This is a genomic window from Streptomyces sp. 796.1 (assembly GCF_047525675.1).
In the GTDB taxonomy this organism is placed as follows: Bacteria; Actinomycetota; Actinomycetes; order Streptomycetales; family Streptomycetaceae; genus Streptomyces.
The window spans coordinates 1-57671 of the sequence record NZ_JBLIWA010000034.1; the positions used below are offsets into that span (position 1 = coordinate 1).

The window sequence follows — 57671 nt, forward strand, 5'->3', positions numbered from 1 at the left end:
CCCCGGGTCCGGTCGCCGCCGGGTCCGTACGGGCCGCGGGCGCGCAGCCGCTCGGCCTCGTCCCGGTAGGTACCGGGGGCCGGCCGGGCGCCGTCGCGGCGGGCGGCTGCTGGGGCGGGGCCGGGAGGTTCGCGGCGGGCGGCGTCCCGCGGGGTGGCCGCGTCGCGGCGGGCGGCGGCATCCCGGCGAGCGGCGGCATCGCGCGCGCCCTCGCGCGTACCCGGGCGGGCCTGGCCGCGGGGGGCCGGTCCGTCCTGGCGCGGTCCAACGCCCCGCTGCGGTCGCTCGGCGCGGTCCGTACGGTCGGATCTGCCGGCACGGTCTACGCGGTCTGCACGGTCAGCGCGACCGGTGCGGTCGGGGTCGATGGCCCGGCCCGGGCGGTCGGTCCGATCGGTGCGCCGGGCGCGGTCGGTCCAGGCCGCGCGCTCGTCGGCGCCGGTGCGGTCGGAGCGTGCGGGGCGGCCGGCCCGCTCGGCAGGGCCGGTGTCTTCGGCACGGAAGGGCGGACGCTCGCTGCGGCGCGGGCGCTCGGGCTGGCGAACACCGTCGCGGCGGGGCACGCCGCGCGGGCCCGCGCCGGCATCGGCGCCGCGGGCCCGGCCGAGGGCGCTGCGGTCGCCGAACGGCCCCTCGCCCCGGCGCCCTGGCACACCGCCCTGGTCGGCGCGGTCACGGTCGCGGGGGGTGCGGCTGCGCGGACCGCCGGCGTCGGGGTCGCCCTGCGCGGTGCGGCGCGGCGCGCCGGAGGGGCCGAGGTCACGCGCCGAACGGCGCGGCGGGCGGGCCGGATCGACGCGCTCGGGCTGCCGTCCGCGGGGCGCGTCGCGTCCGGGCCCTGCGGCCTCGTCCGCCTGGCGTCGGCGCTGGGCCTCGCGCGCGGCACGGCGCTCCTCCCACTCACGGGCGTCACTCGGCAGCCGGCCACCGCGCTGCTCCCCCGGCGCCCGGCCGCCCTCACGCGCGGGGCCCTGGTCGCGGCGCTCACCGGGGCCGCGCCGGTCACCGGGCTCGCGCGGGTCCCGTGGTTCCCTGCCGGTCATCGCCGGGCTCCCTCGTGAACGTGCGGCACAGCGTCACCTGCCGTGGGTCGGGATGGGGTTCGCCTGCTGCGGGGCGCCGGGGGCGTCCTGGCCTTCGGGCGCCGGCCCCGCGGCGGGCTGCTCCGGGGCCTGGCCCGCACCGGCAGGTGCGGTGGCGGGCGGTGCGGGTACGGCGGTGGGGGCGGCGCCTGGCTCGGTCTGGCGGGGCCCTGCGGCGGCGCCCGCTGCCGCACCGGCCGCACCGGACGCGCTCGCCGCGGGGGGCGGCGGCGACGGGGTGCCGGACGTGGTGGGACCAGCGGGGGTGGCGGTGGTCCGGGGCGTGGCCGGCGCGCGGAGGGCGGGCGGCGGCTGGGTCGCGGGCCCGCTCTGGGTGGTCGGCCGCCCGCTGGCCGGCGCGGGTACGCCGCGCACCGTGCCGTCGGGGTTCAAGAAGGCCGGGCCGCCACCGGGCACCAGGCCGAGTTCCCTGGCCCGCCGCTGGAGCGTGTCCGGCTGGGCGAGCTCGTCCACCTCCTGCTGGAGGGCCTGTTCCTCGTCGGTCAGGTCGTTGGTCTGCCGCTCCAGCCGGGACAGCTCGAACGAGCCCTGGTTGAGCGAGGAGTTCAGCAGCAGCAGGGTGATCAGGCCGGAGCCGAGGAGTAAGACGATCAGCAGGGCGAAGGGCGCCCGGCGCGCGGAACCCGCCGCTCCGGCGGGCCGCAGCCGGATCAGCCGCGGCGCCCGGCCCTCGCCGGTGCGGCGCGCCTGGCCGCTCACGGCGCGTCCTCCCGGATGCGCTGCGCGCCGCGCAACCGGGCCGGGGCGGCGCGCCGGTTCTCGGCCACCTCCTCCTCGGTGGGCAGTTCGGCGCCGCGGGTGAGCAGTTGCAGCCGCGGCTGGTACCGCTCGGGCACGACCGGCAGTCCCGGCGGTGCGGTGTTGGCGGCGCCGGCCGCGAACACCTGCTTGACCAGGCGGTCTTCCAGCGACTGGTAGGCGAGTACGGCGATCCGCCCGCCCACGGCCAGCCGCGAGACGGCGGCCGGGATGGCGCGCTCGACGCTCGATAGCTCGCCGTTGACCTCGATCCGCAGGGCCTGGAAGGTGCGCTTGGCCGGGTTGCCCCCGGTGCGCTTGGCGGCCTGCGGCAGCGCCGCCCGGATCAGGTCGACCAGCCGGGCGCTGTTGCGGAACGGTTCCTGCTCCCGCTCGCGCACCACCGCGTCCACGATCTTGCGGGCGAACTTCTCCTCGCCGTACGTCCGCAGCACCCGCACCAACTCGCCCGGCGGGTAGGTGTTGAGCACCTCGGCCGCGCTGATGCCGGTGGTCTGGTCCATGCGCATGTCCAGGGGTGCGTCCTGGGCGTAGGCGAAGCCGCGGTCGGCCTCGTCCAATTGCATGGAGGACACGCCGAGGTCGAAGAGGACGCCCTGCACCCGGGGGACGTCGAGCCGGTCCAGGACCTCGGGCAGCGTGTCGTAGACGGCGTGCACCAGGGTGGCCCGGTCGCCGTACGGGGCCAGGCGCTCGGCGGAGAGCTTGAGGGCGGCGGGGTCGCGGTCGAGCGCGATCAGCCGGGCGGCCGGGAAGGTCGCCAACAGCGCCTCGCTGTGTCCGCCGAGCCCCAACGTGCAGTCCACGACCACCGCCCCGGGCTCGGCCAGCGCCGGAGCGAGCAGGTCCAGACAGCGCTGGAGCATGACGGGTACGTGGAGAGCGTTGCTGCTCATGCGCCCTTCCAGAGAGGGTGGGCTGTCGCGTGCCGCCGGGTCCCCGCCCGCTCGCTGAAGGGGAAGCGGCCTACTGGCGCCGGGGAAGTGACGTCAGGCGGCCGGGAGCGGGAGGAGGCCGAGTGGCACGTACACGCCGCACACGCGGGAGATTTGTCGATTCGAAGGGGAGCGCCACGTCTCCCACTTCGCGTCACTTTAGTCCACTCGTCCCCTCGGTCAACCAACTGGCCAGCGCGTCTCCCACCCGTTCTTTACCGCCCGTTTCACCCGTACGGCGGACCAACCGCCCTCCTGTGGGTTACCTCACACCCGACCTAGTTGCTCGCCTTTGCCCCACCCTCCCGCGGCATGGGGGGCCGGTGGCGGTTACGGTCATGCCATGCCCACACCTGCACCTTCGCACCAGTCCTCCGCCCCCGCCGGCGACGGCGCCCCGCTGGGAACCGTGACCGACTCCCTGGTCGCCGCCAACGCGGAGTACGCGGCCACCTTCACCGACCCCGGCATGGACGCCCGTCCGGTGCGCCGGGTCGCGGTCGTCGCCTGCATGGACGCCCGGATCGACCTGCACGCCGCGCTCGGCCTCGAACTGGGTGACTGCCACACCATCCGCAACGCGGGCGGCGTGGTCACCGACGACATCATCCGCTCACTGACGATCAGCCAGCGCGCGCTCGGCACCCGCAGCGTGGTCCTGATCCACCACACCGACTGCGGTCTGCTCTCCCTCACCGAGGACTTCCGGCACGAGATCGAAGAAGAGGTCGGCCAGCGCCCGGCGTGGGCGGTGGAGGCGTTCCGCGACCTGGACGGTGACGTACGCCAGTCCATGCAGCGGGTGCGCACCTCGCCGTTCCTGCCGCACACGGACGACGTACGCGGCTTCGTCTTCGACGTGACCACCGGTCTACTGCGCGAGATCAGCCCGCGCGCCTGAGTCCCAGCACCACCCGCAGGTCCAGTGAGCACAGTGCCCAGCGACGTGCCTGTGCTCACCCTGCCACGGTCCACGCGCCGGCACGGCGGGCGCCGCGGACCAGGAAGGCGACGCCGAACCGGCGGCGCCACAGCCGCCAGGACGCAGCGCGCACGGCACCTCCGCACCGGGTTATCCACAGGCGAGTGACGGCGAGCGGCATTGGCGGCAAGAATGCCTAGGTGACATCGCCATCCGCCGTCGCGGGGCCCGATGTCGTGTTGTGCGGTGGACCGCTCCCCAGGGTTGGGCGCGGTCCGGGAACGGGCCGAGGAGGGCCGGGTGACGACCTATGACGAGCGAGCGAGCCTCAGCGATCTGACCACCACAGCGGATCGGGTCCGCAGGTCGGTGGAGGGTGTGATCGAGGGCAAGCCCGAGGTCGTACGGCTCTCGCTGACCGTGTTGCTGGCCGAGGGACACCTGTTGATCGAAGACGTCCCGGGCGTGGGCAAGACGATGCTGGCCAAGGCCCTGGCGCGGTCCATCGACTGCTCGGTGCGCCGCATCCAGTTCACCCCCGACCTGCTCCCCTCGGACATCACCGGGGTGAGCGTGTACGACCAGCAGCGCAAGGAGTTCGAGTTCAAGCCCGGTGCGATCTTCGCGCAGATCGTGATCGGTGACGAGATCAACCGCGCCTCGCCCAAGACCCAGTCCGCCCTCCTCGAATCGATGGAGGAGCGCCAGGTCACGATGGACGGCGAGACCCACGGGCTGCCCGACCCGTTCATGGTGGTGGCCACCCAGAACCCGGTCGAGATGGAGGGCACCTACCCGCTCCCCGAGGCGCAGCGCGACCGGTTCATGGCCCGCGTCTCCATCGGCTATCCGCACCCGGAGGCCGAGCTCCAGATGCTGGACGTGCACGGCGGTGTCTCCCCGCTGGACGCGATGCGCCCGGTGGCGCACGCGCACGAGATCGTGAAGCTGGTGGAGGCGGTGCGCGGGGTGCACGTGGCCGAGCCCGTGCGGCGGTACGTGGTGGAGTTGGTCTCCGCCACCCGCCACCACCCCGAGCTGCGGCTCGGCGCATCGCCGCGGGCCACGCTGCACCTGGTGCGGGCCGCGAAGGCCGCCGCCGCGCTCAGCGGCCGGGAGTACGTGCTGCCCGACGACGTCCAGGCGCTGGCCGTCTTCGTGCTGGCGCACCGCCTGCTGCCGACGGCGCAGGCACAGCTCAACCGCCGTACGGCGGAGCAGATCGTGGGCGAGATCCTGCACCGCACGCCGGTGCCATCGCCGTACGGCCAGCAGCCTCCGGGCGCCCGGAGGGCCTGATGTCCGCCGGGGGGAAGTCGGCGGGCCGCGATCCGAGCCCTGCGGGTCTGTACGTGGCGCTGGCCGGCCTGACGACGCGCGGCAGGTCCTTCCTCGCCGCCGGGCTGGCCGCCGCGGTGTGCAGCTTCGTGCTCGGCCAGGCGGACCTGCTGCGGGTGGGGCTGATGTTGGCCGCGCTGCCGCTGGTGTGCGTGGCCGTGGTCTACCGCACCCGCCACCAGGTGGCGGGCAGCCGGCGGCTGGACCCCGGCCGGGTGCCGGCGGCCTCGGAGGCCCGGGTGCAGTTGCGGATCGACAACGTGTCCCGGCTGCCCACCGGCGTGCTGATGCTCCAGGACCGGGTGCCGTACGTGCTGGGACCAAGGCCCCGCTTCGTGCTGGACCGGGTGGAGCCCGGCGGCCGGCGCGAGGTTTCCTACCGGGTCCGCTCCGACCTGCGCGGGCGCTATCCGCTGGGGCCGTTGCAGTTGCGGCTGGCCGACCCGTTCGGGATGTGCGAGCTGACCCGCGCCTTCAGCGGCTACGACACGCTGACGGTGGTGCCGCGGGCCGAACCGCTGCCGGCGGTGCGGCTGTCCGGCGAGGCCGCGGGGTACGGCGACGGCAGGTACCGCTCGCTGGCGCTGGCCGGCGAGGACGACGTGATCCCGCGCGGTTACCGGCACGGCGACGACCTGCGCCGGGTCCACTGGCGCTCCACCGCCCGGCACGGCGAGCTGATGGTGCGCCGCGAGGAGCAGCCGCGGCGTGCCCGCTGCACGGTACTGCTGGACACCCGGCGCACGGCCCATCGGGGCGCCGGCCCCGACTCGCCCTTCGAATGGGCCGTCTCGGGCGCGGCCTCGACCGCGGTGCACCTGCTGGAGCGGGGGTATTCGGTGCGGCTGCTGACCGACACCGGGAGTTCTGTGCCCGGCCATGACGGTGCGGGCGGCCACGCCAGCGCGCACGATTCGGCCGATGCCGCCGGGCTGCTGCTCGACACCCTCGCGGTCGTGGAGCACTCGGACGGCGCCGGCTTCTCGCGCGCCCACGACGTGCTGCGGCAGGGCAATGAGGGGCTGCTCGTCGCCTTCGTCGGCGAGCTGAATGAGGAGCAGGCGACGCTGCTCGCCCGGCTGCGCCAGCGCAGCGGGGTGGCCGTGGCGTTCGTGCTCGACGGTGCGGCCTGGGCGCGCGGCGCGGCCGGGACCGACCCGGGCCCGCTGGAGGAACGGCTGCGGCTGTTGCGGGACGCGGGCTGGGCGGCGTTGCCGGTCGCCCCGGGGATGGCGCTGCCCGAGCTGTGGCGCCAGGCGGACCAGTACCGGGCGCACCACAGCGGCGTCTCGGCACCGGGCGCGGCGAACGGAGGCTGGCAATGAGTGGGAGTGCGCGGCTGGCGGTGAGCGCCGCTCTGGCCACCCTCGCGGCGAGCTGTGCCCTGCTGCCGCTGGTCGACAGCTCGGGGTGGCTGTTGCAGGCGGTGGTGCTGCTCGCGGTGCAGACCGGGGTCGGGGTGCTGGCGCGCCGGGTGCCGCTGGCCCGCCCGCTGACCGTCGCGGCCCAGGCCGTTGCCGCCCTACTGCTGCTGACCTGGACGTTCGCCCGGGATCAGGCGCTGGGCGGGGTGGTCCCGAGCCCTGCGGTCTTCCGCGAGTTCGGCCGGTTGCTCTCGGCTGGCGTCGACGACGTCGAGAAGTACGCGATCCCGGCGCCGGACACCACGGGCATCGAGTTGCTGCTCGTCGGTGGGGTGTTGGTGATCGGCCTGGTGGTGGACGTGCTGGCGGTGACGTTCCGCAGTGCGGCGCCCGCCGGGCTGCCGCTGCTGGCCCTGTTCTCGATCGCGGCCGGCCTCTCCGACGGCGGCTCCGACTGGCTGTGGTTCCTGGTGGCCGGTGCGGGCTACCTGTTGCTGTTGCTGGCCGAGGGGCGCGACCGGCTGTCCCAGTGGGGTCGGGTGTTCAGCGGCGGGGCGGGCCCGCGCGGCCAGGGCCGGGCCTCGTCCGGCCTGGACGGGGCGGGCTCCTCGTCGTCCCCGCTGCGCACCGGCCGCCGGATCGGCGTGTTCGCGCTCGGCATCGCCCTGGCGGTGCCGGCCGTGCTGCCGTCCCTCGGCGGCGGCCTGCTCGACCAGAGCGCGAACGGCGGCGGCGACGGCAACGGCGGCACCATCTCGGCGGTCAACCCCCTGGTCTCGCTCCAGAACAGCCTGAACCAGCCGGACGACAAGGAGGTGCTGCGCTACCGCACCTCCACCACCGAGACCCAGGACCTGTACCTGCGCATCGTGGCCCTCGACCAGTTCGACGGCTCCTCGTGGAAGCCGTCCGAGCGCCGGGTGCAGGACGTGCCCGACCGTATGCCGTCCCCGCCGGGGTTGCGCTCCGACGTCCGGACCCAGCCCGTCGAGTCCGTCATCAAGGCCGCCGACTGGTACGCGCAGAATTGGCTCCCGCTCCCCTACCCGGCCTCCAGCGTGCGGCTGGACGGGCGGTGGCGCTTCGAGCCCGAGGGCCGCACGATCGTCGGCGACCGCGGCCAGAACACGCGCGGCATCCAGTACGAGGTGTCCAGCCTGGCCGTCCAGCCCACCGCGACCCAGCTCGCCCAGGCCCCGCCGCCCTCGCCCGAACTGCTCAGGGAGTACACGGAGGTGCCCGACTCGCTGCCCGCGATCGTGGCCGAGCGGGCGGACGAGGTGACCCGGGGGGCCCGCAACGCGTACGAGCAGGCCGTCAAGTTGCAGGACTGGTTCACGCTGGAAGGCGGCTTCCGGTACGACACGCAGGTGGAGGCGGGCAGCGGCAGCAAGGCCATCGCGCGCTTCCTCAAGGACCGCGAGGGGTTCTGCGTCCACTTCTCGTTCACGATGGCGGCCATGGCCAGGACCCTGGGCATCCCGGCCCGCGTGGCGGTCGGCTTCACCCCGGGCGCGGCCCAGACGGACGGTTCCATGTCGGTGGGGCTGCGGGACGCCCACGCCTGGCCCGAGCTGTACTTCGAGGGCGTGGGCTGGACCCGCTTCGAGCCGACGCCCAGCCGCGGCACCCAGCCCGACTACACGATCGACGAGTTGCCCGCGGACGACGGTTCGACCGACCCGCTGCCGCAGCCGAGCCGCTCGCAGGAGTCCTCGGCCGCGCCCTCGCCGTCCGAGAGCTGCACGCCCGACCTGAAGCGGCTGGGTGACTGCGGCGGTCCGGCGCCGAAGGAACCGGACGACCCCGACCGGGACAGCGGCACCCCCTGGGGCAAGATCACGCTGATCGGTTCGGGTGCGCTGGCGGTGCTGGTCCTCCCGCTGCTGCCGATGCTGTGGCGGCTGCGGACCCGCAGCCGTCGGCTCGGTGCACCACCGGGACGCCGGACGGACGCCGCCACGGCCCGTACGGAGGCCGCGTGGCAGGAGTTGCTCGACACCGGCTGGGACTACGGCATACCGCCGGACGATTCGCTGACGCCGCGCAAGGCGGCAGCGCGGATCGTCGACGGGGGCGGGCTGACCGGGCCACCCGCGGCTGCCGCGCAGCGGTTGGCGGCGGCCGTGGAGGAGACCTGGTACGCGCCGCATCCGCAGCCGGTGGCGGGGCTGTCCGAGGACGTCCGCCTGGTGACGGCCGGGCTCCGCGACACCGCCACCCGGCCCACCCGGCTGCGTGCGCTGTTGCTGCCCCGGTCGGCGTCGCGGGTGGCCACCCAGTTCGCGCTGCGGCGGGCCGCCTGGGCGGACCGCTGGCGCACCTCGCGCTGGCAACGCAGGCTGACCGGCCTCCGCTTCCCGTACCGCCAGCGCGGCTGACCACGTTCCCCGGGCGGCTTCCCACCGCCCGGGGCCAGCCATTCCGAGAACCGGGCCCGCCCGGGGGGCCCGGGTGCGGGCCCGGTTCTCGCACGGGAGGACGGGCCCCGGCACGGGCCGAGAGCAGGGCCGAGACCACCAGGGCCGAGCACGCAAAAGAGCTGTGGGGGTCATCTCCTTCGAGATGCTCCGCCCACAGCTCCTTGTCGTGCCCAGTGGCTCAACGGCCTCGTCCGGTGCCCCGCGAACGGGGTGACGGCGAGGGTTCTGGCGCCGCACGGGAGGCCCGTACCCCCGCGTCCGTGACGCCTCGGATGTCGCTGTTAGTGGCCCTGCTCATCGCGGCGACGCTGCCACCGCTGCTCGATGCGGTTCATGACCGAGCGACGCTGCTGCCGGCTCGGGCCGCGCGATGCAGCCGCGCCACCGCCACCGCCCCGCGCCTGCTCGCCCGGCTTGGGTGCCTTGCGCCAGCCGGTCACGGCCAGCACGGCGCAGCCCAGCATGACGAGGAAGCCCACCACGCTGATCCAGATCTGCTGGGCAACCATCCCAGTCATGAGGAGCGCGATGCCTGCCAGAAAACCCGCGACCGCCTGGTAGACCCGTCGCCGGGTGTACGTACGCAGGCCGCTACCCTCAAGCGCCGTCGCGAATTTGGGATCTTCGGCGTACAGCGCTCGCTCCATCTGCTCGAGCATGCGCTGCTCGTGCTCCGAGAGCGGCACGGAGTCCTCCTACTCGTCGGTCGCGGGGGGCGACCGGGGTGCGACCCTTCCAGGATAGGCAGGGAATCGCCCCCGTGAAACCCGCCCCTCTGCGCCAATTCACCCACCAGTACCGCAGTGGTGCCTGATGGCTCTGAGACGTCCATTCCCCACCCACCGACCCGCCATGCCGGACCGTATGCCCTCGATCATACGGGGGGAACAGGCTGATCGGGTGGCCTGTGGCCGACTGCACGCCTGCCCCACGACCTTTGTCGCGCGCTAGTCCACGCGAGTGACGGTTGGGGCAAGATTCAGGGCTGCTCGGCCAGTACGTGCAACTGGGTGGCGACCGAGTGGAAAGCAGGCTGTTCCGCCGCTGCTGCCTCAAGACGCAGCAGGGCTTCCATCGCGCCGGGCTCGGTGTCCACCAGGACGCCGGGGACGAGGTCGGCGAAGACGCGCACGCCGTGCACCGCGCCGACCCGCAGCCCGGCGGCCGTCACCAGTTCGGAGAGCTGATCGGCGGTGAAGCGGTGCGGCACCGGGTCGCCGGCGCCCCAGCGTCCCGCCGGGTCGGTGAGCGCCTGCCTGGCCTCGGTGAAGTGGCCGGCGAGGGCGCGGGCGAGCACGGCGCCACCGAGCCCCGCCGCGAGCAGGCTGAGCACGCCGCCGGGCCGCAGCGCGGCGACGGCGTTGCGCACGCCCTCGGCCGGGTCGTCCACGTACTCCAGGACGCCGTGGCAGAGGACCACGTCGTACCCGCCGCGGTCCACCACGTCGAACAGGCCGTGCGCATCGCCCTGCACACCGCGCACCCGGTCGGCCACGCCCGCCTCAGCGGCCCGGCGCTCCAGCGCGAAGAGCGCATTGGGGCTGGGGTCCACGACGGTGACCCGGTGGCCGAGCCGGGCGACGGGCACGGCGAAGTTCCCCGTGCCGCCGCCGGTGTCCAGGACGTCCAGGGCGTCACGCGCTCCTGTGCCGCCCTGGACCTCGGCCTTGACTCGACGGTCCAGGGCGTCCTTGAGCACCTCCCAGACCACTGCGGTACGGAGGGACGCACGGGGGCGCATCGGGTCTGACACAGCGGGTGGCTCCTCGGCGCGGTGCCCGCACGGCCTGCGGCGGTGCGGGCGAGAAACTGACGTCGTTGGGCCCCAGCCTATTGCCTCGGGAGCCGCGCCCGGGCGCGGGCGCGGTGCGGGTCAGTGCTCCGCCGCGTCCTCGCGTGGTGCCTGCCGGGGCAGCACGGGTTGCAGCACCAGCATGCGTTCCACGATGCGGAGGAACATGCCGGCGTCGCGCAGCAGGTCATCCGCGTCGCGGTCGCTCGCCGCGCCCGGTATGCCCGCCTCCGCCCGCGCTCGGCGGGCGGCGCCGGAGGCGAACAGCGCGCTCCATTCGGTCAGCTCGGGCGCCACCTCGGGAAGCACTTCCCAGGCGCTGCGGATGCGTTGCCTGCGTCGGGGGTTGGTCTCGGGTCGGCCGTGGACGGCGAGGACGGCGGCTGCGGTGCGCAGGGCCGCGAGGTGTGCGGTGGCGAAACGCTCGTTGGGGACGGCGAGGACGGCTGCCTCCTCCAGTCCCTGGTGGGCCTGGGTGAGGAGATCGAGGGCCGCGGGTGGGGCCGTGGCACGGCGGATGACGGGGTGGACATCGCTCGCGGGGCCGGGCAACGAAGGGGCAGCGGCGGCACGGTGCCGTCGTGCGGCGGCGGTACTGGCCATGACGAACCTCCTGTCGTCGTTGGGCGGCCCACCGTGTGGTATTGGGGCCGCCTTATGTGCCCATCGTGGGGCACACCACTGACAATCGGCCCTGACCTGCACTGATGCGGGGTGCGGCGGCGTCTGTCGGCGGGTCGTGGCGGGTGTTGTGGGTGCCGTACGGGTGTGGTCGGCGGCGCTCGGTGAGCGGGGCACGGTCGGGCCCTCGACCGCGCCCTGTGGACGGCGATCACATCGCGCCGATTCCCCGCCGCGCCGCCCGGCCGCCCGGCCCCGCCACCCGCGCCCAGCGCCAGCATCAGCACCGGCCCCACCCCCAGTCCCGCACCCGGCGATACACCCCAAATGCACCCCGCCAGGTCCAGCAATGCATACTTTTTGAACTGACCAGTCAGATCAAAGGAGTCTCGTGTTCCGTTCCCCTCGTTCCGCCGAGGAGGTCCACTCCCGGGCCGGGGCGGCCGTCACGGCCGAGGGGCTGGGTGTGCGCGGGCCGCGCGGCTGGGCGTTCCGTGACGTCAGCGTGGCCGCCGGGCCCGGCGACCTGCTCGCCGTCGTGGGCCCGTCCGGTTCGGGCCGCACCTGTCTGCTCCTCGCGCTCACCGGCCGGATGCGCATCGCCGCGGGCCGCGCCGAGGTGGCCGGCCACCGGCTGCCGCGGCAGATGTCGGCCGTACGCCGCGTCACCGGGCTCGGCCCCGTACCCGGCGTCAGCGACCTCGAACCCGCGCTCACCGTCGCCGAGCAACTGCACGAACGCGCCCTGCTCGCGCGCCGCTTCGACGGCCCGGTCCGCGGCCTGTTCCGGCCCCGCCGGGAGCGCGCCGCCACATCGCGCGCCCGCATCGAAGACGCGCTCCACCGGGTGGGTTGGGAACTGACGGAGCTGCCCAAGGGGCCGCGTACCGCCGTACGCGACCTGGAGCGGCTTGAGGCGCTGCGCCTCTCCGTCGCGCTCGCCCTGATCGGCGCGCCCCGACTGGTCGCCGTCGACGACGTCGACCTCAAGCTCGGGCCGGCCGATCGGGAGCACGCCTGGTCGCTGTTGCGGGGTGTCGCCGATGGCGGCACGACGGTGCTCGCGGTGTGCAGCGAGCCGCCGCCCGGCGCCGTCGTGGTCTCCACCGACCCGGCCGACCACGCCCTGACGGACGCCGCTGAACGGGTCGAGGCAGGGACGGAGACAGAGCCCGGGACACAGCCGGCGCCACAGGCAGAGCCAGGCACACCGCCAGGAGCAGCGCTTCGCGCCCCCGCGGCGCGCCGCGCAGGACACCGGGACCAGGCATCCGATGAAGGGACGTGCGATGCGATCGCCGAAACTGGCCGCGCTTGAGCTCAGGCGGTTCGGACGGGGCAAGCTGCCGCGGGTCGCGCTGGTCACGATCATGCTGCTGCCGCTGCTCTACGGGGCGCTGTACCTGTGGTCGTTCTGGGACCCGTACACGCGGCTGGACAAGCTTCCGGTCGCCCTGGTCAACGCCGATGCGGGGGCCACGGTCGACGGCGAGGAGGTGGCCGTGGGCGACGAGTTGGTCAAGAACCTGCGGAAGAGCAACACCTTCGACTGGCAGGAGACCAGCCCGGAACAGGCGCGCGACGGGGTGGAGAAGGGGCGGTACTACCTGTCACTGACGGTGCCGTCCGACTTCAGCGACCGGATCGCGTCGAGCGCCGGCGACGCGCCGGAGGCCGGCGCGCTCCAGGTACACACCAACGATGCGAACAACTACCTCGTCGGATCCATCTCGCGCACCGTGTTCTCCGAGGTCAGGGCCGCAGCGTCGACCAAGGCGTCGCGCGGTTTCTACGACAAGATCTTCGTGAGCTTCTCCGACCTGCACGGCAAGACGGCGGACGCGGCCAAGGGCGCCGACGACCTCGGCACCGGCATCGGCAAGGCGAAGGACGGCGCCGACAAGCTCCACAAGGGGCTCGACAAGGCCGAGCAGGGCAGCAAGTCGCTCAAGGGCGGCGTGACGAAGCTGCACTCCGGCGCCGGCCGGCTCAAGACCGGTGCGGGGGACGTCGCCGCTGGCACCCAGCAACTCGCCGACAAGGTCAATGCGGCCTACCGGGACAACGCGCACGCCCGCGACTTCCTCAAGGAGCACGGCGCCGAGATCGGCAAGGCCGCCAAGCTGGTCGCCGACGCCTCGCAGCGCATCGGCGACGACCTCGGCACGCTCCCGGCGACCACCGCGACCGCGGCCGGCACGGCGCGGTCGGCGGCCGATGAACTGGCCGCGGCGTACCGCACCCAGTGCGCGACCGACGGCACCACGACGCCCCGCCCGACCCCCACGGGCACCAGCGCCAACACCGGTACCAGTGCTCGTACGAGTGCCGGTGCCGGTACGGCCGGAACCACCGACGGCGGCCTCCCCTCCCCCACCGCGCCGCCCAACGGTACGGACGGCGCGGGCACCAAGGCGCCGGCCGCCCCCAGCGCGTCTCCGCGCGCCCCCGGGGCGAGCGCGGTGCCGGACGGCGCCGCCTGCGGGCCGCTCCGCGACGCGGTGGCCGCGGCGCGCAGCACCGCCGAGGTGGCCGAGGACCTCAACGCGCTGGTGCAGCAGAACACCACCGGCCTCGCCACGCTCGCCGGCGACCTGGGCGAGGTCCGCGACAAGGCGCGTTGGCTGGCGCGGCACGCGCCGGGGCTCGGCCAGGACGTCGACTCCGCGGTGGCCAAGATCAACGCTCTGAACGCCGGCGCCCACCAGGTCGCCACCGGCGCCACGGAACTGCACACCGGCCTCACCGGTGCCAAGAACGGCGCCACCTCGCTGCACACCGGCGTCGATGACCTGCACACCGGCGCGGGCGACCTCGACGGTGGCCTGTTCAAGCTGGTGGACGGCTCGGAGAAGCTGGCCGGCGGGTTGCACGACGGGGCCCGCAAGATCCCCGACCTGGGCAAGGACGAGCGGGACGCCCGTACGGAGGTGATGGCCGACCCGGTCAAGCTGGCCGCCCAGTCGCTGCACAAGGCGCCGAACTACGGGACCGGATTCGCCCCGTACTTCATCCCGCTCTCGCTCTGGGTCGGTGTGATGGTCGCGTACATGCTCATCCAGCCGCTGAACCGGCGGGCGCTCGCGGCCGGGGCCTCGCCGGTGCGGATCGCCTTGGCGGGCTGGCTGCCGGTGGCCGCGATCGGAGTGGTCCAGACGGCCGTGCTGCTGGCGGTGCTGCACTGGGGGCTCGGCCTCCAGATGGCGCGCACCGCCGGGACCGCCGCCTTCCTGACGCTGGCGACCTGCTGTTTCGCCGCCATCGTGCAGTGGCTCAACGCCCGCTTCGGGCCGGCCGGGCGGATTCTCGTCCTCGCCCTGTTGATGCTCCAGTTGACGTCGGCCGGTGGCACGTACCCGGTGCAGACCAGCCCGGCGTTCTTCAACGCGCTGCATCCGTTGCTGCCCATGAGCTACGTGGTGGACTCGTTGCGCCGGCTGATCACCGGCGGTGACCTGACGCCCGTCTGGCAGGGCAGCGTGGTGCTGGCGGCGTTCACGCTCGGCGCGCTCGCGCTGACCACGGTGACCGCCCGGCGCAAGCAGGTGTGGTCGGTGGACCGGCTGCACCCGGAGCTCACACTGTGAGCGACGGTGCCCCGCCGTCCCCGCGGGCGGGCAGAATCGGGGTCATGGACACCAGCGCTCCACCCACCCCGAAACGGCCCGCGGGGACGGCCTCCGACAAGCGGCGCGAGACCACCCGGCGCAAGCTCTTCGAAGCCGCGGTCACGCTCATCGCCGAACAGGGCTTCTCCTCCACCACCGTGGAGGAGATCGCCGAACGCGCGGGGGTGGCGAAGGGCACCGTCTACTACAACTTCGCGAGCAAGTCCGTCCTGTTCGAGGAATTGCTGCGGCACGGCATCGAACTGCTGCGGGACGCCCTGCAACGGGCCACCGACGAGGCCACCGCGCGCGGTGGCAACAGCATCGACGCCCTGGACGCGATGATCAGGGCCGTCCTGGTGTTCATCGACCGCTATCCGGCGCTGACCCAGCTCTACGCCGCCGAGCTGTGGCGCACCAACCGCGCGTGGCAGTCCACGCTGATGGTGGTGCGGGCGCAGGTGCTCGCCGTGATCGAGTCCGTGCTGCGGGACGGGGTGGCCAAGGACGAGTTGAGCGCGGAGATCGACATCGGTCTCACCGCGTCGGCCCTGTTCGGGATGGTTCTGGTGGCGGCGCTCGACTGGCGCTCGTACCAGCCGCAGCGCTCCATCGACGAGGTGCACGCCGCGCTGTCCCTGCTGGTCCAGGGCCGGGTCTCAGGCACCGGGGCGACCGGCCGGGGCACCGCCGAGGACGCCGCCCAGGGCGCCGAGGGGTGACGCCCGGCACCTGATGCGCGACAGCGCGGGCGGGCCGTCCGGTACGCGCCGGGCGGGCGGCGACCGGTCCCAGGGAAGCGGTACGGGGCGGGCGGGGCGGAGAGCGATACAGGGCAGAGGGAGCGGTACGGAACGGGGCGGGGCGGGGCGGAGGGAACGGGGCAGGAACGGGAAAGGCGCTGTCCTGGCGCCGATCGATCCCCCTCGACCGGCCCCGGAACAGCGCCTCTGTTGCTCCCCCGTGCTCCCCCGTGCCCGATCGTCCCGAGGCGTGCGCCCCGTGCGGGGCCCCCGGGGCGACCCACCCCCGACGACGGGGCCGCCGCGCCGTTCCGCCGCCCCGTGTCGGCGGTGCGGCGCCAGCGTCCCTGTCGCGCCCCTCACTCTTCCGGCTGACCAGGGCGGACCCCATCCGCCCGGCTACTCATCTGGGCATCTAGGTACGGGTACCTAGACGGTGGGTGGCGCGGCCCTGGCCCGGGCGTTGTCAGTGGTGGCGGATACAGTCGCTGGCATGGCACGGATTGCGGTGATCGGCGCCGGGATGGGCGCGATGGCAGCCGCCGCCAGGCTGGCCGTCGCGGGCCACCGGGTGGCGGTGTACGAGCGTGGGGACACGCACGGCGGCGGTGTCGGCCGGCTGGAGCGGGACGGCTTCCGCTTCGACACCGGCCCCGGGCTGCTGCACCTGCCTGCGGTCTACCGCGATCTGTTCGTGAAGACCGGCAAGGAGCCGCTGGAGCAGTGCGTGGAGCTGCGCCAGGTCGACCCGGCCGGCGCGCACGTCTTCGCCGACGGCACCGCGCTCACCCTGCCGAACGCGTCCCGCGCGGGCGTGGTCGGCGCGCTGGACGGCGCGTTCGGCGCCGGTGCCGGTGAGCGGTGGAGCGATCTGATCAACCGGGCGCGCGAGGTCTGGGACGCCACCCGGCGCCCACTCCTGGAAGAGCCGCTGCGCGCCGACCCGACGGCGCTGGGCGATGACCCGTATCCGGCGCTGCGGCGCGCCTGGTGGCGGCGCGGCCCGGCGCCGCTGGCCAAGGTCGCCCGCCGGGAGCTGGCCGATCCGCGGCTCGCCGCCCTCCTGGAGGCCCACGCCCTGGCGTACGGCCTCGACCCGCGCCACGCCCCGGCCAGCGCGACCGTGCTGGCCTACCTGGAGCAGACCTTCGGCAGTTGGTACGTCCGGGGTGGGGTGCGGGCGCTGGCCGACGCGTTGTACGAGCGGTGCCTGGCCCGCCGGGTGGAGTTCACCTTCGGCGCGGAGGCCAGTGCCGTGTTGGTCAAGGACGGTCGGGCGGCGGGCGTCGAGTTCGCCGACGGCACCGTGGTCGACGCGGACCTGGTCGTGGCCGGCGTCGACCCGGCGGGCCTGGCACGGCTGCTCCCGCCGCGGTTCGCCACGGAAGGTCCCCACGGCGCTGCGGACCCCGCTGGGGCTGGCAGTGCGGGCGGCGCCGGGGCGGCGGCGGGAGGCGGGCAGCTCGGCCGGTTCTCCGTGCTGCTGGCGCTGCGCGGCGCCCGGCCCGCGGGCACGGCACACCGCACGGTGGTGCACCCGGCGGACCCCGATGCCGAGTATGCGGAACTGTTCCCGGCGCGCCCCGGCCGGCGGGCGACGGCCGACGGGCCCGGGGGCGGGGTGGCCCGGCAGCCGACGGTGACGGTGCTGCGCCCGGACGACCGGGAGCTGGTGCCGGACGGTGACCACGAGGCGGTGACGCTGACGTCGGCGGCCCGCCCGCACCCCGCGGTGGACTGGACCGACCCGGCGGTGGCCGAGCAGGCGGCCCAGCGGCTGCTGGCCGCCGCGGCTGCGGCCTTGCCGGAGCTGTCCGAGCGGCTGCTCTGGCGTGAGATACGCACGCCGTGCGACACGGCTCGGGACACCGGCGTGGCGAGCGGCGCCGTGCCGGCCCCCGCGCTCGCCGGCGCGGGCGGCGCCCACCTGGCCCCGGCCAACGTCACTCCGCTGCCGGGCCTGTACCGGGTCGGCGGCTGGTCCCACCCGGGCGGCGGGCTCGCCCACGCGGGCATGTCCGGCGCCATGGTCGCGGGCCTGATCGTGGACGGGGCTGACTGGCGCGGCTCGCAGTAGGCGCGACCACCCGACGGCGGGCGACCGGCGCGAGAGGGTGACCCGCCGGCGCGGGCAGGGGGCGACGTGGCCGGTGGCTGGCTGGCGGGCGACGTGGCTGGTGCTGGCGGCGCGGGGCGCCCTCGGGCTGCCCGTCCGCCGCGGCGCACACCGGCCCGCTGGCGCTGCCCCGCCGGCCCGCGAGCAGCAGCGCGGCCCGTCAGTAGCGGTACTGCTCGTCGTGGCCGGTGTGCCGCTGGTCGGGGTCGTACGACGGGTAGGGCTGGGGCGGGGCGACGGGGAGTTCGCCGTCGCGTTGTTGGGGGACCCAGACGCCGTCCGGCGGGGTCTGCGAGCCGGGGGCCTGGGCCTGGTAGGGCTGAGGCGTCCCGTAGCCGTCCGCCGGGTAGTCGCCCGATCCGTACGCACCGGCGGCCGGGCCGCCGGCCGGCCCCGGGTCGTAGCCGTCGGTGCCGTACCCCGCCGGGCCCGCATAGCCGGCGCCCGCCGCGTACCCGCCGGGCCCGTAGTCGCCCTGGTCGTAGCCGTCCTGGCCGTAGGCGCCCGCGGCGTAGCCGTCCTGGGGCGGGGACTGCTGGTCGTAGGGGGCGTGCGGGCCGGGGGCGTAGCCGTCCGGGGCGAAGGGGTCGGGGGTGCCGAGCGGGCCGGGGCCGTAGTCGTCGGGGGAAGCGGTGTGGGCGTACGGGTCGTCCGCGGGCGGGTGCGCCGGCGGGGCGCCGTAGGGCTGCTCCTGGTAGCCGGCGTACGGGGTGCCGTATCCGTCGTAGCCGTCGCCGGCCGGCGGCGGGTAGCCGTGCTGGCCGTCGGCGGCGTCGTGGCCCGCGTAGGCCGCGTAGGCCGGGTGGCCCGTGCCGTCGTCACCGGCCGGGGCCTGGTCGCCCGCCGCCGCGTACCCGGCGTCCGGCGCGTTGGCCGGCGGGGCGGTGGCGGGGCCGAGGCCGTAGATGCCGTAGCCGTCGGTGTCGTCGGGCAGCGGCTCAGGCTGGTAGGTCGGCACCGGGGCCGGGGCGGTCGCGGGCGGCGGCGGTGTCGCCTCGTCGGCCTGGAGGTCGGAGACGCGCAGCGTGGGTTCGGAGACCTCGGCGGCAGCGCCGCGGCGGCGCTTGCTGCCGGCGGACCCGCGCCCGGCGGACGCCCGCCCGCCGGCCCCGTTCGCGGGGCGGCGCAGCGCCCAACCGGTGGCGAAGCCGCGCCGGAAGGAGAGCGTGACGTAGGTCTGGCCGACCGCGAAGGCCGCCGCGCCCGCCGCGATCACCAGGACCGACGGCAGGACGACGCCGACCACCACGCCGAGGAAGCCGCCGAAGGCCAGCAGCCGCCAGCGCAACCGCGCCTTGTACTGGAGCAGCACCTCGCCGAGCAGCCACAGTGCGACGACGCCGAACGCGCAGTAGAGGACCGCCCAGCCCATGTACGCCCCTCTCGTCCGGCCGTCAGGTTGCGGCCGTCACGACTGTCAGGGGCGTCGGTGCAGCCCCAGGTTCTCGTAGATTTCCAGCGTGGCCGTGGAGTGGTTCAGGGTGATGAAGTGCAGCCCGGGGATCTCCTCGGCCATCAACCGCGCGCACAGTTCGGTGGCGTAGTCGATTCCGATTGAGCGTACAGCCGCCGGATCGTCCTTGACCGCCAGGATGCGCGAGGCGAGTTCGGGCGGGAAGGCGGCGTTGCTCAACTGGGCGAAGCGCTCGATCTGCCGGACGTTGGTGACGGGCATGATCTCCGGAATGATCGGCGTCGGACAACCCGCCGCCGCCACCCGGTCGCGCAGCCGCAGGTAGTCCTCCGGGTAGAAGAACATCTGGGTGATCGCGAAGTCGGCGCCCGCGCGGCACTTGTCGATGAAGTGCCCGATGTCGGTTTCCCAGTCCGTCGAGCGCGGGTGCATCTCGGGGAAGGCCGCGACGCCGACGCAGAAGTCGCCCGACTCCTTGATCAGCTCGACGAGTTCGGCGGCGTAGGTCACGCCCTGCGGGTGGCGCACCCACTCGCCCATCGGGTCGCCCGGCGGGTCGCCGCGGACCGCGAGCATGTTGCGGATGCCCGCGTCGGCGTACTGGCCGATCACGTTGCGGAGTTCGCTGAGCGAGTGGTTGACCGCGGTGAGGTGGGCGACGGGGGTCAGCGTGGTGTCGGTGGCGATCCGCTCGGTCGCCCGCACGGTGCCCTCACGCGAGGAACCGCCGGCCCCGTACGTCACGGAGACGAAGGTGGGGGCCACGGCCTCGATGCGGCGGATGGCGTTCCACAGGGTCCGCTCGCCCTTCTCCGTTTTCGGGGCCGCGAACTCGAACGAGTACGACTGTTCACCGGACGCGAGGAGGTCGCGTACGGTGCGAGCGCGGTCGGTCCGGGTGGACGCTGTACCTAGGGCCATACCAGCAGGTTATCCAGGCTGCCGGCGGCGCCCCAACCTTCCGTTGCGATATGCCCGATTAGCACCGTTCGTTGTCCAGGTTTCGGACAGGGCGGCTGGCGCGTGGGAGGGCCCGCGGGTACCGCGCGTACGGCTCTGAGCAGCGCCGGAGGCCGGTGGTCGGCCCGTGGTGGGGCGGCGGGCCGGGTACGGAACGCGCCGTCCCCGGCGTGCGGCCGAGGGGGCCCGTGTTTCCCCTGAGACGCTCGCCACACCCCGCCCGCCCCGGGCCCGCCCCGGCTCCGGGCCTGCCCCGGTCCCGGCTCCCGCCCCCGGCCGGCTACGCCGCCCGTTCGCGTATCCGCCGGGCGAGGTCCGCGGTCGCCGCGGCCGGGTCGGTGGCCTCGGTGAGGGCGCGCACCACCACGACCCGGCGGGCACCGGCGTCGAGCACCTCATCGAGGTTGGTGGCGTCGATTCCGCCGATGGCGAACCAGGGCCGGTCGGCGTCGAGCGAGGCCGCGTACCGCACCAGGGAGAGTCCGGGTGCGGGGCGGCCCGGCTTGGTCGGGGTGGGCCAGCAGGGGCCGGTGCAGTAGTAGTCCACGCCGGGCTCCACGGACGCCGCCCGGGCCTCCTCCTCGGCGTGGGTCGACCGCCCGATCAGCACCTCGTCGCCGAGGATCGCCCGGGCGGTCGGCACCGGTAGGTCGCCCTGGCCCAGGTGCAGCACGTCGGCGCCGGACGCGGCCTTGGTGCCGCGGGCGGCGAAGGCGACGTCCGCCCGGTCGTTGACGGCGAGCAGCTTGCCGTGCCGGCGACAGGCGTCGGCGAAGACCGCGAGGTGGTCGAGCTCCTCGGCCGCCTCCAGGCCCTTGTCCCGCAACTGCACGACGTCCACCCCGGCGGCGAGCACCGCATCGAGGAATTCCGGCAGGTCACCCTGGCGTTTGCGGGCGTCCGTGCACAGGTAGAGCCGGGCGTCGGCGAGTTGCTGGCGTGCGGTGGCCATGGATCGGCCTCCCCCCAGTTCGGCGGCGTACGGGCCGGGCGGCCGGGTCGGGGCCCGGCCCGTACGCCGAGCGGTTGCGTGTTCTACGGATGGCGAAGCATCGCGGGCGCGTGGCGGGCCGGGGGCCACCGGCGGTGGCCGGCCCGGGCCCGCGCTACACCGCGAGCGCCTGCGCCCGGCGCTTCACCTCCGTGCCGCGGTTCTCGCGGAGCGCCTGTGCGGGGGTGCCGGGGAGCGTCGGGTCGGCCGTGAAGAGCCACTCCAGCATCTCTTCGTCGGTGAAGCCGTCGTCCCGCAGCAACGTCAGGGTGCCGACGAGGCCCTTGATGATGCGGCCTTCGCCGATGAACTCGGCCGGCACCTGGAGCACACGGTTCTCGCCACGGCGCACCGCGATCAACTGGCCCTCCTTCACCAGTTGCCGCACGCGGGTCACCTCGACGTCGAGTAGCTCGGCGATGTCGGGCAGGGTGAGCCAGGTAGGGACGAGAGCATCGGTCTTTGCGTCAATCTCGGTCACGGGACAAGCCTGCCATCTGGGACTGACAGTCGGTAGCCGGAACGGTCCGCCACCCCTGGCGGTCACCCGTGGCTGACCTCGATTGGACCGTTTGACCTGCGGTTTCCCAAGGCCGGCAGCGGCGGAGGGGGTTCCGGCCGGGGCGCCGGGGGCCGGCGCCCCGTCTCCCCAGCCTCTACCGCACCGCCGACTTCAGCGGCACCGTCGGGTCGGTCGCGCGGGCCTCGTCGAGGTGGGCGGCCTGTTCGATGAGCTTGCGGCCCTGGGTCAGGTCGCGCGGGCGGCCGACCGCGAGGAGGGCGACCAGCGCCCCGTCCCGCAGCCAGCACACGGTCCAGGCGGCGCTGGTCGGATCGCCACGCCAGAGCATCGTGTCCGCGCCCGCGTGGTGCCCCGCGTACTGCACGAACCGGCCGAACTGCTCGGACCAGAAGTACGGCACCGGGTCGTAGCGGTCCGCGGTGACCAGGGCGGTCTCGCTGCCGACGATGTGGGCGGCGACCGTGCGCGGGCCCTGGAGCGCGTTGTCCCAGTGGTGGACGAGGAGCCGCGCCCCGTAGCGGGCGGACGGGAAGGAGACGCAGTCGCCGACCGCGTACACGTCGGGGGCCGAGGCGCGCAGCGCATCGTCGGCGAGCACCGAGCCGTCCGGGGCGAGCGCGATGCCCGAACCGGCGAGCCACCCGGTGGCCGGCCGGGCGCCGATGCCGACGACCACCGCGCCGGCCGGCAGCCGGGTCCCGTCGGCGAGCACCACCGCCCCGGGCTCGACCGCCGCGACCCGGGCGCCGGTCCGCAGTTCCGCGCCGCTGTCCGCGTACCAGGTGGCCATGTGGCTGGCCACCGCGCCGGGCAGCGCGCCGGCCAGCGGGCGGTCGGCGGCCTCCACCACGGTGACGTTGCAGCCCGCCTCGCGGGCCGCGGTCGCGAACTCGGCGCCGATCCAGCCCGCGCCGACGACGACCACGTCGTGCTGTTCGGCCAGTACGGGCCGCAGCCGCTGCGCGTCGTCGAGCGTGCGCAGCAGGTGCACGCCGGGCACGCCCTCGCTGCCGGGCAGTGCGATCGGCTCGGCGCCGGTGGCGATCACCAGGTGGCGGTACGCGACGGGGCCCTCGTCGGTGTCGACCAGCCGCTGCTCCGGGCGCACGCCGCTGACCCGCAGGCCGAGTCTGAGTTCGATGCCGAGCGCGGCGAAGTCCACGTCGAAGGCCGAGCCCTCGGCCTTGCCGAGCAGCACCGCCTTCGACAGCGGCGGCCGGTCGTACGGCTGGTGCGGTTCCGCGCCCAGCACCACGACCCGGCCGGTCCAGCCCTGCTCCCGCAGCGCCACGGCGGTCTGCACCCCGGCCATCCCAGCCCCGACGATGACGACCCGGCGGTCGCTGTCGCTCGGGCCACCGGTCACGTCGCCGCCCCTGCGGCCGATCTCCGCTTCCTCGGTGTCCTCGCTCACGCGATCACTGTAAGACGGCCGGTGGCGCCGCCCGCAGCGCCGTGCGGGGAGATCTCCGACACAAGGTGGCCGACGTCGCCGGACGGTCCTACGGGGCCGTGCGGTGCGCTCGGCGCCGGCCCCGTCGGCCGTGGTCCTGCGGTGGCCTGGCGGCGGTCCGGTGGTGGTCCGTGGGCGGTCCGGCCGTGGTCCGGCAGCGTTCCGGCGGGGCGGACGCCCCGGGGCCAGATCCTTATCCGAGCCCCGTACGGCCGTATTAGGGTGGCGGGTGCACACCACTCGCGGGAGCCCGGACGCACTGGGCTGAGAGGGGGGCTGGCGGCCCCCGACCGTACGAACCTGATCCGGGTCATTCCGGCGAAGGGAGGGGCTGGACGCCCATGCACGCGTCTGCCAACGAGGGGGGTCCGGCGCCCGTGCCGCCCCCGCCCGACCATCGACACCGTCCCGGCGGCGCGCACCGGCGCGCCCCGGTGCGTGCCGGCCGCCGGCGGCGGTGCGCACCGTTCCGCACCGGCCGACCGGTGCGCCTCGCGCGCGTGGGCGCGCGGGGCGCCGCCTTCGCGCCGCGGCCTGTTCAGTCTGTTCAACGGCGTACGGCGCGACGGCCGAGTGTCCGGCTGACCGCGCCGCTCGCATGCCCCGCGGCCGGCTGCGGAGCCGCTCCGTTCACTGGTTCCCGGGCCCGCGCGGTGCCGGCCGGCGTGCGGAGGTCCGCATGACGGGGGGTACGGAGCGCGCCGCGGGGCACGGCATGGGGCACGGTGCCGCTGGCACGGGGCACGGCTTGGGGCACGGTGCCGACGGACTGCTCCGTGGCGCCGCTGCGGCGGCCAGCCCCCGGGCGGAAGGGGCGGACGGGGCGGACGAAGCGCGCGGGGGGAACGGCGCGGCCCGCGTGCCCGTCCCTGGTCCGGCCTCCGGTCCCACCGCCGCTCCAGCCGTCCGGCCGGCCGTGGGGCCGACCGCCGGCCCAGCCACCGAACCAGCCGTGGGACCGGCTGTGGGACCTGCCATGGGCCCGGCCGTCGCGGCGGTGCGGCGGCGGCCCGACGCCAGGCCCGGGGCCACGGCGACCGTCGGCCCGGCCACCCCGCCCGAACCACTGCCTGCGGCCGGCCCGCTGCCTCCGGCCACCGCACCCGGCGCCCCACCGGCCGGGGGCCGGGACGGGCAGACCCCCGCCCCGTACCCCGTCGCCGCGCCCCTACCGGCACCCACGACGGGCCCGCCGCCCGCCACCGAGCCAGCCCAGACAGGCCAGCCAGGCCACACGGCCCAGACGGCGCAGCCGCCCGCGCGCAACGACGTCCGCAGCGACGTCCGCTGCGACGTGCTGGTGATCGGCGGGGGCATCATCGGGCTGGTCACCGCCTGGCGGGCGGCGCAGCGCGGGCTGCGGACCGTGCTGGCCGACCCGGCGCCGGGCAACGGGGCGGCGCAGGTTGCGGCCGGCATGTTGGCCGCGGTCACCGAGACGCACTTCGGCGAGGAGACGCTGCTGGGCCTGAACCTCGCGTCCGCCCGCCGCTACGCCGCCTTCGCGGCCGAACTCACCGAGGTCAGCGGCCACTCCATCGGCTACCGCACCTGCGGCACCCTCGCCGTTGCGCTCGACAGCGACGACCGCGCCCAACTGCGCGACCTGCACGCGCTCCAACAGCGGCTCGGCCTGGACGCACAGTGGCTGACCGGGCGCGACTGCCGCCGCATGGAGCCGCTGCTCGCGCCCGGAGTGCGCGGCGGGCTGTGGGTCGGCGGCGACCACCAGGTCGACCCGCGGCTGCTGGCCGCCGCCCTGCTGCGGGCCGGCGAACGGGCCGGCGTCGACATCCGGCGCAGTTGGGCCCAGCAGTTGACGGTGTCCACGGAGGGCGGGGGCACCGCGCGCCGCACACGCGCACCACGGGGCGCCGGCCCCACTGGCCCTCCTGGCCTCGCTGGCGCCACCCATCTCGCTCACCCCACGGGCCCCGCCGCATCCGACGAACCACCCGCGCGCGATGCGCAGCCGTACGGCACGCACGCAGCGGAGTGCACCGCCCCGCTCGCCGACGGTGCCCGGGCCACCGGTGCCCTGCTCGCCGACGGCACCCGGGTCGCGGCCGGTCAGGTGGTGCTCGCGGGCGGCAGTCTCAGCGGCCGGCTGGCCGGGGTGCCGGGGCCCGTGGTGCCGCCGGTGCGGCCGGTGAAGGGGCAGTTGGTGCGGCTGCGGGTGCCGGCCGCACTGGCCGCGGCCGGGCCGTTCCTGTCCCGTACGGTACGGGCCGTGGTCCGCGGCGGACACGTCTACCTGGTGCCCAGGGCGGACGGCGAACTGATCGTCGGCGCCACCACGGAGGAGCTCGGCTGGGACACCTCCGTCACCGCCGGCGGGCTGTACGAGCTGCTGCGCGACGCGCACGAGGTGCTGCCGGGGGTCACCGAACTCGAACTCGTCGAGACGATGGCCGGGCTGCGCCCCGGTTCGCCCGACAACGCGCCGCTGCTCGGCCCGACCCTGCTGCCCGGCCTCGTCCTGGCCACCGGGCACCACCGCAACGGGGTGCTGCTCACACCGATCACCGGCGACGTCATGGCAGACGTCCTGACCACCGGCGAACTGCCCGACTACGCACGCCCGTTCACGCCGCTGCGCTGGACCACGGCACCGGCCAGCGCCACCACCAGCGACATCGCAGCCACCACCGCCGCCGCCGGCACCAGCCCCACAGCCACTCGCGCCCCGGCCACCAGCCCCGGGGCCGCGGGCAGCGACGTCACCGCCGGCGCCGGCGTTCCCCGGCGGCCGGCCGGCCCGATCCCGCCGTGACGGCCCCGGCACCGAGGTCCGACGGCGGCACCGTGCGCGCCACGCGCGCGTACGCGGTGCGCCCCGTCGCGACACCCGCCACCCCAGCCCTCCCCTCCCCGGTCCACCCAGCCGCCGGGTCGCCCCGGCCGGCCGACGTACCCCAGGAGCAGCAAGCATGAGCGTCTCCGTACCCCTCACCGTCTCCGTCAACGGCGAGCCGCGCCAGGTGCCCGACGGCATCACGCTCGACCAGCTCGTCGCCACGCTGACCGGCGCGTCCAGCGGGGTCGCCGCCGCGGTCAACGAGACCGTCGTACCGCGCGGGCAGTGGCCCACCACCGCGCTGTCCGCCCGGGACCGCGTCGAGGTCCTGACCGCCGTCCAGGGAGGCTGATCCGTCCCCCATGTCCCGCCCCACACTCGACCAGCACCCGGACCAGCACCAGCGGCCCGCGCCCGGAGGCGCTCCCGCGCCTCCCACCACGCCCACCGCCCCCACTAGCCCCGCCGCTCCCAGCGCCCCGCCCGGCCCGGCGCCCGACGCCGGTGCGGAAGCCGCCGGGTTCCTGCCCTGCGTCGATCCGCTGGCCGTCGGCGACCGGGAGTTCGCCTCCCGGCTGATCATGGGCACCGGCGGGGCGCCCAGTCTGGAGGTCCTGGAGCGTGCGCTGATCGCCTCGGGGACGGAGCTGACCACCGTCGCCATGCGGCGCCTCAACCCCACCGTGCAGGGCTCCGTCCTGTCCGTACTGGGCCGGCTCGGCATCCAGGTGCTGCCCAACACCGCCGGCTGCTTCACCGCGGGCGAGGCCGTGCTCACCGCCCGGCTGGCCCGCGAGGCACTGGGCACGGACTGGGTGAAGCTGGAGGTGGTGGCCGACGAGCGGACCCTGCTGCCGGACCCGATCGAACTGCTCGACGCGGCCGAGACGCTGGTGGACGACGGTTTCACGGTGCTGCCGTACACCAATGACGACCCGGTACTCGCGCGCAAGCTGGAGGACGTCGGCTGTGCGGCGATCATGCCGCTCGGCTCGCCCATCGGCTCCGGCCTCGGCATCCGCAACCCGCACAACTTCGAGCTCATCGTGGAGCAGGCCCGGGTCCCGGTCATCCTGGACGCCGGCGCCGGCACCGCCTCCGACGTGGCGCTCGCGATGGAGCTGGGCTGCGCGGCCGTCATGCTGGCGTCCGCCGTCACTCGGGCACAAGAGCCGGAGCTGATGGCCGAGGCGATGCGGTACGCGGTCTCTGCGGGCCGGCTGGCCAGCCGCGCCGGCCGCATCCCCCGCCGCCACTTCGCCCGCGCGTCGTCCCCCGAGGCAGGCCGGGCGGAACTCGACCCGGAGCGGCCGGCGTTCGACTGAGCCCGGCGGCCCGCCGGACGAACCCCGAGGAAACCGGCAGGCCGGCCCGTACGGCGCCACGCGCACGCGCGCGGGGGACGAGTCGGGCCGGCCCGCCGAGGGACGGGGGCCGGGGCCGAGCGACAAGGCCGGAGCCGGGGCCAGAGCCGGAGCCGCAACGCGCGCACGCGCGCGGAAAGCGTCGGGCGAAACAGAGCGGCCCGTCCCCCTGCGGCACCACGCGCGCCCGCCCGCGCGCACCGTGCCGGCGCCGACCTCGTACGACACCACCCACGCCCCGGCCCCGGCACCGGCACCAGCACCAGCACCAGCACCAGCACCAGCACCAGCACCAGCACCGCGCAGCGCCCCCACCGCACGGGAGTGCCACCCTCCGGTCACCGTTCGGCTTCAGTCACGGCCGGCTTCGACGCTGGTGAGTCCGCGTGTCGGAGGCGGCTCGTAGACTGCTTCCTCGTGGATACGACCCTTCAGGACCCGCTCGTCGGACAGGTACTCGACGGCCGCTATCGGATCGAGGCGCGGATCGCCGTCGGTGGGATGGCGACGGTCTACCGGGCCGTCGACACCCGACTCGACCGGGTGCTCGCCGTCAAGGTGATGCACCCTGCGCTGGCGACGGACGCCGCCTTCGTCGAGCGGTTCATCCGCGAGGCCAAGTCGGTGGCCCGGCTCGACCACCCCAATGTGGTGGGCGTCTTCGACCAGGGCACCGACGGCACGTACGTCTACCTCGCGATGGAGTACGTGGCGGGCTGCACGCTGCGGGACGTGCTGCGCGAGCGCGGTGCGCTCCAGCCGCGGATCGCGCTGGACGTCGTGGAACCGATGCTCGCCGCGCTCGGCGCTGCCCACCTGGCCGGCCTCGTGCACCGCGACGTGAAGCCGGAGAACGTGCTGATCGGCGACGACGGCCGGGTCAAGGTCGCCGACTTCGGCCTGGTCCGCGCCGTCGACACGGCCACCAACAGCTCCACGGACGCCGTCCTCGGCACCGTCTCCTATCTGGCGCCCGAGCAGATCGAGCACGGCACGGCCGACACCCGCGCCGACGTCTACGCCTGCGGCGTGGTGCTGTACGAGATGTTGACCGGCGGCAAGCCGCACGCGGGCAGCACCCCGGCGCAGGTGCTCTACCAGCAGTTGCACAAGGACGTCCCGCCGCCGTCGGCCAGCGTGCCCGGGCTCGCCCCGGAGCTGGACGACCTGGTGGCCCGCGCGACCGCGCGCGACCTGGAGCAGCGGCCGGCCGGCGCGGCCGAGTTCCTGGGCCTGGTGCGGACGGCGCGCGCGGGCCTGACCGACGCCCAGCTCGACGTGGCGCCGCCGCGGGCCAAGGAGGGCACGCTGGGCGCGCCGGTGCCGGGCGCCGGCGCCGAGAACCGTACGAGCGTGCTCCCCCGGGTCGCCGCCGCGCAGGCGTCGGCCACCGGCACCCGCCGCCAGCCGCGGCCCAGCCCCGAGCCCGACGACGCGACGCGCGTGCTGCGGCGCCCCCGGCTGGTGCCCGAGCGCCCCGTCAACGACGAGCTCCCGCCGCCCCCGGCCCGCCGCCGCCTCGGTGGGCTGCGCATGCCGCGCCGTCCGATCCTGCTGGCGGTGTCGGCGCTGCTGCTGCTCCTCGGCATCGGCGCCGGCGTCTGGTACATCAATTCCGGCCAGTTCACGCACGTGCCCGCGGTGCTCAGCATGGAGCAGGCGGAGGCCGAGAAGAAGGTCAGGGACGCGGGGCTCGACGTCAAGATCAAGCACGACTTCAGCGACGTGGTGAAGAAGGGCCGGGTCATCTCGACCCACCCGAAGAGCAACGCCCGTATCCGGGGCACCGGCACGGTCACGCTCACCGTCTCGCGCGGTACGGAGCTCGCCGAGGTGCCGGGCGTGGCCGGGATGTCGCTGACGGACGCCAAGAAGAAGATCGAGGACGCGGGGCTGAGCGTCGGCAAGGTGACCGAGCGGTTCAGCGAGGAGACCGAGCAGGGCGACGTGCTCAGCACGGACCCGCGGCCGGGCACCGAGCGCCGGCCCGACACGGCCGTGGCGATCGTCGTGAGCAAGGGCGCGCCCATCGACGTGCCGGACGTCATCGGCACCGCGACGGAGGACGCCGAGAACGAGCTGCGCGAGGCCGGCTTCGAGGTCAAGATCGCCCCCGACCCGATCTACTCGGACGAGGACGAGGACACCGTGGCTGCGCAGAACCCGCCGGAGGGTGCGCGCGCGGCCGAAGGCGACACGATCACCCTGACCCTCTCCAAGGGCAAGGAGATGATCGAGGTCCCCGACGTCGAGGGCGACAGCCTGGACGACGCCAAGGAGAAGCTGGAGGAGGCCGGCTTCGAGGTCGGCGTCACCCGCTTCTTCTTCGGCGACAAGGTCTTCGACCAGTCCGTCAGCGGCGGCGACGAGGCGCCCAAGGGCAGCAAGATCACGCTGCGGGTGCGGTAGTCCGGGCAGCCCGGCCCGCACCCGCGGGCCGGGCGCCGGCCCGGACACCCGCGCGTCAGCGGCCGGACCGGACCGGACAACTGTCCCCCTCCCCACCGCAGCACCCCGTCCGACCACCGCACACCGCGCAGTCGGCCCGCAGCCGGGCACGGCAACGCCCCGCACGCCCGCGCAGGGAAGCCCGCGTGGCCGACGCCACCCGGGCCTCCGCCCCACCGCGGCGGAGCGGCTGGCACCCTGGGTGGGTGAGCACGTCTGTCATCCGCACCCGCAACCCCGTCGGCGGCCATGTCCCCGTCGCCGGTGGCCTCGCCTCCGTGGGGCTCTCCTACGCCCGGGAGCTGGCCGCCGAGGCCGTACAGGTCTTCGTCGCCAACCCGCGCGGCTGGGCCACCCCGCCCGGCAACCCGGGGCAGGACGAGGAGTTCCGCGCCGGCTGCGCCGCCGGCTCGATCCCCGCGTACGTCCATGCGCCGTACCTGATCAACTTCGGTTCGCACACCCCGGCGACGGTCGACAAGTCGGTGGAATCGCTGCGGCACTCGTTGCGCCGGGGCCGTGCCATCGGGGCCCGCGGGGTGGTCGTGCACACCGGCTCGGCCACCGGCGGGCGGGCCCGTAGCGTCGCGCTCGCGCAGGTCAGGGAGCGGATGCTGCCGCTGCTCGACGAGCTCACGCACGACGATGACCCGTGGCTGCTGCTTGAGCCGACCGCGGGGCAGGGCGCCTCGCTCTGCTCGCTCGCCGAGGACCTGGGACCCTACTTCGACGCGCTGGACCGCCATCCGCGGCTCGGCGTGTGCCTGGACACCTGCCACGCGTTCGCCGCCGGCCACGACATGGCCGCCGCGGGCGGCACCAAGGCGCTGCTCGACGAACTGGTCGACGTGGTCGGCGAAGGACGGCTGAAACTGATCCACGCCAACGACTCCAAGGACGTCGTCGGCGCCCACAAGGACCGGCACGAGAACATCGGGGCCGGGCACATCGGGTCCGACGCCTTCGGCGACCTGTTCGCGCATCCGGCGACCGCCGGCGTACCGCTGGTGATCGAGACGCCGGGCGGCAAGGAGGGGCACGCCACCGACGTGGCCCGGCTCAAGGAACTCCGCGCCGGCTGACCGGCCCCGGGCCCGGACCAAGGCCCCGCACGCCCGCCCCGGCCCCGTGCCGTACGCCCGCTGCCCGCCGCGCCCGGCACCGCCCCTGCGGCCGGCCCGTACGACCGTCGATCATGCGGCCGTACGGGTGGATGGGCCGGGGTTACAGTTCGGGGCCGTCGCCCGGTTCCTCCTGGTACGAGTAGCGCTGCTCGCGCCAGGGGTCGCCGATGTTGTGGTAGCCGCGCTCTTCCCAGAAACCGCGGCGGTCGGCCGTCATGTACTCCACGCCGCGCACCCATTTCGGGCCTTTCCAGGCATAGAGCTGGGGCACGATGAGTCGGACCGGAAATCCGTGCTCGGCGGTGAGTGGTTCATCGCTCTTGTGCGTGGCGAAAATGGTCCGCTCGGCCGCGAAATCGGCGAGTCGCAGATTTGAGCTGAATCCGTATTCGGCCCACACCATCACATGGGTGACATCGGGGGCCGGCGGCGCGAGTTCCAGGAAGTGTCGGGCCGCCACGCCGCCCCACTCGGCGCCCAACATGCTGAACTTCGTGACGCAGTGCAGATCCGCCACGATCGTGGAGTACGGCAACGCCGAGAATTCCTCGTGCGTCCAGCAGTGCTTGTCGCCGTCGGCCGTTGCGCCGAATACCCGGAACTCCCAGCGATCCGGGCGGAACCTGGGCACCGGGCCGTAGTGGGTGACCGGCCAGCCCCGTTGCAGCCGTTGTCCCGGAGGTAGCTGTTCTTGCGCCCCTTCGTGGTTTTCCGGCTGACCCATGCCTCCATGGTGTCAGACCTTCGGGGGTGGTCGTGACCAGCGGCTCTCCCATTCGGGCAACTCGTACTAAGCATGCACTTACTGGACGGTGTCGGCGGCGCGGTGCGAGGATGCGCGCGAACTCCCGTTCCCGCATGGATTGGAAGGAGTCTCTGCGATGCAGGGCGACCCCGAGGTCATCGAATTTCTCAACGAGCAGCTCACTGGTGAGCTCACCGCGATCAACCAGTACTTCCTGCACGCGAAAATGCAGGAGAACTTCGGTTGGACCAAGCTCGCGAAGTACACCCGCCATGAGTCGATCGACGAGATGAAGCACGCCGAGGTGCTGACCGACCGGATTCTGTTCCTGGAGGGCCTGCCCAACTATCAGCGGCTGTTCCACGTGCGCGTGGGTCAGACGGTGACCGAGATGTTCCAGGCCGACCGGCAGGTCGAGGTGGAGGCGATCGACCGGCTGCGGCGCGGCATTGAGGTGATGCGCGCCAAGGGCGACATCACCTCGGCCAACATCTTCGAAAGCATCCTGGAGGACGAGGAGAAGCACATCGACTACCTCGACACCCAGCTCGAACTGATCGAGAAGCTCGGCGAGCCGCTGTACATCGCCCAGCTCATCGAGCAGCCGGAGAGCTGACCCGCGCTCCCTACGATTCGCTGATCACGGCTCGCCGCTCAGCGCGGCCGGCCGTATCGACGCCCACCGGGATCGGCCCTGTCCGAACGGACGGCCCCCGCCCGGGGCGCCCCGCTCAGGCGGCTTCGGTGACCGGCAGGGGCGCCGTGGGCAACGGCGCCGGCTCTTCGGCGGCCAGCGCGGTGGCCGCGCCTTCGGCGCCGAGGTGGTCGAGGACCGCACGGCGCGGGCACCCGGCGCCGCGCCCGAGCAGCGCCTGGATGCGGCGCACGCAGGACCCGCAGTCGGTGCCCGCCTTGCTGGCCGAGGCTATTTGGCGGGGGGTACACGCCCCGCTTTCCGCATGTTCACGTACCTGCTGCTCGGTGATGCCGAAGCAAGAGCAGACGTACATGCGGTCACCCCCGTACGGGATTGATAGGGAAACCCCCGCAGCATTGATCGCTGAGGTTACCCTAACCTTACCCGCCTCCCGGCAGGGAGAACAGTCGGGGGCAAAACAGTGGGGCGCGGATCACAGATCCGCGCCCCACTGCGCCGTTCACCGGCCGGTGCTCACTGGTCCCGGTACATCTCCGCCACCAGGAAGGCCAGGTCCAGCGACTGGCTGCGGTTGAGCCTGGGGTCGCAGGCCGTCTCGTAGCGCTGGTGCAGGTCGTCCACGAAGATCTCGTCGCCACCGCCCACGCACTCGGTGACGTCGTCGCCGGTCAGCTCGACGTGGATGCCGCCGGGGTGCGTGCCGAGGCCCTTGTGCACCTCGAAGAAGCCCTTGACCTCGTCCAGCACGTCGTCGAAGCGGCGGGTCTTGTGGCCGGAGGCCGCTTCGAAGGTGTTGCCGTGCATCGGGTCACAGATCCAGGCCACCCGGGCGCCGGACGCGGTGACCTTCTCGACCAGCGTGGGCAGCTTGTCGCGCACCTTGTCCGCACCCATCCGGGTGATGAAGGTGAGCCGGCCCGGCTCGCGGTTCGGGTCGAGCCGCTCGATCAGGGTGAGCGCGTCCTCGGCCGTGGTGGTCGGGCCGAGCTTCACACCGATCGGGTTGCGGATCTTGGAGGCGAACTCGATGTGGGCGCCGTCGAGCTGCCGGGTGCGCTCGCCGATCCACACCATGTGGCCGGAGACGTCGTACAGGTCGCCGGTGCGCGAGTCGATGCGGGTCAGCGCCGACTCGTAGTCGAGCACCAGGGCCTCGTGCGAGGCGTAGAACTCGACGGTCTTGAACTCCTCCGGGTCGACCCCGCAGGCGTTCATGAAGTTCAGTGCGCGGTCGATCTCGCGCGCCAGCGCCTCGTAACGCTGCCCGGACGGCGAGGACTTGACGAAGTCCTGGTTCCAGGCGTGCACCTGGCGCAGGTCGGCGTAGCCGCCGGTGGTGAAGGCGCGCACCAGGTTCAGCGTGGCGGCGGACGCGTGGTACATCCGCTTGAGGCGCTCCGGGTTCGGGATGCGGGCCGCCTCGGTGAACTCGAAGCCGTTGACCGAGTCGCCCCGGTAGGTGGGGAGCGTGACGCCGTCGCGGGTCTCGGTCGGCTTGGAGCGCGGCTTGCTGTACTGGCCGGCGATCCGGCCGACCTTGACCACCGGCACCGAGCCGGCGTACGTGAGCACCGCGCCCATCTGCAACAGCGTCTTGAGCTTGTTGCGGATCTGGTCGGCGCCGACCGCGTCGAACGCCTCCGCGCAGTCGCCGCCCTGGAGCAGGAACGCCTCGCCACGGGCCACCGCACCGATACGGCTGCGCAACTGGTCGCATTCGCCCGCGAAGACGAGCGGCGGATAGGACTCAAGCTCGGCGATCACATCGCGCAGAGCCTCGGAGTCCGGCCAATCGGGCTGCTGCGCCGCGGTCAGGGAGCGCCAGGTGTTGCCACCGGCGTGGGATTCAGCGTTCACGGTCACGCTTTTACATTACGGGGTCTTTCCGGACGTCCACGCCCACGCCCACTGGATGAGACGGTTTCCGGCTAGTTCCGGACCGGTTGCCGGTACGTGGCGCACCTGCGGCCGAGGGCTTCACGAGCGGTGGCCACTCCTCCGCTTCGTCCTGGTGCAGATCCGGGCCCTGGCGGCCAGTACGCCGCCCGGCCGGCGGCGGCGCGGGCCCGTCGGAGACCGGGCCGCGGCGGCCCCGCGACCGGCCGCCGCCGGGTCGGCCCGGTGTCGTCGGCCGCTGCACGACCGCCGCATCCGTGGGGTAGGGTGCCGCCCATGTACGCGCAGCAGACCCGTTTCTGGTGGTGGACCGCTCATCCGGCGGCCCACTGATCGCGCGTTCTCCAGACATCACGCGAAGGCCGCCCGAGGGGCGGCCTTCGCTGTTTCCACCGGCCGTTCCTCTCCCCCAGGTCCAGCACGCAACGCGGACCGCCCCGGACGGAAGGAACCGCCGTGTCGCACCACCCCGCACCGCGCCCCACCACTGCCACCGCCGATGCCGCTGCCACTCCCGGCACCCCCGGCCCCGGTGAAACACCCGCCACCACGACCGCGGGCAGCACCGCTGCCACCACCAGCCCTGCCAGCACCACCAGCACTGCCGGCACTACCGGCACCGGCTCGGGCCCGGCCCCCGGCACCGCCGCCGCGGTCGTGCGGCGGCTGCTCGCCGGCGACTGCCCGCCCTACGCGCTGCTGCGCCGCCGGGCCCCGGGGCACGACGCGGACACCGTCGAGGTGCTGATCGGGCCGGTCACCGAGGTGGCCAGACTCGCCGACATCCCGCTGCCCGCCGCTGCCCCCGGCGGCGGGGGCGGCGGCGAGCCGGTCGCCGACGCGCTGGCGCTGCTGCCGTTCCGGCAGATCCGCGAGCGCGGCTTCCAGGCCCACGACGACGGCACGCCGCTGGCCGTACTGCATCCCACGGAGACGTACGCGCTGCCGCTGGCCGACGTGCTCGCCGCGCTGCCCGACCACCCGGTGCGGGTGCACGACGGCGCGTTCGACGTGGACGACGCGGCGTACGCAGCGATCGTGCGGCGCGTCATCGACACCGAGATCGGCACCGGCGAGGGCGCCAACTTCGTCATCCGGCGCACCTTCGAGGGGCAGATCCACGACTTCGGCACGCGGGACGCGCTGGCGCTCTTCCACCGGCTGCTGGCCGGTGAGCGCGGCGCGTACTGGACGTACGTGGTGCACACCGGCGAGCGGACGCTGGTCGGCGCGAGCCCCGAGGTGCACGTGCGGATGTCGGGCGAGACCGTGGTGATGAACCCGATCAGCGGCACCTACCGCTATCCGCAGCAGGGCCCCGACGTCGACGGACTGCTGGCCTTCCTCGCCGACCGCAAGGAGGTGGAGGAGCTGTCGATGGTGGTCGACGAGGAGCTCAAGATGATGTGCGCCGTCGGCGACCGGGGCGGCGTGGTGATCGGGCCGCGGCTGCGCGAGATGGCCCACCTGGCGCACACCGAGTACGAGTTGCGCGGGCGCAGCACGCTGGACGTGCGCGAGGTGCTGCGGCAGACGATGTTCGCGGCGACGGTCACCGGCTCCCCCGTACAGAACGCCTGCCGGGTGATCGCGCGCCACGAGCCGCGCGGCGCGGACGGCCGCGGACGGGGCTACTACGCGGGCGCGCTCGCGCTCATCGGCCGGGACGCGGGCGGCGCGCGCACGCTGGACTCGCCGATCCTGATCCGTACCGCCGACATCGATCCGGGCGGGCGGCTGCGGGTGCCGGTCGGGGCCACCCTGGTGCGCCACTCCGACCCGCTGGGCGAGGTCGCCGAGACGCACGCCAAGGCCGCCGGGGTGCTGACCGCGCTCGGGGTGCGCGCGGCGCCGGCGCGCACCGGCGGTGCGCCCGCCCTCCGGCTGGCGGACGATCCGCGGGTGCAGGCGGCGCTGGCTGCCCGGCGGGCCGACCTGGCACCGTTCTGGCTGCGCATGCGCACCCCCGAGACGGCGCCGCGGCCCACCGCGGACGCGCTCGTCGAAGCACTGGTCGTCGACGGCGAGGACACCTTCACCTCGATGCTGGCGCACCTGCTGGCCACCTCGGGGCTGCGGGTCACGGTGCGCGGCTGGGCCGAACCCGGGCTGCGCGAGGCGGCGCTCGCCCACCGGGGGCCGATCGTCCTCGGCCCGGGGCCCGGCGATCCGCTGGAGGCGGCCGACCCGAAGATGCGGCTGCTCCGCGCCCTCGCCGCCGACCTGGTGCGCGGCCACCGGTACGGGCTGCTCGGGGTGTGCCTCGGCCACGAGTTGATCGCGGCCGAACTCGGGCTCGACATCGTACGGAAGCGGGTTCCGGCGCAGGGTGCCCAGGAGCGGATCGACTTCTTCGGCCGGCCGGAGACCGTCGGTTTCTACAACACGTTCACCGCGCACTGCGACGAGCCGGCCCGGCAGGAGCTCGCGGCGCACGGCATCGAGGTCAGCCGGGACGCGGCCAGCGGGGAGGTGCACGCGCTGCGCGGGCCCGGGTTCGGCGGGCTCCAGTTCCATCCGGAGTCGGTGCTGACGCTGGCGGGTGCGGCGCTGGTGGCCGAGGAGATCGCCCTGGCCCGGCAGTCGGTGCCGCTGCCGTAGCGCGCGGCCCGCGCCTTGGCCGTACGGGCCCGGCCCGCGCGCCGTAGCCGTACGGGCCGGGCCCGGGCGTCGTACAGGACGAATCAGCGTGTCGTACGGACGAGCCAGCGTGTCGTACGGGCCGGGCCCGCCTGTGGTGCGGGCCCGGCCTCGTCCGGCGGGTCAGCCGAAGAAGACCCCGGCTTCCTCGTACAGCCGCGGGTCCACGGTCTTCAGCTTGGCCGTGGCTTCGGCGAGCGGGACGCGCACCACCTCGGTGCCGCGCAGGGCGACCATCACGCCGTAGTCCTCGTCCTTCACCGCCTCGATGGCGTGCAGGCCGAAGCGGGTAGCCAGCCAGCGGTCGAAGGCGCTGGGGGTGCCGCCGCGCTGGACGTGGCCGAGGACGGTGGTCCTGGCCTCCTTGCCGGTGCGCCGCTCGATCTCCTTGGCGAGCCATTCGCCGACGCCGGAGAGCCGGACGTGGCCGAAGGAGTCGAGCGAGCCGTCCTTGAGCACCATGTCGCCGTCCTTGGGCGTGGCGCCCTCGGCGATGACGACGATGGGCGCGTACCGCACCTTGAACCGGGACTCCACCCAGCCGCACACCTCGGCCACGTCGAACCGCTGCTCCGGGATGAGGATCGCGTTGGCGCCGCCGGCGAGCCCGGCGTGCAGGGCGATCCAGCCGGCGTGCCGGCCCATCACCTCCACCACCAGGACCCGCATGTGGGACTCGGCCGTGGTGTGCAGCCGGTCGATGGCCTCGGTGGCGATGTTGACCGCGGTGTCGAAGCCGAAGGTGTAGTCGGTGGCGGACAGGTCGTTGTCGATGGTCTTGGGGACGCCCACGCAGGGCACCCCGTACTCGTCGGACAGCCGCGCCGCGACGCCGAGCGTGTCCTCGCCGCCGATCGTGATCAGCGCGTCCACCTCGTGTTTGGCCAGGGTCTCCTTGATCCGGCGGATGCCGTTCTCCGCCTTGAGCGGGTTGGTCCGCGACGAGCCGATGATGGTGCCGCCGCGCGGCAGGATGCCGCGCACGGCGGGGATGTCGAGCGGTGCCACGACGCCTTCGAGCGGCCCGCGCCAACCGTCCCGGAACCCGGTGAAGCTGTATCCGTAGTCCTGGACGCCCTTGCGGACCGCGGCACGGATGACCGCGTTGAGACCGGGGCAGTCGCCGCCACCGGTCAGCACTCCGACCCGCATCGCTTCTTCCCTTCTCCCGTGAATGACCCGATATGGCAGTCACGCTAACGGTGATCCAGGTCACACGGGACGGGGTGAACGGTGAATTCCGTTGCCCGGTGCGGAAGTTGTTCCGGCGCAATCACCCGTACGAGCGGCGCGGGAGGGGGCCGGCGCGGAGAGCGGCCGGGGCGCGCCCTACGCGTCCTCGTCCAAGCCCCGTTCGATGGCGTACCGCACCAGCTCGACGCGGTTGTGCAGTTGGAGCTTGCCGAGGGTGTTCTGCACGTGGTTCTGCACCGTGCGGTGCGAGATGACCAGCCGCTCGGCGATCTGCTTGTACGAGAGGCCCTTGGCGACCAGCCGCAGCACCTCGGTCTCCCGGTCGGTCAGCCGCGGGGCGCCGGGCTCGTCGGTGGTGGCCGGGGGCGAGTCGCTGGCCAGCCGGCGGTACTCGCCGAGCACCAGACCGGCCAGGCCCGGCGTGAACACCGCGTCGCCGGCCGCGGTGCGGCGCACCGCGTCGAGCAGTTCCTCGGTGGACGCCGACTTGAGCAGGTAGCCGGTGGCGCCGGACTTCACGGCCTCCAGCACGTCGGCGTGCTCGCCGCTCGCGGACAGCACGAGCACCCGCAGCGCCGGATTGGCCCCCACCAGTTCCTTGCAGACCTGCACGCCGGGCAGCCCCGGCAGGTTCAGGTCGAGCACCAGCACGTCGGGCGCGACCGCGGTCGCCCGGCGTACGGCCTGGGGTCCGTCGCCGGCCGTGGCGACCACGTCGAACCCGGCCTCGGCCAGGTCGCGGGCGACCGCGTCCCGCCACATCGGGTGGTCGTCCACCACCATCACGCGTACCGCCGTCGTCCCGCTCATCGCGCGTCCTTCCTCCCCCGAGGCCCCCGGGGAACCCTGAGCTCCACCTCGGTGCCCTGGCCGGGCACCGACACCAGTTCGGCGCTGCCGCCCAGGTCGCGCAGCCGGCCGCGGATCGAGAGGGCGACGCCGAGCCGCCCCTCGCGCTCGGCGTCCGCGAGCCGGCCGGCCGGGATGCCGGGGCCGTCGTCGCGGACGGTGACGATCACCTGGTCCGGTTCGTCCTCGATCAGAATCCACGCCTGGGCGCCGTCGCCCGCGTGCCGCCGTACGTTGTCCAGCGCCGCGCCGACCGCGCCGGCCAACTCCCGCGCGGCGTGGGCGGGCAGCAGCACCGGGGCGCCCGGCTCTGCGAGCGAGACCTTGGCCCCGGCGTGCGGGGCGAGCAGGTCACGTAGGTCGCGCGGCTCGTCCGGGTACGGGTCGGCGTCGAAGTCAGCGTCGACACCGGTGCCGAATGTGGTGTCGAAGTCCGCGTCGAAGTCCGCGCCTGGGGGGTCGGCCAGGTCGATCGGGCCGGCGGGGTCGGTGGCAGCAGCGGCCGGAGCAGACGGGGTGGCGGCTGCCCCGGTGCGCCCGGCCGGCGCCGCCCGTTGCGCGGCGGACCGCGGATCGGCGCCGGCCGCGACCTGGACGGCCCGCTGGTCGCGCCGGCCGATGCCGCTGGAGATCAGGGTGCGCAGCGCCACTTCCTGCTCGCCCGCCATCCGGCCGAGTTCGGCCGCCTCGCCGCCGATGGCGACGCCGCGGCGCTGCACCATGGCCAGCACCTGGAGGACGCTGTCGTGGATGTCGCGGGCGAGCCGCTCCCGCTCGCGGGTGGCGGCCTCGATCTGGAGGGCGCGGGCGAGCGTGCGCTCACTGGCCCTGGCCACCTCGACCACGTAGCCGATCGCCACGCTGGCCACCCACACCAGCAGCACGTTGTGCACGGTGTTCTGGGCGAAGGCGCCGCGCTCGATGATGTTGGCCGCGCCCACCACGGCCGATGCGACCGCGCCCCAGCGCCAGCCGCCCTTGATCGCGAAGCCGAGCACGGCGCCCGCGGTCCAGATCGAGGGGAGCGTGGGTCCGCCGTCGATGACCCGCTGGTGCGTGTCGACCAGGGGCGTGAGCACGATGCCGACGATCGCCACGCCCAGGTCGGCGATGAGGAAGCGCTTGGTGCACCGCTCGGCGGAGCCCACCATCCGCCAGGTGGCGGCCATCCACCCGGCGAGCAGCAGCATGTACGCGCCGGCGCCGAGCGGATGCTCGTACTCGTCGTAGGCGTGCACGTACAGGCCGATCGCGTACAGCGCGGTCAGGACGCGGTAGCCGGTGAGGGCCCGCCACAGCGGGAGCTCGACCGACATGCGCACCACGCGTTCGCGGGCCGGACGCTCGCGCGTCGGCTGCTGAGCCATCTCCCCCACCCCCCGCTGGGCGCCGCCCGCCCGCGGCACGGGCGGCGGCGGCCTCGGCCGGCTAGTCGGCCTTGCGCCGGCCCAGCCTGTTCCACTTGGCGTGCCCCGCGCGCTCGCCGTCCGCCTCCTGGGCCGCCTGCGCGGCCTTCTCGGCGGCTTCCTTCGCTTCCTTCTCGCGCTTCGCCTCGTCGGCGAGTTGGCGCTTGGCCGCGGTCGCGTAGACGTCCACGTACTCCTGGCCGGAGAGCTTCATGATCTCGTACATCACCTCGTCGGTGACCGAGCGCAGGATGAAGCGGTCACCGTCCATGCCGTGGTAACGGCTGAAGTCCAGCGGCTTGCCGATCCGGATGCCGGGGCGCATCAGCTTGGGCACCACCTTGCCGGGCGGCTGGATCTTCTCGGTGTCGATCATGGCGACCGGGATCACCGGGGCACCGGTGGCCAGGGCCACTCGGGCGAGGCCGCCGGGCTTGCCGCGGTAGAGCCGGCCGTCCGGGGAGCGGGTGCCCTCCGGGTAGATGCCGAAGAGCTCACCGCGCTCCAGCACCTCGATGCCGCTCTTGATCGCGGCTTCACCCGCACCGCGGGCGCCCGAGCGGTCCACCGGGAGCTGGCCGACGCCCTTGAAGAAGGCGGCGGTCATCTTGCCCTTGATGCCGGGCGAGGTGAAGTACTCCGCCTTGGCGATGAAGGTGACCTTGCGGTCGAGCATCGCCGGCAGGAAGAAGGAGTCCGAGAAGGAGAGGTGGTTGCTGGCCAGGATCGCGGGCCCCTCGGCCGGGACGTTCTCCAGGCCCTCCACCCACGGTCGGAAGGCAAGCTTCAGCGACCCGCCGATGGACAGCTTCATTGCGCCGTAGAACAACCGAGGACCTCCTGTATCCGACGAGGAGACCTTAACCCGTGCCGCGGCACCCCTCTCGCCCGACGGCCCGCGCACGACGGCGGCGGGGGCCGGCGGCGACCGGCGCCGTCGTGCCGGGCCGCGGGCACCCGGTCCCGGTCGGGGATGCCCGGCCCAGGTCGGGGGCGCGGGGCGACGCACGTACCGGCCGGATCGGCCTACCCGCGGTGCAGGGCGCCGCGTAGGCTGAGGTCCCGACCGTCAGGCCGCGTCCGGCCATCGATCCGAACGGAGACCCCGGTGCCGCTGCTCCCCGGAGCCGAGCCGTTCCACCATGCCGGCGGCGACGTCGGCGTCCTCGTCTGCCACGGGTTCACCGGCTCCCCGCAGTCCGTCCGCCCCTGGGCCACCACCCTCGCCGACCGCGGCCACACGGTCTCGCTGCCGCTGCTGCCCGGCCACGGCACCCGCTGGCAGGACCTGGCGGTCACCGGCTGGCAGGACTGGTACGCGGAGGTGGACCGGGAGCTGCGGCGGCTGACGCAGAGCTGTTCCCAGGTCTTCGTGTGCGGCCTGTCGATGGGCGGCACGCTGGCGCTGCGGCTCGCGGCCCAGCACGGGGCGGCGATCAGCGGCCTGGTGCTGGTCAACCCGGCCAACAAGATGCACGAGCTGGCCACCAAGGCGCTGCCGGTGCTGCGGCACCTGGCCCCTTCGGTGGCGGGCATCGCGAGCGACATCGCCAAGCCGGGGGCGCAGGAGAGCGGTTACGACCGGGTGCCGCTGCACGCGGCGCACTCGCTGCGGCAGTTCTTCCGCCGGGTGGACGCAGAGTTGCCGCAGGTCACGCAGCCGCTGTTGGTGATGCACAGCCCGCAGGACCACGTGGTGCCGCCGGTGGACTCGGCCCGCGTGCTGGCCCGGGTCTCCTCCACCGACCTCACCGAGCGGCTGTTGGAGCGCAGCTACCACGTGGCCACGCTGGACTACGACGCGGAGTTGATCTTCGCCGACACTCATGCGTTCATCGACCGGCTCACCACCGACGCCGCCGCGCCGCTCACGGAGCAGGTGGGCTAGCCGTGCCGCGGGCCGAGGGAGAGGCAGGGCAGGGACCGATGCCCGAGCGCGACGCACAGACCGGGACCGGGCCCGACGAGGACGCCCAGCGCCCCACGGACGACCGCCGTCCCGACGCCGCTGAGCAGCAGCCGGGCGCGCCGGTCGGTGACGGGCCGGTCGGCGGCGCGCCGGTCGCTGACGGGTCGGATGCTGAGGTAGCGGCGGGCGAGAGGCCGCGTGCCGGTGTTCGCCCCGACGAGGACACCGCAGGGAGCCCTGCCGGGAGCACTCCGGGGAGCACATCGGCACCGCGTGACGCGTCACACGGCGCTGCGCCGACAGATGGGACGGCGGTACGGGAGGTGGCCGCGGCCGACGACCGGCAGCGGTCGGACGGCGGACAGCAGCCGGGCGACGGCCCCGCGTCCGACGGCGACCCCACGGCGACCGACCGCCCCGCACCGGCACGGGAGGTGGCCGGCACCGACCACAGCACCCCGCCGGACGAGGCAGCCGACACGGCCGACGGCCGCGCCCCCGGGGACGGGCACGGGGACGACGTGGACGCCCCTGAGGACCGTACGAACGGCGCTGGCGGCGGGACGGACGGCGGGGCCGAGCGCCCCGGAACCGGCGCGCCTCCGGCCAGTACGCACCACACGACCGGCGACGGGCCCGCGGGCGCGACCGCGGCGCGCGGCCCGGCGGCCGGCAGCGGCAGCGGCGCGCGCCGGGAGCGCACCGCGGAAGAGGTCGCGGCCGAGGAGGCCGCCTGGGCCGCGATCGTGGCCGGTTACGGCGAGGAGCCGCCGGACCCGCCGGGGGTGGCCCCCTGGTCGGCGCCGAAGGGGCCGGACGAGGCGGCGGACGGGCCCGGCCGGGAGATCGCGCCGGGCAAGCCCGACAAGACGCTCGGCCGCTCGGACGACGAGCCGCCCCGCCGCGGTGAGGCCAAGGGTGGCGAAGCGGAGGCGGACGAGCCGCAGGCCGCGCGCCCGCTGGGCAGCTCCGTGATCTTCGCGCCGGGCGTGGGCCCGCGCGACTGGACGCCCGACGAGCCGTCCGACGACGACTTCGACGACTCCGACGAGGGCCACTTCGTACCGCCGGACCCGCCGCTCCCGCACGCGGACACCACGGCGCGCTTCGCCTGGCTCGCGGTGCTCGGCGGCCCGCTGCTGCTGCTCGTCATGGTGGTGCTCCGGCAGGAGATCACCTGGTGGATCGCGACCCTGGGGGTGGGCGGCTTCCTCGGCGGCTTCGCGACCCTGGTGATGCGGATGCGCGACGACGAGGACGAAGAGGACGACGACCCGGGCCGCGGCGCCGTCGTCTAGCCGGGCCGTCGTCCAGCCCGGACAGTTGGCTGGCCGGGGCCGTCGTCTGACCTGTGACCTGACGGGCGGCTGCCGCGGGTCGCGCCGGACTGGCGGCTGCCGCTGGTCGCACCGGGGGCTGGTGGCTGCCGCCGGGTGCGTCCGCCTCGCCGATCGCACCCGCCTCGCCCGGCGCGCCCCCTGCCGCCGGATCGCCCGGAGGGTGGCAGCCGCGGCCCTGCGCCGTGATCGACGTGGACGGTCCGGCCGGTGTTCCGCCGATCCGACGGCGGCCGGCCCCGAGCCGCGCGGGCCCGAGCGGCCCCTCGGCCTCGGCCGACCCGCCCGCCCGTCCGGGTACGACCCCGGGGACCGGCTTGCGGCTGCGGCCCTGTGCCATCCTGGGCCGGTGCTGCTGAGCGATCCCGTGAACCGCGTCGAGCTGCGCCCGGTCCGCTACCAGTTCCCGGTGGCGCGGGGCGCCGCGTACGACGACAACTGGCTGGTCATCGCGGGGACGGTGGCGACCCCCGAGGGTGCCTGGTCCTTCGCCGACCCCTGTCTGTTGACCGACGAGGCGCGTCGGATCGGCGTGTGGCTGCGTGCCGTGGCCGCCGGGAGCGTGGCGGTGACCGGCCCGGACGCCGACGGGGAGTGGTCCCCCGACGTCTGCTTCATCGAGCCGGTCCTCGCCCTGAGCCTCGCCGAACGGGGCGACGACGGGGCGACCGTCCGCCTACACCTGTCCCTGGAGGCCGCACCGCCCTCCCGGCCGGATGCCGAATCCCCGGACGTCTACCAGTACTTCGTCGCGGTGCGCGTCGCCACCGTGGACCTGCTCCGGGCGGCCGACGCCTGGGACGCCGAGCTGGCCGCCTTCCCGCCCCGCTGACCGGCCCGGGGCGGGTGACCGCACACACGCCGGGAGCCGCGGACGCGCCGTACCGCCACCACTCCCCCGCGCCCGGCGGGCGCCGGGCACCGCACCGAGCAGGCCAGGCCAGCGCGCCGGGGCCGGTACGGCGACGGCGCCGCACCGGAGGTCAGTCCGTACAGCCGCCCGGGTGCGGCAGCCGCAGCGCGGCCAGTACGGGCCGGTGGTCGGCGGCGGCGTGCAGGTCATCGGGGTGGACGGCGGCGAGCGCGTCGGGCACGCCGCAGCCGAGCACCTCGACGCCGCCGGTGGTCAGCACCGCGTCGACGCGCTGGTGCGGATGCGCCACGGGCGCGGTGAACTCGCTGCCCCACGGGCGGAGTTCCCTGGCGTCGTGCAGCGGTCCCGCGGTCAGCCGCTGGAAGGCACGGCCCTGCGGCCCCTCGCCGAAGCCGCCCGCCGCCACCGCGTACGGGGCGTCGAGGGCGGTGAGCTGACCGAGCAACTGCCCCGCGTGCACGTACCGTTCCCCGGCGGCGGGGCCGAAGTGGCAGCTCAGCACGGCCAGCCGGACGTCACCGAAGCGCAGCACGGCGCCGGCGACGCCGCGCCGTGGCAGGCCGGGCGTGCGCGGCAGCACGACCTCGGCGGTGTGCTCCACGTGCGGGCGCAGGGTGCTGAGGATGGCCGGCCCGGTGGTGGTGGCGCCGCCGGCGACGTGCACCAGCCCGGCCTCGCGGGCCAGCCGCGCCAGCGCCTTGCGCCAACGGAAGAACCGCGGCGCCTCCTGCACGCACACCACGTCCGGGGCGGTGGCGCGGATGACCCGGGCCACCGCCTGCCGGGCGGCGCCGGGCGGCTGGCCCGGGACGTCGCGCAGCGAGCGGATGTTGTAGCTGAGCACCCGCACCACGACGGAGCCGTCCGGCTCCGTGTGGGACGCGGGCAGATCGGTCTGTGGACTCCGTACGGCCGCGAGCGTCACTCCGCCACTCCAGAACTGGGACCTGAGCTGATGTTCTTCTGTGCTGGTACGCAGGGGCGCCGCGCGTGGACGGCGACGGCACCCGATGCTGTGGGGGCACTCTCCGAGCGTCCCCCGGGACAACCTACGGGGCGCCGGGACCTGCGCGCCTACCGTTGCGGACGAGGCTGGCGTGACGCAAGTTCCCGCTGTGACCGCCGACTTCGACGACCTGCGTCGGACGTATGGGGCCAGCGGGACCTATCGGTATCCGTCGGGCGGCGAGGGCGGGGCGGCGGCCTCGCCGGGCCGGCCGACCGGCCCGGCGGCGCCTCGGGGGGCGGGCCGAACCGACGAGGGCTCGCCACCGGCACCGCCGCCCGGACCCCGTCACGAGCGCCCACCGTGAGCCTCCGCCACCGCCCCGGCCCGACAGCCGGTCCCGATCAGCCCTGGCGGGCCAGGTCCGCCGCGCCCACCAGGCCCGCCTTGCCGCCGAGTTGAGCGGCGAGCACCTGGGCGTGCGGGCGCCACTGGCCGCCGACCAGCCAGCGGCGGAAGGACTTGCGGATCGGGTCGAGCACCAGGTCGCCCTCGTCCGAGACACCGCCGCCGACGATGAACGCCGACGGGTCGAAGAGCGAGGCCAGGTCGGCGAGGCCGGAGCCGGCCCAGCGGGCGAGTTCGCGAAAGGAGTCGATGGCCACCGGGTCGCCGCTGCGGGCGGCCTGGCTCACGTGCTTGCCCTCGATGCCGTCCGGGGTGCCGTCGCCGAGGCCGAGCAGGACGGTGGCGTTCTCGGGGGCCGCCGCGGCGCGCTGGCGGGCGTACCGCACCAGGGCCCGCCCCGACGCGTACTGCTCCCAGCAACCCTGGCTGCCGCAGCCGCACAGCAGGCCGTCCGGCACCACCCGGATGTGCCCGAATTCGCCGGCCACCCCGAACCGGCCGCGGCGCAGCTTGTTGCCGATGATGACGCCGCCGCCGAGCCCGGTGCCGAGCGTGATGCAGATGACGTCGTCGTGGCCCTGCCCGGCGCCGAACCGGTACTCGCCCCAGGCGGCGGCGTTGGCGTCGTTCTCCACCACGACCGGCAGCCCGACGCGCTGCTCGACCTTGTCCTTGAGCGCCTCGTGGCGCCAGTTGATGTTGGGCGCGAACAGCACGGTGGCGCGCTTGTCGTCCACGTAGCCGGCGGCGCCGATGCCGACCGCCTCCACCTCGTGGTCGACGCTGACCGTCCGTACCGCATCGGCGATGGCGTCCACGACGCCCTCGGGGGTGGGTGGGGTCGGGACCTGACACGTCGCACGGATCGCGCCCTCTTCGTCGACCACGCCCGCCGCGATCTTCGTGCCGCCGATGTCAACGCCGATGGTGAGTCCCATGTGTCCCTCAGTCTTCGGTCGATCCCCGCCGGGACAACCGTACCGGAGGGCGGCCTCAGTCGAGGTCGATGCGTTCACTTCCTGGAGGCGTATCGTCTCGGCCGTCATCCTGCGGGCTCCCCCGCTCCGCCGTGGTCGCGCCCTCGCGTGCGGCCTGGTCGTCGTCGCGCGTCCAGCGCTGCTCCTGGCCCGCCACCGCCGCCCTGGCCGCCGCGAGCAGTTCGGAGCCGGCCGTGGCCAGGTGGTCGAAGACGTCGGGGTTGCGCTCGATGACCGGCTCGACGGCGGCCTTCGCCTGGCCGATGAGTTGGCGCATGACGGTCTGGGCGGCGGCGCCGGCGATCGGGCCTTGAAGCGATGAGAGCTTGTCGGTGAGGGTTTCCGCCAACTTCCGGAGCTCTTCGGCAGCGCTGGTCGGCTGCGGTCCGTAACGGGCCCGGCGCCGTTCGCGCTCGGCGGCGAGGTCCTCGGCGCACGCCTGCTCCCAGGCGCCCGGGTCCGCCGCCGGTGCCTCGCGCGCGGGCCGGTCCGCGGCGGGGCGCTCGGCGCCCCGGGCACCGGCCGGGCCGGGTTCGGTGGCGGGCCCGGTCGCGCCGTCGGCGGCGTCCGGGCGCTCGGTGGCATCGCTCATGGCGGGCTCCTGCGCTGTGGCCTACCGATCGGCCCCGTCCGGCGCGATCGGCCCGGCCTCATCTGGTCGGCTCATCCGACGGTACCCGAACGGCGGTGCGGCGTTCAGTGCCCGCGGGGCCACAGCCCGGGATCGGGGGCGAAGCGCACCTGGAGGGCGCCCTCGTGGAGCCCCGCGCCCGCGACGGTGCACCGGCGCAGCGCCGACGGCAGCGGCAGCACCCGGCGGAACGGCCCCACGGTGACCACCAGTTCGTCGCCGCGCCGCACCAGGTCGAGGTCGTCCCGGTCGGCCCCGGGCAGCGGCAGCCGCCACACCAGCAGCCCGTCGTCGGCGAGCCGGTCCTCGACGGTCCACGGCTCGGCGGCCGGCCCGTCCCGGCGCGCGTCCAACGGCCCGACGGCGTCGGCCAGCACGGCGAGGTCGGCGAGGCCCTGCGGATCGCGCCCGAGGTGCGGCAACTCCTGGAAGACGGGCGCGCCCGGCCCGCCTTCCGGGACATGCGGGTGGTCGCCGATCGGCTGCGGTACGGGGCCCGCGGCCGGCGCGTGCTCCGCGCGCGGTGCCGCCGGGCCCGCCAGTTCGTTCAGCTCCTTCAGTTCCTTGAGCGCGGTCTGCTGCTGGCCCGAGGCCGCGGTCAACCACGGGTCGGCGGAGCCGGTGGGCAGCAGCCGGTTGGCGATCAGCGCGTCCACCCGGGCGCCGTGCAGGGCGAGCCCGGCCCTGACGGTGCGCAGCGCCCGCGCGGCCAGCGGCCCCGGGTCGACCACCAGCCGTACGGTCAGCGCGTCGGCGTCGATGAGCTGCTGTACGGCGGTGAGCTCCTGCTGCCACTGCCCGGAGGTCTCGTACAGCCGCTGTGCCGGCATGGGCACGCCGGTGAGCTGGGCGAGCATGGGGTGCAGGGCGCGGGCGGCCTGGCGTTCGGCCGGCAGCAGCCGGCGCAGGTAGCGGCCGAGCTGGTCGGGCAGGGCGAGCAGGTGGACGGTTTCGGTGGCCGGTGGCAGGTCGATGACGAGCGCGTCCCAGCGCGGCGCCGCCGCCCCGTCGGGCGCGGCCTGCGGCTCGGTCGCCCGGTGCGCGGCGCGGACCGCGGCGAGCAGCGTGAGCGCGTCGGCCCCGGGCAGTTCGGTGGCCTCCTCGGCGGCCACCGGGTGGGCACCGAGGAAGTCGAGGACGCCGCGGGCGCGCTCCTGGAGGGCGGCGAGTTCGGTACGGAAGTACTCGGCGGTGGCCAACCGTGCGGCCCACAGTCCGCCGGCCACCTCGACGGGCCTGGTGCAGGGCGAGCGCACGGCGTCGGCGGTGGCTGCCGGGGCGGGCAGCGGTTGGCCGAGTATCCGTCCGACGGAGCCGCTGCGGTCGGTGCTCAGCAGCAGTGTGCGGCGGCCGGCGCGGGCCGCGGCGAGCGCGGTGGCGGCGGCGACGGTGCTGCGCCCGCTGCCCGCGGCGCCGGTGATCAGGACGGTACGCATGGCGATCAGGCGGGCGCGCCGGTCTCCACGCGCTTCTTCAACCCGGCCAGCGCCCGGTCGATGATGACCTTCTCGGCCTTACGCTTGATCATGCCCAACATGGGGATCTTGACGTCCACGGTGAGCTGGTAGGTGACCTGGGTGCGGGCGCCGCCGTCGACCGGGTCGAGCCGGTAGGAGCCGTCGAGCGAGCGCAACATCTGCGACTTGACCAGCGACCAGCTCACCTCGCGCTCGCCGAGCCAGGTGTAGGCCAGGGTGTGGTCGTCCTTGATGGCGCCGGCGTCCAGGAGCAGCCTGACCTGTTCGGCGCGGCCCTGCGGGTCGGTGGCGAGCACCTCGGCCTCCTTGACCTCCCCGGTCCACTCGGGGTAGCGGTCGAAGTCGGCGATCACCCCCATCACATCGGCAGGGGCCGCCTCGATCGTGATGCTTGAGCTGGTGTGTTCCGCCATCGCCGTGGCTCCTCCGTACCGGTCCGCCGCCTGCTGCGCCTGCCGCTGAAGGCTACCGCGCGCCACTCGCACGCCCGACCGCCGGTGAGCGGCGGCGGATGGGCCCGGCGCCGGGGTCGGCACGGCCGGCGCCCCGCCCGCTCCGGCCGGCGGCGCCCGTCGAAGCTACCGCCCGCCCGACCGGCGTCCGCGTGGCCGCGTCCACATGCTGGCCGCCGTCGCCGACCCGGGCCGGCGCTGGCGACAGCAACAGCAAGGACGGGCGCCCGGCCCGGATCAGTCCGGCCGGCGGCTCACCACTCCAGCACCCAGGGCGTGCCCGTCGAGGCGAAGTGGCCGACGTTGACGCACTCGGTGCGCCCCACCCGCATCCGGCGGGCCAGCGGCTGGTGCACGTGGCCGAAGAGTGCGTAGGCCGGCCGGGTGGTTCGGATCGCGTCCAAGATGGCCGCACTGCCGCGCTCGAAGCGGCGGGCGACCGTGTCGTAGCACAGCTCCGGCACGTCGGGCGGGATGTGCGTGCACAACACGTCGACCTCGCCGAGCGCAGCGATCTTGGCCGCGTACGTCTCGTCGTCGATCTCGTACGGGGTGCGCATGGGCGTGCGCAGCCCGCCGCCGACGAAGCCGAAGACGCGTCCGCCGATCTCCACCCGCTCGCCGTCCAGGACGGCGGTGCCGGGGCCGGCGTACTCGGGCCACAGCGACGGGATGTCCACGTTGCCGTAGGTGGCGTAGGTCGGCGTCGGGAAGGCGGCGAAGAGGTCCGCGTACTGGGCGCGCACCGCGCTCTCGATGGCCGCCTCGCGGCTGCCGCCGGTGCGTGCCTCCAGCTCGGCCCAGAGTTCGCGGCCGAAGGTGCGGGCCTCGTCGAAGCGCCGGGCGGTGCGCAGCGCCACGATGCGGTCGGCGTTCTCGACGCCGAACAACCGGGGGAAGATGCCGCGCGAGTGGTCCGCGTAGTCGAGGAAGAGCACCAGGTCACCCAGGCAGATCAGGGCGTCGGCCCCGGTGCCCGCCTTGCCGAGGTCCTGACTGTTGCCATGCACATCACTGACCACGTGGACTCGCATGCGACACACCTTAGAACCGTTAAGTCGCCCACAGGAAGGGCCCCCACCTGCGGTTACTTCCGCGTCACCCCGGTTTGGGACTACTGTGCGCGAAGCCACCTCCGTTATGTGTGACGCATAAAACATCTCAGCATGACCCCTATCCCCCTAGCCGTACCGATGGGTAACGTCCGGGCAGTCCCTATCGCACTGCCTTGATGGACCGCAGCCGAGGTAGCACGCCACGGCCTTGTGGCGCCGGCGCCCGACGAGGAGCAGCAGTCTTGCGCGAGTTCAGCCTCCCGGCCCTCTACGAAGTGCCGGCCGACGGCAATCTGACGGACCTCATCCGGCGCAACGCCGCCCAACAGCCAGACGTCGTCGTGCTGGGCCGCAAGGCCGGGGACCAGTGGCAGGACGTGTCGGCCGCGGAGTTCCTCGCCGAGGTGCGCGCCGCGGCCAAGGGGTTGATCGCCGCCGGCATCCGCCCGGGTGACCGGGTGGGCCTGATGTCGCGTACCCGGTACGAGTGGACCTTGCTGGACTTCGCGATCTGGAGCGCGGGCGGCGTGGTGGTCCCCGTCTACGAGACCAGTTCGGCCGAACAGGTGCAGTGGATCCTGGGCGACTCGGGGGCCGTGGCCTGCGTGGTGGAGACGCCGGAGCACCAGGGCGTGCTGGAGGCGGTGCGCGACCGGCTGCCGGGGCTCGGGCAGGTGTGGCAGATCGAGGGGGGCGCGCTCGCGGAGCTCGCGAGCGCCGGTGCGGACGTCAGCGACCAGGCGGTGGACGAGCGCAGCGCGGTGGCCACGGCCGACTCGCCGGCGACCCTCGTGTACACCTCGGGCACCACCGGGCGGCCCAAGGGCTGCGTGCTGACGCACCGCAGCTTCTTCGCCGAGTGCGGCAACGCGGTGGAGCGGCTGAAGCCGATCTTCCGTACCGACGAGTCGTCCGTACTGCTGTTCCTGCCGGTGGCGCACGTCTTCGGGCGGCTGATCCAGGTGGCTTCGGTACTGGCACCGGTCAAGCTCGGGCACGTGGCCGACGTGAAGACGCTGACCACCGAGTTGGCCGCGTTCCGCCCGACGCTGATCCTCGGCGTGCCGCGGGTCTTCGAGAAGGTCTACAACGCGGCCCGGGCCAAGGCGCAGGCGGACGGCAAGGGCAAGATCTTCGACCGGGCGGCCGAGACCGCGATCGCCTACAGCCGGGCCCTGGACGCCCCCGGCGGCGTGCCGCTGGGCGTACGGCTGCGGCACAAGCTCTTCGACGTCCTGGTCTTCCGCAAGCTGCGCGCGGTGCTCGGCGGCCGGGCCACGCACGCGATCTCCGGCGGCGCTCCGCTGGGCGAGCGGCTCGGCCACTTCTACCGCGGCATCGGGCTGACCGTCCTGGAGGGCTACGGGCTCACCGAGTCCTGCGGGGCCACCACCTTCAACCCGTGGGACCGGCAGAAGATCGGCACGGTCGGGCAGCCGCTCCCCGGCTCGGTGGTGCGCATCGCGGACGACGGCGAGGTGCTGCTGCACGGCGAGCACCTGTTCAGCGGCTACTGGAACAACGAGGCGGCCACCGCGGAGGCGCTGTCCGACGGCTGGTTCCACACCGGCGACATCGGCACGCTGGACGAGGACGGCTATCTGACCATCACCGGGCGGAAGAAGGAGATCCTGGTGACGGCCGGCGGCAAGAACGTCGCCCCCGCCGTCATCGAGGACCGCATCCGGGCCCACGCGCTGGTCGCCGAGTGCATGGTGGTGGGCGACGCGCGGCCGTTCGTCGGCGCGCTGATCACGCTGGACGAGGAGTTCCTGCCGCGCTGGGCGGCCGAGCAGGGCAAGGCCGACGCCGCCCCGGCCGCGCTGCGCTCCGACCCCGAGCTGCTGGCCGAGATCCAGCGCGCGGTGGACGACGGGAACGCGGCGGTCTCCAAGGCCGAGTCGGTCCGCAAGTTCCGCATCCTGGCGACGCAGTTCACCGAGGACTCGGGCCACGTGACGCCGTCGATGAAGCTCAAGCGCAACGTGGTGGCCAAGGACTTCGCCGACGAGATCGAGGCCATCTACCGCGCCTGACCGCGGGCCGGCAGGCGGCAAAGGGGGGGCGGCGCGCGGTGCCGGCGGGCGCGTGCCGGCGGCGCTGCCCCCGCGGCGCCGCGGCCCGTCAGAGCAGTTCGGTCAGCCGGTGGGCCAACAGGTCCCAGCGCCAGCGCTCTTCGATCCAGGCGCGGCCCCGCTCGCCCATCCGGCGGCACAGCTCCGGGTCGGCGAGCAGGGTGGCGATCCGGTCCGCGCTCTGCTCGACGGAGGTGCCGCTGACGACCCAGCCGGTCTCGCCGTCGATGACCGCGTCCGGCGCGCCGCCCGAGTCGCCGGCGACCACCGGCAGCCCCGTCGCCGACGCCTCCAGGTAGACGATGCCGAGCCCCTCCACGTCCAGGCCGCCGCGCCGGGTGCGGCACGGCATGGCGAAGACGTCGCCCGCCCCGTAGTGCGCGGGCAGCTCCGCCGCGGGGACCGGGCCGGTGAAGCGCACCGCGGCGGCCACCCCCGTGCGGTGTGCGAGCCGCTCCAGGTCGGCCCGGTAGGGCCCGCCGCCGACGATCAGGAGCACCGTGTCCGGCACCCGGCGCAGGATGCTCGGCAGGGCCCGGATCAGGGTGTCCTGGCCCTTGCGCGGCACCAGCCGGGAGACGCACACCACCACCGGCCGCTCCGCGAGCCCGAGCCCGGCCCGTACCGCCGCGCCGCCCGAGTCCGGGTGGAACGTCTTCTCGTCCACGCCGGGCGGCAGGTGCACCATGCGGGCCGCGGCCCGTTCGCTGAGCGCCCCGGCGATCTTGGCGCGGGTGTAGTCGCCGAGGTAGGTGAGCGTGTCGGTGCCCTCGCCGATTCGGTGCAGGAGCTGCCGGGCGGCCGGGAGCTGGGCCCAGCCCGCCTCGTGCCCGTGGGTGGTGGCCACCAGCCGGTGCGCGCCGGCGGCCCGGAGCGCCGGCGCCATCAGCCCGAGCGGCGCCGCGGCCCCGAACCACACCGAGCCGCAGCCGTGCGCCCGCAGCAGTTCGGTGGCCCGCCGGGTCACCCGGGGCGTGGGCAGCAGCATGGTCGTCCGGTCCCGCACCACCGTGAAGGGCTGTTCGGCGTCGAAGGCGGCGCAGGCCCGCGCGCCCTCGGGGCCGCGCTTCCAGGTGCTCGCGTAGACGACGAGCCGGTCCGGATCGAGCCGGACCGCCATGCCGTGCAGGAAGGTCTGGATGCCGCCGGGCCTGGGGGGGAAGTCGTTCGTGACGATCAGGGTCTTCTCCATCGCCGCCGACAGTACCGGGGGCGGACTCCCCCACCGCGACCTGCCACGGCCCGCCGCGGCCCGCCGCGATCGGCTGCGATCAGCGGGGTCGAGCCCGACCGCGCCCCGCCGCGAGCCACGGAACCAGGCCCAGCGAGCCCGGACACGGCCCGCCACCACCAGCCGGGCCCGGCGGCGGCCCGTCCGCCCGCCGCGGTCAGCCGCGCCCGCCACAGCCGGCCGTGGCCGTGCCGCGCGCCGCGCCGGTAGGTCGCGCTATCGTGTCGCCGCCGGCTCGCCGACCGGTGCCAGTTGTTCCTTCAGGTAGACCCGCCAGCGCCGGGTGAACTCCTGCTCGGAGACGCGCAGCACGCTGCGGAGCGCCGCGCGCACCGCGCCGTTGCGGTCGGGGGCGGCGCCGACCGCGCGGTAGAAGGCCACCAGTTCGTCCTCGCCCCACTGGTCGGCGATCATCCGGCAGGCCAGCCAGCCCTGTTCGTACGCCTGGGCCAGGACGTTGCCGTCCCCGGCGAAGCCGAAGTCGTCGTCGTCCGGCAGGTTATGGGGGAGCTTGCCGGATTCCAGCGAGCGGGTCAGCTCGGGGGCGACCTGGCGCGGGTAGATCCGGGCGTCGCGGTAGCCGATCCAGTCGGCGAAGCCCTCGGAGAGCCACAGCGGGGTGCTGGCGGACGTGGCGGCGCGGGTGGCGACGTGGGTGGCCTCGTGGGTCATCACCACGCGCCGACCGAGGTCGCCGAGGACGTCGTACGCGTCCGGGTTGATGATCACCCGGTCGGCGGGGACGGTGCCCGAGCCGCCGATCTCGCCGGTGGTCACCGCCGCTATGCCGCGGTAGCCGGAGGCGGAGCCGCCGAGCAGTGTCGCCATGTCGTCGAGCGAGCGCGGCACCAGCACCACCACCCGGCCCGCCCAGGGGCGGTGCCAGGCCCGTCGCACGCTCGGCACGGCGTCGTCGGCGGTGACGGCCACGTCCTTCAGGTAGCGCCGGTGGTGGCCGACGCCGAGCACCAGGCTGTGCCGGCCGCGCACCACCTCGACCCGGCCCTGGTCCCACAGTTGCTCGGCGCCCCGCTGGCCGCCGTCCGAGGCTTCGAGCGCGGTCGCGGGCGGTATCTGGACGGCCGCCACGTACCAGCGGTGACCGTGCTGGACGAGGGTGAGCCGCTGCGGCGCCACGACGGGCGCGGTGTCGTACCCGGCGAGCTGGTAGCGCAGTTCGACCTGGAAGGCGACCCGCCGGCCCTGGCCGTGCACGGGCGCGAAGCCGCCCTTGTCGAGGACCCGGTACCGCCAGGAGCTCAGCGGCACGTCGGCCAGGTTGCGGAAGGTCCGCCGCTGGGCGGCGCGGTAGCGGTCCGCGGTCCGGTCGACGGTGGCCAGGAAGGCGTCCTCGTCGCGCGCGCGGACCGCGTCGGCGCGCCGGTCGAGCAGCCGCTCGACGGCCCGCACGTCGGGGTCGGGGCCGCTGGGTTCGCGCCCCCAGCCGGCCATCGCCGCCAGCGCGCTGAGCGCCGCCGTGAGCACCACCAGGGCGGCCACCACACCGCTGACCGCCCACCGTCCACCCCACCGCAACCTGCCCGCCACGCCGTCGATCGTACGGGGTGCGCCGCGGCTTGCGGGGGCGAACTCCGGACGCGGAGGAGCTGGCTCAGGGGCGGTTCACGGAGGAGACCGGCATCATCTGGACCGGGTCATACCGCACCTGGGCGCCCGGGTGGGGGGCGTGGATGACCTGCCCGTTGCCGACGTACATCCCGACGTGGCTGGCGTCGTTGCGGTAGATCACCAGGTCGCCGGGTTGCGCCTGGCTGAGCGGCACCCGGCGGCCGGCGCCCGCCTGGGCCTGCGAGGTGCGCGGGATGGCGACCCCGGCCTGCCGCCACGCCCACTGGGTGAGCCCGGAGCAGTCGAAGGAGCTCGGGCCCGTCGCGCCCCACACGTACGGGGCGCCGAGGGCGGCCTGGGCGGCGCTGACGGCGGCGGACGCGCGGGGGGAGGCTGCGGTGTCGCCGGCCGACCGGGCGGGCCGCTGCGCCCCTTCGGCGGCCTTCGCCGCGCGGGCGCGCTCGGCCCGCTGGAGTTCGGCGCGCTCGGCCCGGGTGAGGCGGTTGAGCACGGTGCGGGCGGCGGCGAGCTTCGCCGTCACCTCGCGCTTGTGCCGCTGCACCGTCTCCCGGCTGCGTTCGAGGTCGATGAGTTTGCCGGCGGCCTCGGTGCGCTGTTGGCGCAGCGCCCGCTGGGCGGCGTGCAGCACCCGCAGTTGGCCCGCCTGCCGGTGCGAGATCCGGTCGAGCGCAGCCGACTTGGTGAGGAAGCCGTCCGGGTCCTCGGTGAGCAACAGGGTCAGGCTCGGGTCGACGCCGCCCGACCTGTACTGGGCCCCGGCCAGTGCGGCGAGCGCGCCCCGCAGGTGGTTCACCCGCTCCTGGCCGCGGGCGACGCTGTCCTGGAGCGCGCTGACCCGCGCCTTGAGTTCGTCGCTGCGCTCCTTGGCCAGGTTGTACTTCTCGGTGGCGACCTCGGCCTGGTGGAAGAGGCGGTCCACGGTGTGCCGCGCGGCGCCGCTGGACGCGGGTCGGGCGGCGTGCTGCGCTTCGCTGCTGCGCGCGTCGGGCGGCGGCGCCGGGTCGGCGCCGGCGGGGGCCGCGGTCAGGGCGACCGCGGAGGCGGCCAGCGCCGCGGACAGCAGGGTGACCCGGACCGGCCGGTCGGGGCTTGATGACGAGGTACGGCGATGGGACGCCACGGGAGCCGCATTCCCTTCCGCTGGCGGCGGTCCCCCGCGCCCACGGACAGGCGTACGACAGGGCGTGACCACGCGCCGCAGAGAGTAGCCGGCCGGGTACGGAGCGTCCAAGGACCGTCGGGGGTGCCGCGGCCAGCGCGCGCCGGCCGCCATCCGAGCAAGCCCAGGTCACCGGCGGCGCCGGCGGTCAACGACGGCGCATCCAATTCCCTCGTACGGGTGTTTCCCGGCCGGCTGCTGATGGAAGGGGGGCGCGCCGAACCGGGCCGGGCGGCGGGACACCGCATCGGGGCGCCGCCCGCGGTTCACCCAACTGCCGCCATTCGTCGGGCAGTTGGGGCGCGGCCGGCGACGTCCGCGCGGACGCCCCGGCGACCGGGCGCCCCGGCCCGCAGCCGGTCCGGCACGTGAACGGCCCGGCGCGCAGCGGCCCGACACACAGCCGGCCCCGCACGCGGACGCCCCGGCGCGCGGACCGTCGGGCGGTCCGGGCGCCGGGGCGTGGCGTCAGCGGTGGGTGCGGCCGTGCGGGCTCAGATGCGGACGCCGAACTGGAACGGCATGTTGTCCATCGACTCGTAGCGCACGTTGGCACCGGGCTTGGGGGCGTGCAGCACCTGGTTGTTGCCCGCGTACAGACCGATGTGGTGCAGGTCGCCGTAGAAGAGCACCAGGTCGCCGGGCTTGAGGGCGCTGCGGCCGATCCGGGTGCCGTTGTTGGCCTGCGCCTCGGAGGTGCGGTCGAGCTTGACGTCCGCCTGGGCGTAGGCCCAGGAGGTGAGGCCGGAGCAGTCGAAGGAGCCCGGGCCGGTGGCGCCCCACACGTACGGGGAACCGATCTTGGTCTGTGCGGCGGCGAGCGCGGCGCCGGCGCGGCCCGAGGTGGGCACGTTGTTGCCGGCGTCGGCCCCGCCGTCCTGGTTGCCGCCCTGCTCGCCGCCCTGGCCGGAGTCCTTGCCGTCCTCCAGCTTCGACCGGTCGGCGTTGGAGCGGTTGGCGCGCTCCTCCTCGGCCTTGGCGAGCTCGGCCCGCTCCTTGGCGGTCAGCGTGTTGAGCAGCGTCTGCGCCTTGGACAGCTTGTCCTGGATGTCGCGCTTCTTGGTGCCGAGCGCCTTACGGGTGTCCGCCAGGTCCTTCAGCTTCAGCGCGGCTTCCTCGCGCTGCTGCTTGAGGGTGCGCTGCGTGTCGGCGATCTTCTTGAGCGAGCCCGCCTGCTTGCTGGTGACCTGGTTGAGGGTGGACGCCTTGTCCAGGTAGTCGTCCGGGTCGGAGGAGAGGATGAGCTGGAGGGAGGGGTCCACGCCGCCGGAGCGGTACTGGGCGGTGGCCATCGAACCCAGGCCGTTGCGGAGCTTGTTGAGCTCGCCCTGACCGCGGGCGACCTTGTCCTGGAGCGCGTCGA

46 protein-coding genes, 3 pseudogenes and 1 riboswitch (1 of these 50 running past the window's edge) are annotated in these 57671 nt (G+C 74.6%); of the genes and pseudogenes, 21 read left to right on the plus strand and 28 right to left on the minus strand.

Annotation, left to right across the window (positions count from 1 at the left end; translation table 11 throughout):
• The 3 genes and pseudogenes from ACMA1D_RS22065 to rsmH all read right to left on the minus strand — a co-directional run.
• Window positions 1-1043: pseudogene (locus ACMA1D_RS22065) on the minus strand (hypothetical protein); the annotation flags it as partial.
• Between the two features lie 33 nt (window positions 1044-1076).
• The gene (locus ACMA1D_RS22070; protein WP_414725747.1) at window positions 1077-1802 is read right to left on the minus strand and encodes a septum formation initiator family protein; all 726 of its coding nucleotides are present in this window, start codon (window positions 1800-1802) and stop codon (window positions 1077-1079) included.
• Window positions 1799-2758 (minus strand): 16S rRNA (cytosine(1402)-N(4))-methyltransferase RsmH, encoded by a 960-nt coding sequence (gene rsmH / locus ACMA1D_RS22075; protein WP_414725748.1) that lies wholly within the window; start codon window positions 2756-2758, stop codon window positions 1799-1801. Before rsmH ends, ACMA1D_RS22070 begins: the two co-directional genes overlap by 4 nt.
• Window positions 2759-3140: 382 nt before the next feature.
• Between rsmH and ACMA1D_RS22080 the strand changes: the two genes are divergently transcribed.
• The 4 genes from ACMA1D_RS22080 to ACMA1D_RS22095 all read left to right on the plus strand — a co-directional run bounded on the left by ACMA1D_RS22080 (window position 3141) and on the right by ACMA1D_RS22095 (window position 8802).
• Complete coding sequence (locus ACMA1D_RS22080) at window positions 3141-3698, plus strand: beta-class carbonic anhydrase (protein WP_414725749.1); 558 nt, start codon at window positions 3141-3143, stop codon at window positions 3696-3698.
• Window positions 3699-4019: 321 nt separating this feature from the next.
• A complete protein-coding gene (locus ACMA1D_RS22085) occupies window positions 4020-5018 on the plus strand; it encodes an AAA family ATPase (RefSeq protein WP_414725750.1) in 999 nt (332 codons plus the stop codon).
• The gene (locus ACMA1D_RS22090; protein ID WP_414725751.1) at window positions 5018-6382 is read left to right on the plus strand and encodes a DUF58 domain-containing protein; all 1365 of its coding nucleotides are present in this window, start codon (window positions 5018-5020) and stop codon (window positions 6380-6382) included. The genes ACMA1D_RS22085 and ACMA1D_RS22090 overlap by 1 nt, the downstream gene beginning before the upstream one ends.
• Entirely contained in the window at window positions 6379-8802 is a 2424-nt protein-coding gene (locus ACMA1D_RS22095; protein WP_414725752.1) for a transglutaminaseTgpA domain-containing protein, read from the plus strand. The genes ACMA1D_RS22090 and ACMA1D_RS22095 overlap by 4 nt, the downstream gene beginning before the upstream one ends.
• Before the next feature lie 323 nt (window positions 8803-9125).
• Here the strand turns inward: ACMA1D_RS22095 and ACMA1D_RS22100 are convergent, their stop codons facing one another.
• From ACMA1D_RS22100 to ACMA1D_RS22110, 3 genes are all read right to left on the minus strand, one after another.
• A complete protein-coding gene (locus ACMA1D_RS22100; RefSeq protein ID WP_414725753.1) occupies window positions 9126-9530 on the minus strand; it encodes a DUF3040 domain-containing protein in 405 nt (134 codons plus the stop codon).
• A 293-nt stretch (window positions 9531-9823) separates the two neighbouring features.
• Window positions 9824-10597, minus strand: a complete 774-nt coding sequence (locus ACMA1D_RS22105) for a class I SAM-dependent methyltransferase (RefSeq protein ID WP_414725754.1) — start codon at window positions 10595-10597, stop codon at window positions 9824-9826.
• Window positions 10598-10717: 120 nt separating this feature from the next.
• A complete protein-coding gene (locus ACMA1D_RS22110; protein WP_414725755.1) occupies window positions 10718-11239 on the minus strand; it encodes an SAV_6107 family HEPN domain-containing protein in 522 nt (173 codons plus the stop codon).
• 409 nt (window positions 11240-11648) lie between these two features.
• On the opposite strand from ACMA1D_RS22110, the gene ACMA1D_RS22115 reads away from it, so the two are divergent.
• The 4 genes from ACMA1D_RS22115 to ACMA1D_RS22130 all read left to right on the plus strand — a co-directional run bounded on the left by ACMA1D_RS22115 (window position 11649) and on the right by ACMA1D_RS22130 (window position 17685).
• Entirely contained in the window at window positions 11649-12575 is a 927-nt protein-coding gene (locus ACMA1D_RS22115) for an ATP-binding cassette domain-containing protein (protein WP_414725756.1), read from the plus strand.
• Entirely contained in the window at window positions 12547-14844 is a 2298-nt protein-coding gene (locus ACMA1D_RS22120; protein WP_414725757.1) for a YhgE/Pip family protein, read from the plus strand. The genes ACMA1D_RS22115 and ACMA1D_RS22120 overlap by 29 nt, the downstream gene beginning before the upstream one ends.
• A 44-nt stretch (window positions 14845-14888) precedes the next feature.
• The gene (locus ACMA1D_RS22125) at window positions 14889-15587 is read left to right on the plus strand and encodes a TetR/AcrR family transcriptional regulator (protein WP_414725758.1); all 699 of its coding nucleotides are present in this window, start codon (window positions 14889-14891) and stop codon (window positions 15585-15587) included.
• Window positions 15588-16101: 514 nt separating this feature from the next.
• Window positions 16102-17685, plus strand: coding sequence for a phytoene desaturase family protein (locus ACMA1D_RS22130; protein WP_414725759.1), 1584 nt, complete (start codon window positions 16102-16104; stop codon window positions 17683-17685).
• Window positions 17686-17884: 199 nt separating this feature from the next.
• Here the strand turns inward: ACMA1D_RS22130 and ACMA1D_RS22135 are convergent, their stop codons facing one another.
• The 5 genes from ACMA1D_RS22135 to ACMA1D_RS22155 all read right to left on the minus strand — a co-directional run bounded on the left by ACMA1D_RS22135 (window position 17885) and on the right by ACMA1D_RS22155 (window position 22924).
• A complete protein-coding gene (locus ACMA1D_RS22135) occupies window positions 17885-19096 on the minus strand; it encodes a hypothetical protein (protein ID WP_414725760.1) in 1212 nt (403 codons plus the stop codon).
• A 45-nt stretch (window positions 19097-19141) separates the two neighbouring features.
• Window positions 19142-20059 (minus strand): methylenetetrahydrofolate reductase [NAD(P)H], encoded by a 918-nt coding sequence (gene metF, locus ACMA1D_RS22140; RefSeq protein ID WP_414725761.1) that lies wholly within the window; start codon window positions 20057-20059, stop codon window positions 19142-19144.
• A gap of 319 nt (window positions 20060-20378) precedes the next feature.
• Window positions 20379-21050: a thiamine phosphate synthase gene (gene thiE, locus ACMA1D_RS22145; RefSeq protein WP_414725762.1), complete on the minus strand. Its 672-nt coding sequence runs from the start codon at window positions 21048-21050 to the stop codon at window positions 20379-20381.
• 154 nt (window positions 21051-21204) lie between these two features.
• A complete protein-coding gene (locus ACMA1D_RS22150; protein WP_349997157.1) occupies window positions 21205-21570 on the minus strand; it encodes an Rv2175c family DNA-binding protein in 366 nt (121 codons plus the stop codon).
• Between the two features lie 175 nt (window positions 21571-21745).
• Window positions 21746-22924: an NAD(P)/FAD-dependent oxidoreductase gene (locus ACMA1D_RS22155; RefSeq protein ID WP_414725815.1), complete on the minus strand. Its 1179-nt coding sequence runs from the start codon at window positions 22922-22924 to the stop codon at window positions 21746-21748.
• Between the two features lie 373 nt (window positions 22925-23297).
• A riboswitch (TPP riboswitch) is annotated at window positions 23298-23409 on the plus strand.
• Window positions 23410-24359: 950 nt separating this feature from the next.
• Here ACMA1D_RS22155 and ACMA1D_RS22160 point away from each other — a divergent pair.
• The 6 genes and pseudogenes from ACMA1D_RS22160 to ACMA1D_RS22185 form a co-directional block, all read left to right on the plus strand.
• Window positions 24360-24893: pseudogene (locus tag ACMA1D_RS22160) on the plus strand (FAD-dependent oxidoreductase); the annotation flags it as partial.
• 189 nt (window positions 24894-25082) lie between these two features.
• Window positions 25083-25676, plus strand: a pseudogene (locus tag ACMA1D_RS22165) (FAD-dependent oxidoreductase); the annotation flags it as partial.
• A 319-nt stretch (window positions 25677-25995) separates the two neighbouring features.
• A complete protein-coding gene (thiS, locus tag ACMA1D_RS22170) occupies window positions 25996-26214 on the plus strand; it encodes a sulfur carrier protein ThiS (RefSeq protein ID WP_349995501.1) in 219 nt (72 codons plus the stop codon).
• 10 nt (window positions 26215-26224) lie between these two features.
• Window positions 26225-27187 (plus strand): thiazole synthase, encoded by a 963-nt coding sequence (locus ACMA1D_RS22175; protein ID WP_414725763.1) that lies wholly within the window; start codon window positions 26225-26227, stop codon window positions 27185-27187.
• A gap of 456 nt (window positions 27188-27643) precedes the next feature.
• Window positions 27644-29635, plus strand: a complete 1992-nt coding sequence (pknB, locus tag ACMA1D_RS22180) for a Stk1 family PASTA domain-containing Ser/Thr kinase (RefSeq protein ID WP_414725764.1) — start codon at window positions 27644-27646, stop codon at window positions 29633-29635.
• 245 nt (window positions 29636-29880) lie between these two features.
• Window positions 29881-30756 carry a deoxyribonuclease IV gene (locus ACMA1D_RS22185; protein WP_414725765.1) on the plus strand — a complete coding sequence of 292 codons (876 nt, stop codon included), beginning with the start codon at window positions 29881-29883 and terminating at the stop codon, window positions 30754-30756.
• Window positions 30757-30898: 142 nt separating this feature from the next.
• Here ACMA1D_RS22185 and ACMA1D_RS22190 read toward each other — a convergent pair whose 3' ends face one another.
• On the minus strand, window positions 30899-31522 hold the full coding sequence (locus ACMA1D_RS22190) for a sulfite oxidase-like oxidoreductase (RefSeq protein ID WP_349995495.1): 624 nt from the start codon (window positions 31520-31522) through the stop codon (window positions 30899-30901).
• 157 nt (window positions 31523-31679) lie between these two features.
• On the opposite strand from ACMA1D_RS22190, the gene bfr reads away from it, so the two are divergent.
• Window positions 31680-32159 (plus strand): bacterioferritin, encoded by a 480-nt coding sequence (bfr, locus tag ACMA1D_RS22195; RefSeq protein WP_414725766.1) that lies wholly within the window; start codon window positions 31680-31682, stop codon window positions 32157-32159.
• A 115-nt stretch (window positions 32160-32274) separates the two neighbouring features.
• Here bfr and ACMA1D_RS22200 read toward each other — a convergent pair whose 3' ends face one another.
• Entirely contained in the window at window positions 32275-32553 is a 279-nt protein-coding gene (locus ACMA1D_RS22200; RefSeq protein ID WP_414725767.1) for a bacterioferritin-associated ferredoxin, read from the minus strand.
• 161 nt (window positions 32554-32714) lie between these two features.
• A complete protein-coding gene (locus tag ACMA1D_RS22205) occupies window positions 32715-34064 on the minus strand; it encodes a class II 3-deoxy-7-phosphoheptulonate synthase (protein ID WP_414725768.1) in 1350 nt (449 codons plus the stop codon).
• A gap of 309 nt (window positions 34065-34373) precedes the next feature.
• Here ACMA1D_RS22205 and ACMA1D_RS22210 point away from each other — a divergent pair, with 309 nt between their 5' ends.
• Window positions 34374-34430, plus strand: a complete 57-nt coding sequence (locus tag ACMA1D_RS22210; RefSeq protein WP_414725816.1) for a trp operon leader peptide — start codon at window positions 34374-34376, stop codon at window positions 34428-34430.
• Window positions 34431-34754: 324 nt separating this feature from the next.
• Complete coding sequence (locus ACMA1D_RS22215; protein ID WP_414725817.1) at window positions 34755-36698, plus strand: anthranilate synthase family protein; 1944 nt, start codon at window positions 34755-34757, stop codon at window positions 36696-36698.
• A 162-nt stretch (window positions 36699-36860) separates the two neighbouring features.
• Here ACMA1D_RS22215 and ACMA1D_RS22220 read toward each other — a convergent pair whose 3' ends face one another.
• The 4 genes from ACMA1D_RS22220 to ACMA1D_RS22235 all read right to left on the minus strand — a co-directional run bounded on the left by ACMA1D_RS22220 (window position 36861) and on the right by ACMA1D_RS22235 (window position 41000).
• Window positions 36861-37889, minus strand: a complete 1029-nt coding sequence (locus ACMA1D_RS22220; protein ID WP_414725769.1) for a 6-phosphofructokinase — start codon at window positions 37887-37889, stop codon at window positions 36861-36863.
• A gap of 177 nt (window positions 37890-38066) precedes the next feature.
• Window positions 38067-38741 (minus strand): response regulator, encoded by a 675-nt coding sequence (locus ACMA1D_RS22225; protein WP_414725770.1) that lies wholly within the window; start codon window positions 38739-38741, stop codon window positions 38067-38069.
• Window positions 38738-40147, minus strand: coding sequence for a MacS family sensor histidine kinase (gene macS / locus ACMA1D_RS22230; RefSeq protein WP_414725771.1), 1410 nt, complete (start codon window positions 40145-40147; stop codon window positions 38738-38740). Before macS ends, ACMA1D_RS22225 begins: the two co-directional genes overlap by 4 nt.
• A 61-nt stretch (window positions 40148-40208) precedes the next feature.
• Window positions 40209-41000: a lysophospholipid acyltransferase family protein gene (locus ACMA1D_RS22235; protein WP_414725818.1), complete on the minus strand. Its 792-nt coding sequence runs from the start codon at window positions 40998-41000 to the stop codon at window positions 40209-40211.
• Window positions 41001-41294: 294 nt separating this feature from the next.
• On the opposite strand from ACMA1D_RS22235, the gene ACMA1D_RS22240 reads away from it, so the two are divergent.
• The 3 genes from ACMA1D_RS22240 to ACMA1D_RS22250 all read left to right on the plus strand — a co-directional run bounded on the left by ACMA1D_RS22240 (window position 41295) and on the right by ACMA1D_RS22250 (window position 44264).
• On the plus strand, window positions 41295-42074 hold the full coding sequence (locus tag ACMA1D_RS22240; RefSeq protein WP_414725772.1) for an alpha/beta hydrolase: 780 nt from the start codon (window positions 41295-41297) through the stop codon (window positions 42072-42074).
• A gap of 542 nt (window positions 42075-42616) precedes the next feature.
• Complete coding sequence (locus ACMA1D_RS22245) at window positions 42617-43393, plus strand: hypothetical protein (protein ID WP_414725819.1); 777 nt, start codon at window positions 42617-42619, stop codon at window positions 43391-43393.
• A 388-nt stretch (window positions 43394-43781) separates the two neighbouring features.
• Window positions 43782-44264, plus strand: coding sequence for a hypothetical protein (locus tag ACMA1D_RS22250; protein WP_414725773.1), 483 nt, complete (start codon window positions 43782-43784; stop codon window positions 44262-44264).
• Between the two features lie 151 nt (window positions 44265-44415).
• Here the strand turns inward: ACMA1D_RS22250 and ACMA1D_RS22255 are convergent, their stop codons facing one another.
• The 6 genes from ACMA1D_RS22255 to ACMA1D_RS22280 form a co-directional block, all read right to left on the minus strand.
• Entirely contained in the window at window positions 44416-45231 is an 816-nt protein-coding gene (locus ACMA1D_RS22255; RefSeq protein WP_414725774.1) for an endonuclease/exonuclease/phosphatase family protein, read from the minus strand.
• A gap of 425 nt (window positions 45232-45656) precedes the next feature.
• On the minus strand, window positions 45657-46598 hold the full coding sequence (locus ACMA1D_RS22260; RefSeq protein WP_414725775.1) for an ROK family glucokinase: 942 nt from the start codon (window positions 46596-46598) through the stop codon (window positions 45657-45659).
• 55 nt (window positions 46599-46653) lie between these two features.
• Window positions 46654-47229: a DUF5304 family protein gene (locus ACMA1D_RS22265; protein ID WP_414725776.1), complete on the minus strand. Its 576-nt coding sequence runs from the start codon at window positions 47227-47229 to the stop codon at window positions 46654-46656.
• A gap of 104 nt (window positions 47230-47333) precedes the next feature.
• A complete protein-coding gene (locus ACMA1D_RS22270) occupies window positions 47334-48704 on the minus strand; it encodes an ArsA family ATPase (protein WP_414725777.1) in 1371 nt (456 codons plus the stop codon).
• 5 nt (window positions 48705-48709) lie between these two features.
• Entirely contained in the window at window positions 48710-49159 is a 450-nt protein-coding gene (locus tag ACMA1D_RS22275; RefSeq protein WP_414725778.1) for an SRPBCC family protein, read from the minus strand.
• A gap of 293 nt (window positions 49160-49452) precedes the next feature.
• Window positions 49453-50232: a metallophosphoesterase family protein gene (locus tag ACMA1D_RS22280; protein WP_414725779.1), complete on the minus strand. Its 780-nt coding sequence runs from the start codon at window positions 50230-50232 to the stop codon at window positions 49453-49455.
• Window positions 50233-50495: 263 nt separating this feature from the next.
• On the opposite strand from ACMA1D_RS22280, the gene ACMA1D_RS22285 reads away from it, so the two are divergent.
• Window positions 50496-52289 carry an AMP-dependent synthetase/ligase gene (locus ACMA1D_RS22285; RefSeq protein ID WP_414725780.1) on the plus strand — a complete coding sequence of 598 codons (1794 nt, stop codon included), beginning with the start codon at window positions 50496-50498 and terminating at the stop codon, window positions 52287-52289.
• Window positions 52290-52377: 88 nt separating this feature from the next.
• On the opposite strand, the gene ACMA1D_RS22290 is transcribed toward ACMA1D_RS22285, so the two are convergent.
• From ACMA1D_RS22290 to ACMA1D_RS22305, 4 genes are all read right to left on the minus strand, one after another.
• Window positions 52378-53520 (minus strand): glycosyltransferase family 4 protein, encoded by a 1143-nt coding sequence (locus ACMA1D_RS22290; protein ID WP_414725781.1) that lies wholly within the window; start codon window positions 53518-53520, stop codon window positions 52378-52380.
• A 255-nt stretch (window positions 53521-53775) separates the two neighbouring features.
• Window positions 53776-55011, minus strand: coding sequence for a hypothetical protein (locus ACMA1D_RS22295; protein WP_414725820.1), 1236 nt, complete (start codon window positions 55009-55011; stop codon window positions 53776-53778).
• A 160-nt stretch (window positions 55012-55171) separates the two neighbouring features.
• The gene (locus ACMA1D_RS22300) at window positions 55172-56269 is read right to left on the minus strand and encodes an NlpC/P60 family protein (protein WP_414725782.1); all 1098 of its coding nucleotides are present in this window, start codon (window positions 56267-56269) and stop codon (window positions 55172-55174) included.
• Window positions 56270-56802: 533 nt separating this feature from the next.
• Window positions 56803-57671, minus strand: partial view of an NlpC/P60 family protein gene (locus ACMA1D_RS22305; protein ID WP_414725783.1) — the 3' portion only. The gene runs 226 nt beyond the window's last position; only the last 869 of its 1095 coding nucleotides appear in the window; the start codon falls outside the window, past its right edge; the stop codon is at window positions 56803-56805.

Bases quoted from the DNA above. Each gene is read 5' to 3' on its own strand.
- rsmH (WP_414725748.1), bottom strand. From the start codon at position 2,758: ATGAGCAGCAACGCTCTCCACGTACCCGTCATGCTCCAGCGCTGTCTG.
- ACMA1D_RS22080 (WP_414725749.1), top strand. From the start codon at position 3,141: ATGCCCACACCTGCACCTTCGCACCAGTCCTCCGCCCCCGCCGGCGAC.
- ACMA1D_RS22090 (WP_414725751.1), top strand. From the start codon at position 5,018: ATGTCCGCCGGGGGGAAGTCGGCGGGCCGCGATCCGAGCCCTGCGGGT.
- ACMA1D_RS22095 (WP_414725752.1), top strand. From the start codon at position 6,379: ATGAGTGGGAGTGCGCGGCTGGCGGTGAGCGCCGCTCTGGCCACCCTC.
- ACMA1D_RS22110 (WP_414725755.1), bottom strand. From the start codon at position 11,239: ATGGCCAGTACCGCCGCCGCACGACGGCACCGTGCCGCCGCTGCCCCT.
- ACMA1D_RS22120 (WP_414725757.1), top strand. From the start codon at position 12,547: ATGCGATCGCCGAAACTGGCCGCGCTTGAGCTCAGGCGGTTCGGACGG.
- ACMA1D_RS22125 (WP_414725758.1), top strand. From the start codon at position 14,889: ATGGACACCAGCGCTCCACCCACCCCGAAACGGCCCGCGGGGACGGCC.
- ACMA1D_RS22130 (WP_414725759.1), top strand. From the start codon at position 16,102: ATGGCACGGATTGCGGTGATCGGCGCCGGGATGGGCGCGATGGCAGCC.
- ACMA1D_RS22135 (WP_414725760.1), bottom strand. From the start codon at position 19,096: ATGGGCTGGGCGGTCCTCTACTGCGCGTTCGGCGTCGTCGCACTGTGG.
- metF (WP_414725761.1), bottom strand. From the start codon at position 20,059: ATGGCCCTAGGTACAGCGTCCACCCGGACCGACCGCGCTCGCACCGTA.
- thiE (WP_414725762.1), bottom strand. From the start codon at position 21,050: ATGGCCACCGCACGCCAGCAACTCGCCGACGCCCGGCTCTACCTGTGC.
- ACMA1D_RS22155 (WP_414725815.1), bottom strand. From the start codon at position 22,924: ATGGCCGGGGTGCAGACCGCCGTGGCGCTGCGGGAGCAGGGCTGGACC.
- thiS (WP_349995501.1), top strand. From the start codon at position 25,996: ATGAGCGTCTCCGTACCCCTCACCGTCTCCGTCAACGGCGAGCCGCGC.
- ACMA1D_RS22175 (WP_414725763.1), top strand. From the start codon at position 26,225: ATGTCCCGCCCCACACTCGACCAGCACCCGGACCAGCACCAGCGGCCC.
- ACMA1D_RS22190 (WP_349995495.1), bottom strand. From the start codon at position 31,522: ATGGGTCAGCCGGAAAACCACGAAGGGGCGCAAGAACAGCTACCTCCG.
- bfr (WP_414725766.1), top strand. From the start codon at position 31,680: ATGCAGGGCGACCCCGAGGTCATCGAATTTCTCAACGAGCAGCTCACT.
- ACMA1D_RS22200 (WP_414725767.1), bottom strand. From the start codon at position 32,553: ATGTACGTCTGCTCTTGCTTCGGCATCACCGAGCAGCAGGTACGTGAA.
- ACMA1D_RS22220 (WP_414725769.1), bottom strand. From the start codon at position 37,889: ATGCGGGTCGGAGTGCTGACCGGTGGCGGCGACTGCCCCGGTCTCAAC.
- ACMA1D_RS22225 (WP_414725770.1), bottom strand. From the start codon at position 38,741: ATGAGCGGGACGACGGCGGTACGCGTGATGGTGGTGGACGACCACCCG.
- macS (WP_414725771.1), bottom strand. From the start codon at position 40,147: ATGGCTCAGCAGCCGACGCGCGAGCGTCCGGCCCGCGAACGCGTGGTG.
- ACMA1D_RS22235 (WP_414725818.1), bottom strand. From the start codon at position 41,000: ATGAAGCTGTCCATCGGCGGGTCGCTGAAGCTTGCCTTCCGACCGTGG.
- ACMA1D_RS22260 (WP_414725775.1), bottom strand. From the start codon at position 46,598: ATGGGACTCACCATCGGCGTTGACATCGGCGGCACGAAGATCGCGGCG.
- ACMA1D_RS22265 (WP_414725776.1), bottom strand. From the start codon at position 47,229: ATGAGCGATGCCACCGAGCGCCCGGACGCCGCCGACGGCGCGACCGGG.
- ACMA1D_RS22270 (WP_414725777.1), bottom strand. From the start codon at position 48,704: ATGCGTACCGTCCTGATCACCGGCGCCGCGGGCAGCGGGCGCAGCACC.
- ACMA1D_RS22275 (WP_414725778.1), bottom strand. From the start codon at position 49,159: ATGGCGGAACACACCAGCTCAAGCATCACGATCGAGGCGGCCCCTGCC.
- ACMA1D_RS22280 (WP_414725779.1), bottom strand. From the start codon at position 50,232: ATGCGAGTCCACGTGGTCAGTGATGTGCATGGCAACAGTCAGGACCTC.
- ACMA1D_RS22290 (WP_414725781.1), bottom strand. From the start codon at position 53,520: ATGGAGAAGACCCTGATCGTCACGAACGACTTCCCCCCCAGGCCCGGC.
- ACMA1D_RS22295 (WP_414725820.1), bottom strand. From the start codon at position 55,011: ATGGCCGGCTGGGGGCGCGAACCCAGCGGCCCCGACCCCGACGTGCGG.